The sequence below is a fragment of the Xanthomonas prunicola genome (assembly GCF_025266575.1).
In the GTDB taxonomy this organism is placed as follows: domain Bacteria; phylum Pseudomonadota; class Gammaproteobacteria; order Xanthomonadales; family Xanthomonadaceae; genus Xanthomonas; species Xanthomonas prunicola.
Genome location: NZ_CP096142.1, coordinates 403,455 through 461,125 on the forward strand (window position 1 = coordinate 403,455; position 57,671 = coordinate 461,125).

At 63.9% G+C, this 57,671-nt stretch carries 40 protein-coding genes, 2 tRNA genes, 1 other RNA gene and 1 pseudogene (1 of these 44 only partly in view); 16 read left to right on the forward strand and 28 right to left on the reverse strand.

Translation table 11 applies throughout. The features are described from left to right. The first annotated feature begins 83 nt into the window (after positions 1 to 83). Positions 84 to 1,068: pseudogene (locus tag M0D43_RS01355) on the forward strand (IS5 family transposase). A gap of 753 nt (positions 1,069 to 1,821) precedes the next feature. On the opposite strand, the gene M0D43_RS01360 reads toward M0D43_RS01355, so the two are convergent. Then, positions 1,822 to 1,898, reverse strand: a tRNA-Arg gene (locus M0D43_RS01360). Positions 1,899 to 2,033: 135 nt separating this feature from the next. Between M0D43_RS01360 and amaB the strand changes: the two genes are divergently transcribed. The 8 genes from amaB to M0D43_RS01400 all read left to right on the forward strand — a co-directional run bounded on the left by amaB (position 2,034) and on the right by M0D43_RS01400 (position 10,508). Continuing rightward, entirely contained in the window at positions 2,034 to 3,566 is a 1,533-nt protein-coding gene (gene amaB, locus M0D43_RS01365) for an L-piperidine-6-carboxylate dehydrogenase (RefSeq protein WP_260807751.1), read from the forward strand. A gap of 501 nt (positions 3,567 to 4,067) precedes the next feature. Continuing rightward, positions 4,068 to 4,352: a DUF4190 domain-containing protein gene (locus M0D43_RS01370; protein ID WP_252165167.1), complete on the forward strand. Its 285-nt coding sequence runs from the start codon at positions 4,068 to 4,070 to the stop codon at positions 4,350 to 4,352. A 2-nt stretch (positions 4,353 to 4,354) separates the two neighbouring features. Then, positions 4,355 to 5,122, forward strand: coding sequence for a class I SAM-dependent methyltransferase (locus M0D43_RS01375; protein WP_252163238.1), 768 nt, complete (start codon positions 4,355 to 4,357; stop codon positions 5,120 to 5,122). 5 nt (positions 5,123 to 5,127) lie between these two features. Next, positions 5,128 to 6,183: a quinone-dependent dihydroorotate dehydrogenase gene (locus M0D43_RS01380; protein ID WP_252163239.1), complete on the forward strand. Its 1,056-nt coding sequence runs from the start codon at positions 5,128 to 5,130 to the stop codon at positions 6,181 to 6,183. Next, positions 6,180 to 7,232: a UDP-N-acetylmuramate dehydrogenase gene (murB, locus tag M0D43_RS01385; protein ID WP_252163240.1), complete on the forward strand. Its 1,053-nt coding sequence runs from the start codon at positions 6,180 to 6,182 to the stop codon at positions 7,230 to 7,232. Before M0D43_RS01380 ends, murB begins: the two co-directional genes overlap by 4 nt. Then, positions 7,226 to 8,137 carry a DMT family transporter gene (locus tag M0D43_RS01390; protein WP_252163241.1) on the forward strand — a complete coding sequence of 304 codons (912 nt, stop codon included), beginning with the start codon at positions 7,226 to 7,228 and terminating at the stop codon, positions 8,135 to 8,137. The genes murB and M0D43_RS01390 overlap by 7 nt, the downstream gene beginning before the upstream one ends. A gap of 214 nt (positions 8,138 to 8,351) precedes the next feature. Further along, complete coding sequence (locus M0D43_RS01395) at positions 8,352 to 9,029, forward strand: aspartate/glutamate racemase family protein (RefSeq protein WP_260808231.1); 678 nt, start codon at positions 8,352 to 8,354, stop codon at positions 9,027 to 9,029. A 195-nt stretch (positions 9,030 to 9,224) separates the two neighbouring features. Next, on the forward strand, positions 9,225 to 10,508 hold the full coding sequence (locus M0D43_RS01400) for an MFS transporter (protein ID WP_252163242.1): 1,284 nt from the start codon (positions 9,225 to 9,227) through the stop codon (positions 10,506 to 10,508). On the opposite strand, the gene M0D43_RS01405 is transcribed toward M0D43_RS01400, so the two are convergent. Continuing rightward, on the reverse strand, positions 10,499 to 11,236 hold the full coding sequence (locus tag M0D43_RS01405; protein ID WP_252163243.1) for a phosphatase PAP2 family protein: 738 nt from the start codon (positions 11,234 to 11,236) through the stop codon (positions 10,499 to 10,501). The genes M0D43_RS01400 and M0D43_RS01405 overlap by 10 nt on opposite strands. Further along, positions 11,217 to 12,482, reverse strand: coding sequence for a flavodoxin-dependent (E)-4-hydroxy-3-methylbut-2-enyl-diphosphate synthase (ispG, locus tag M0D43_RS01410; RefSeq protein WP_252163244.1), 1,266 nt, complete (start codon positions 12,480 to 12,482; stop codon positions 11,217 to 11,219). The genes M0D43_RS01405 and ispG overlap by 20 nt, the downstream gene beginning before the upstream one ends. A gap of 120 nt (positions 12,483 to 12,602) precedes the next feature. On the opposite strand from ispG, the gene M0D43_RS01415 reads away from it, so the two are divergent. Further along, positions 12,603 to 13,829, forward strand: a complete 1,227-nt coding sequence (locus M0D43_RS01415; RefSeq protein WP_162301150.1) for an ATP-binding protein — start codon at positions 12,603 to 12,605, stop codon at positions 13,827 to 13,829. Next, a complete protein-coding gene (locus M0D43_RS01420; protein ID WP_101365046.1) occupies positions 13,826 to 14,392 on the forward strand; it encodes a response regulator transcription factor in 567 nt (188 codons plus the stop codon). Before M0D43_RS01415 ends, M0D43_RS01420 begins: the two co-directional genes overlap by 4 nt. A 410-nt stretch (positions 14,393 to 14,802) precedes the next feature. Here the strand turns inward: M0D43_RS01420 and M0D43_RS01425 are convergent, their stop codons facing one another. Further along, entirely contained in the window at positions 14,803 to 15,789 is a 987-nt protein-coding gene (locus M0D43_RS01425; protein WP_252163245.1) for a glycoside hydrolase family 5 protein, read from the reverse strand. Positions 15,790 to 16,233: 444 nt separating this feature from the next. Between M0D43_RS01425 and M0D43_RS01430 the strand changes: the two genes are divergently transcribed. Next, positions 16,234 to 18,090 (forward strand): sensor domain-containing phosphodiesterase, encoded by a 1,857-nt coding sequence (locus M0D43_RS01430; RefSeq protein WP_252163246.1) that lies wholly within the window; start codon positions 16,234 to 16,236, stop codon positions 18,088 to 18,090. 92 nt (positions 18,091 to 18,182) lie between these two features. On the opposite strand, the gene M0D43_RS01435 is transcribed toward M0D43_RS01430, so the two are convergent. Further along, positions 18,183 to 19,745, reverse strand: coding sequence for a sodium/sugar symporter (locus tag M0D43_RS01435; RefSeq protein WP_101365044.1), 1,563 nt, complete (start codon positions 19,743 to 19,745; stop codon positions 18,183 to 18,185). 255 nt (positions 19,746 to 20,000) lie between these two features. Beyond that, positions 20,001 to 22,613, reverse strand: coding sequence for a glycoside hydrolase family 3 protein (locus tag M0D43_RS01440; RefSeq protein WP_260807755.1), 2,613 nt, complete (start codon positions 22,611 to 22,613; stop codon positions 20,001 to 20,003). A 432-nt stretch (positions 22,614 to 23,045) separates the two neighbouring features. Between M0D43_RS01440 and M0D43_RS01445 the strand changes: the two genes are divergently transcribed. Continuing rightward, positions 23,046 to 25,001 (forward strand): PhoX family protein, encoded by a 1,956-nt coding sequence (locus tag M0D43_RS01445; RefSeq protein ID WP_260807757.1) that lies wholly within the window; start codon positions 23,046 to 23,048, stop codon positions 24,999 to 25,001. Between the two features lie 3 nt (positions 25,002 to 25,004). Here M0D43_RS01445 and M0D43_RS01450 read toward each other — a convergent pair. The 9 genes from M0D43_RS01450 to pcnB all read right to left on the reverse strand — a co-directional run bounded on the left by M0D43_RS01450 (position 25,005) and on the right by pcnB (position 32,291). Continuing rightward, a non-coding RNA gene (locus M0D43_RS01450) (sX9 sRNA) lies at positions 25,005 to 25,079 on the reverse strand. A gap of 462 nt (positions 25,080 to 25,541) precedes the next feature. Then, positions 25,542 to 26,171, reverse strand: a complete 630-nt coding sequence (locus M0D43_RS01455; protein ID WP_260807758.1) for an ATPase — start codon at positions 26,169 to 26,171, stop codon at positions 25,542 to 25,544. Positions 26,172 to 26,174: 3 nt separating this feature from the next. Then, positions 26,175 to 26,519, reverse strand: a complete 345-nt coding sequence (locus M0D43_RS01460; RefSeq protein WP_252163251.1) for a type II toxin-antitoxin system prevent-host-death family antitoxin — start codon at positions 26,517 to 26,519, stop codon at positions 26,175 to 26,177. Positions 26,520 to 26,676: 157 nt separating this feature from the next. Continuing rightward, positions 26,677 to 28,191, reverse strand: coding sequence for a glucose-6-phosphate isomerase (gene pgi / locus M0D43_RS01465; RefSeq protein ID WP_252163252.1), 1,515 nt, complete (start codon positions 28,189 to 28,191; stop codon positions 26,677 to 26,679). Next, a complete protein-coding gene (gene panD / locus M0D43_RS01470; protein ID WP_008571260.1) occupies positions 28,188 to 28,568 on the reverse strand; it encodes an aspartate 1-decarboxylase in 381 nt (126 codons plus the stop codon). The genes pgi and panD overlap by 4 nt, the downstream gene beginning before the upstream one ends. Positions 28,569 to 28,744: 176 nt before the next feature. Then, positions 28,745 to 29,587, reverse strand: coding sequence for a pantoate--beta-alanine ligase (panC, locus tag M0D43_RS01475; RefSeq protein ID WP_260807759.1), 843 nt, complete (start codon positions 29,585 to 29,587; stop codon positions 28,745 to 28,747). Further along, complete coding sequence (gene panB, locus M0D43_RS01480; protein WP_252163254.1) at positions 29,584 to 30,399, reverse strand: 3-methyl-2-oxobutanoate hydroxymethyltransferase; 816 nt, start codon at positions 30,397 to 30,399, stop codon at positions 29,584 to 29,586. Before panB ends, panC begins: the two co-directional genes overlap by 4 nt. A 35-nt stretch (positions 30,400 to 30,434) precedes the next feature. Continuing rightward, positions 30,435 to 30,920, reverse strand: a complete 486-nt coding sequence (folK, locus tag M0D43_RS01485; protein WP_101365036.1) for a 2-amino-4-hydroxy-6-hydroxymethyldihydropteridine diphosphokinase — start codon at positions 30,918 to 30,920, stop codon at positions 30,435 to 30,437. A gap of 3 nt (positions 30,921 to 30,923) precedes the next feature. Next, on the reverse strand, positions 30,924 to 32,291 hold the full coding sequence (gene pcnB, locus M0D43_RS01490; protein ID WP_252163255.1) for a polynucleotide adenylyltransferase PcnB: 1,368 nt from the start codon (positions 32,289 to 32,291) through the stop codon (positions 30,924 to 30,926). A 49-nt stretch (positions 32,292 to 32,340) separates the two neighbouring features. Between pcnB and M0D43_RS01495 the strand changes: the two genes are divergently transcribed. After that, positions 32,341 to 32,415, forward strand: a tRNA-Glu gene (locus M0D43_RS01495). 498 nt (positions 32,416 to 32,913) lie between these two features. Here M0D43_RS01495 and folE2 read toward each other — a convergent pair. Together folE2 and M0D43_RS01505 are read right to left on the reverse strand one after the other, a co-directional pair. Next, a complete protein-coding gene (gene folE2, locus M0D43_RS01500; protein WP_260807761.1) occupies positions 32,914 to 33,831 on the reverse strand; it encodes a GTP cyclohydrolase FolE2 in 918 nt (305 codons plus the stop codon). 37 nt (positions 33,832 to 33,868) lie between these two features. Then, positions 33,869 to 35,020 (reverse strand): N-acetylmuramoyl-L-alanine amidase, encoded by a 1,152-nt coding sequence (locus M0D43_RS01505; protein WP_260807762.1) that lies wholly within the window; start codon positions 35,018 to 35,020, stop codon positions 33,869 to 33,871. Between the two features lie 219 nt (positions 35,021 to 35,239). Here M0D43_RS01505 and M0D43_RS01510 point away from each other — a divergent pair, with 219 nt between their 5' ends. Together M0D43_RS01510 and M0D43_RS01515 are read left to right on the forward strand one after the other, a co-directional pair. Then, positions 35,240 to 35,464: a hypothetical protein gene (locus M0D43_RS01510; RefSeq protein ID WP_252163256.1), complete on the forward strand. Its 225-nt coding sequence runs from the start codon at positions 35,240 to 35,242 to the stop codon at positions 35,462 to 35,464. 211 nt (positions 35,465 to 35,675) lie between these two features. Further along, positions 35,676 to 36,149, forward strand: a complete 474-nt coding sequence (locus M0D43_RS01515; RefSeq protein ID WP_252163257.1) for a hypothetical protein — start codon at positions 35,676 to 35,678, stop codon at positions 36,147 to 36,149. On the opposite strand, the gene M0D43_RS01520 is transcribed toward M0D43_RS01515, so the two are convergent. The 11 genes from M0D43_RS01520 to M0D43_RS01570 all read right to left on the reverse strand — a co-directional run. Beyond that, positions 36,094 to 37,641: an MASE1 domain-containing protein gene (locus M0D43_RS01520; RefSeq protein ID WP_260807764.1), complete on the reverse strand. Its 1,548-nt coding sequence runs from the start codon at positions 37,639 to 37,641 to the stop codon at positions 36,094 to 36,096. The genes M0D43_RS01515 and M0D43_RS01520 overlap by 56 nt on opposite strands. Positions 37,642 to 38,019: 378 nt before the next feature. Further along, positions 38,020 to 39,447, reverse strand: coding sequence for a sugar porter family MFS transporter (locus M0D43_RS01525; protein WP_260807765.1), 1,428 nt, complete (start codon positions 39,445 to 39,447; stop codon positions 38,020 to 38,022). A gap of 85 nt (positions 39,448 to 39,532) precedes the next feature. Continuing rightward, positions 39,533 to 40,870, reverse strand: coding sequence for a xylose isomerase (gene xylA, locus M0D43_RS01530; RefSeq protein ID WP_260807766.1), 1,338 nt, complete (start codon positions 40,868 to 40,870; stop codon positions 39,533 to 39,535). 48 nt (positions 40,871 to 40,918) lie between these two features. Continuing rightward, positions 40,919 to 42,412, reverse strand: a complete 1,494-nt coding sequence (gene xylB / locus M0D43_RS01535; RefSeq protein WP_252163258.1) for a xylulokinase — start codon at positions 42,410 to 42,412, stop codon at positions 40,919 to 40,921. Further along, positions 42,409 to 44,781, reverse strand: a complete 2,373-nt coding sequence (locus M0D43_RS01540; protein ID WP_260808232.1) for a glycoside hydrolase family 95 protein — start codon at positions 44,779 to 44,781, stop codon at positions 42,409 to 42,411. The genes xylB and M0D43_RS01540 overlap by 4 nt, the downstream gene beginning before the upstream one ends. Positions 44,782 to 44,872: 91 nt before the next feature. After that, the gene (locus M0D43_RS01545) at positions 44,873 to 47,776 is read right to left on the reverse strand and encodes a TIM-barrel domain-containing protein (protein WP_260807767.1); all 2,904 of its coding nucleotides are present in this window, start codon (positions 47,774 to 47,776) and stop codon (positions 44,873 to 44,875) included. 103 nt (positions 47,777 to 47,879) lie between these two features. Beyond that, positions 47,880 to 49,622, reverse strand: coding sequence for a DUF5597 domain-containing protein (locus M0D43_RS01550; protein ID WP_252163260.1), 1,743 nt, complete (start codon positions 49,620 to 49,622; stop codon positions 47,880 to 47,882). A gap of 11 nt (positions 49,623 to 49,633) precedes the next feature. Further along, positions 49,634 to 51,550, reverse strand: coding sequence for a sialate O-acetylesterase (locus M0D43_RS01555; protein WP_252163261.1), 1,917 nt, complete (start codon positions 51,548 to 51,550; stop codon positions 49,634 to 49,636). A gap of 106 nt (positions 51,551 to 51,656) precedes the next feature. Then, positions 51,657 to 53,915, reverse strand: a complete 2,259-nt coding sequence (locus M0D43_RS01560; protein ID WP_252163262.1) for a cellulase — start codon at positions 53,913 to 53,915, stop codon at positions 51,657 to 51,659. Positions 53,916 to 54,026: 111 nt separating this feature from the next. Then, positions 54,027 to 56,765: a TonB-dependent receptor gene (locus M0D43_RS01565; protein WP_252163263.1), complete on the reverse strand. Its 2,739-nt coding sequence runs from the start codon at positions 56,763 to 56,765 to the stop codon at positions 54,027 to 54,029. Between the two features lie 338 nt (positions 56,766 to 57,103). After that, positions 57,104 to 57,671, reverse strand: the end of a protein-coding gene (locus M0D43_RS01570) for a TonB-dependent receptor (RefSeq protein ID WP_425510629.1). 2,360 nt of this gene lie beyond the right edge of the window; the window shows 568 of its 2,928 coding nt (coding positions 2,361-2,928); its start codon lies off the right edge, out of view; its stop codon occupies positions 57,104 to 57,106.

Genomic DNA, 57,671 nt, shown 5'->3' on the forward strand with positions numbered 1-57,671 from the left:
CGTGATGATTTGAGCTTTGCGGAACCTCTGAACAACTCCGTTTGATCCTGCAACAATCGTATAGAGCCAACGGGACAACGACGATGCAGCTTTCTTTCGGCGATGCGGAGTACAACGGCAAGCGCAAGCGGACACGGCGCGAGGTGTTCTTGTCCGAGATGGATCAGGTGGTGCGGTGGAAGGGCCTGCTGGCGTTGATCGAGCCGCACTATCCGACGTCGGGCCAGCCGGGCCGGCAGCCATATCCACTGGAGATGATGCTGCGCATCCATTTTTTGCAGCAGTGGGACGCACTGAGCGATCCGGCAGCGGAAGAAGCGTTGTACGACACGGTGTCGATGCGCCGTTTCGCCAAGATCGGTGGTCTGGATGAGGCGCCTGACGAGACCACGATTCTCAACTTCCGCCACATGCTGGAGCGGCATGATTTGGCGCGCAAGCTGTTTGATCGGGTCAACGCACACTTGTTGCGCAAGGGGCAGAGCCTGCGAGGCGGCACGATCGTGGGCGCCACGATCATTGCTGCGCCCAGTTCGACCAAGAACAAGGACGGTGCGCGCGACCCTGGAATGCATCAGACCAAAAAGGGCAACCAGTACTACTTCGGGATGAAAGCGCACATTGGCGTGGACGAGGAGTCTGGCCTGGTGCACCACGTGGAATGCACAGCAGCCAACGTGGCCGACATCACGCAGGCGCACAAGCTGCTACACGGCAAGGAGGGCACGGTGAGCGGCGACAGCGGCTACACCGGGCTGGACAAGCGCGAAGAGTTGAGGAACAAGCGCAAGCTACGCTAGCTGATCGCCGAGAAACCCCTCGAAGCTAAAGCAGATCAAGAACACGCGCGAATGGACGTTGGCCAAGCGATGGGAGCACAGCAAGGCCAGCCTGCGCGCGAAGATGGAACGCCCGTTCCGCGTGATCAAGCGTCAGTTCGGTTGCGTCAAGGTGCGCTATGGCGGCTTGGCGAAGAATGCCGCGCAGGTGCTGATGCTGTTTGCGCTGTCGACCCTGTGGCTGAAGCAAAAGCAGTTGATGCCTGCCGCGGGGAAGGTGTGCCTGTAATCGGGGCAACACCCCGAGAATGCGCCGGAAACCGCGAAAAACCGAGGGTCTGAGCGCCGTCAGCGCGACTGACGCGGCTTATCGCGTCGTCCGGCTGCGTTAATCAGGCCTTCCTTCAGCATCCGTTGATTCGTCTGCTGAAGAAATAGGCAAGATCCAAAGATCCTGACGATGCAATAGCAGCTCGTGCCGACTCGCCTACGGCGCTGCGGCAGCCGGCACACGGAAAGTCTATTTCTATCTCGGGACAGCACTGGCAGCGCTGATCGCGTAGTTTTTTGGCCTGCTCAGTGCCCACGCTGAGCGATATCCGAAGCACACGCACTGGATCCGTTCGCGCTGGGCCCTGCTGCTGATCGCCTTCAAAGGCGCTCGCACCATGGTCGAACCCGGCGTCGACCAGCGCCTGCGTGCCACCGAACAACTCGGCACCCTGCTCCGCCACAGCCGCATCTCATCAGTGCCGATGAACAACTCTGCACGGTCGTTGGCGGTGTGGGATCGAAGCTGAGCTGACGCATGGCGTACGCATCCTTGCGCGCCTGCCATTGGTGAGCGCCTAGCTTGAGTGGACCTGGATTGGCACGCGGCCGGGCAACACACCAAAGCAGGGAAGGCGGAAAGCTAATTGAAGCGCCTCATCGCCAAGTTCAGCCAAGCGAGCACGCTTGTGGCAACTGTGGCAGTGGGCTATGGATATGTCTCTAAATGTGACAATACCTGAAAAGAAAATCGGCGCTACTTCTTTGACTCTGGTGACCCCGGCCCGATTCGAACGGGCGACCTTCCCCTTAGGAGGGGGACGCTCTATCCAGCTGAGCTACGGGGCCAAGGGCGGCATTGTCGCACGATCGTTGCGATTGCCAAGCCGGCAGGTGGACGGCGGAGCCTGCTAAAATCGACGGCTATCCGTGTCGTGGGCTGGCCTTGCCGCCAGGCGACCGCCACCGTTTCCAGGAGATCCCATGTCCGCTGACCTGCTCAAGGCGCTCGACCTCGCTGCGTCCAATTCCGGTACCTATCTTGGCGAGGCGACCTGGTCGCAGGCCACCGGCGCCGGGGTGCTGCAGCCGCTGAATCCGACTACCAACGCGGTGATTGCCGATGTGCAGGCGACTACGCCGGAAGACTACGAGCTGATCGTCCAGCGTGCGCAGGCGGCCTTCAAGGTGTGGCGGACCACGCCGGCGCCGCGCCGTGGCGAAGCCGTGCGCCTGTGTGGCGAGGCGCTGCGCGCGCACAAGGATGCGCTGGGCTCGCTGGTGGCGCTGGAAATGGGCAAGAGCAAGCCCGAGGGCGACGGCGAAGTACAGGAGATGATCGACATCGCCGACTTTGCCGTGGGCCAGAGCCGCATGCTCTACGGCTACACCATGCACTCGGAGCGGCCGGGCCACCGCATGTACGAGCAGTACCAGCCGCTGGGCCTGGTCGGCATCATCAGCGCGTTCAACTTTCCGGTGGCGGTGTGGGCGTGGAATGCGTTTTTGGCGGCGATTTGCGGCGATATCTGCATCTGGAAGCCGTCCAACAAGACCCCGCTGACCGCGATCGCGACGATGAAGATCTGCAATGCCGCGCTCAAGGATGCCGGCTTCCCGGACATCTTCTTCCTGATCAACGATGCCGGCACCGCGCTGTCGGAGAAGCTGGTCGAAGACACCCGCGTGCCGCTGATCAGCTTCACCGGTTCGACCCAGATCGGCCGCGTGGTCGCAGAGAAAGTGGCCCGTCGCCTGGGCCGTTGCCTGTTGGAACTGGGCGGCAACAACGCCATCATTCTGGACGACACCGCCGACCTGAAGTTGGCCATCCCGGGCATCGTGTTCGGCGCAGTCGGCACCGCCGGGCAGCGCTGCACCACCACGCGCCGCCTGATCGTGCACGCATCCATCTACGACAACGTGCTGGCCACGCTGGTCAAGGCGTACAAGCAGCTCGACAGCAAGATCGGCGACCCGACCGACCCGGCCAACCTGATGGGCCCGCTCAACAGCCAGGGCGCGGTTGCGCAGTTCCTCGACTCGATTGCCAAGGCCAAGGCGGCCGGCGGCACCGTCGAAGTGGGCGGCACCGCGATCGATCGCCCGGGCAACTTCGTGCTGCCGGCCATCGTCACCGGGCTGCAGAACAGCGACGCGGTGGTGCAGCACGAGACCTTCGCGCCGATCCTGTACGTGATGAAATACAGCACGCTGGACGAGGCGATCGAGCTGCAGAACGGCGTGCCGCAGGGCCTGTCGTCGTCGATCTTCACCCAGAACCTGAAGGCGGCCGAGAAGTTCCTGTCGGCCGCCGGCAGCGACTGCGGCATCGCCAACGTCAATATCGGCACCTCCGGTGCGGAGATTGGCGGTGCGTTCGGAGGCGAGAAAGAAACCGGCGGCGGTCGCGAGTCCGGCTCGGATGCGTGGAAGGTCTATATGCGGCGTCAGACCAATACCATCAACTATTCCGACTCGCTGCCGCTGGCGCAGGGCATCAAGTTCGATCTTTGATTGACGCGAGCAGGCGCGCCGGGCACTCGCTCGGCGCGCTGCATTACTGAGATAAGGCTGCCCTACTGCAGCAGCCCATATGGCTATGGGCCGCACTCGCCCAGTTGCGGCTCTCGCAACGCCAGCGCAGAGCCGGGAACATCGGCGGCTCCGCGCAACACCAAGTGTCGGGCCGCTCTGCAGAGCATGTCGTTTCTTGCTGGAAGCCGTGCATTTACTCTCAAGCAGTGCAAGGCGGCGGCAAGTCGCCCGGATGGCCTGCCGCAGCGCAAACCACGCCGCGCTGGCTCGGCGCTGCCGGCCGCCAGCATGCCCGGAAGGAGCCGTTTCAACGGACATACCACGCCATACGCCTGCACCAGCGGCTATTTCGCCTGCTCTCACCCGCCAAACCAGCCTCCGCACCTGCGTTTCGCCGCAAACGGCACGCCTTTTGCCCGGCGGCTCTGGGATAATCGTGCGACGCCAGCCCTCTGCTGCCCGCCCTCAAAGGAGTTCATGATGAACGTTGTCGTTCGACAGACCAGCGCCATGGCGATCGTCAGCCTGGTCGCAGGCATTCTCGGCTGGACGCTGATCCCGTTCCTGGGCAGCATCTGCGCCATCATTACCGGCCATCTGGCGCGGGCGGAAATCCGCCGCAATCCGCAAGGCCTGGACGGCGACGGCCTGGCCATCGGCGGCCTGATCATGGGCTGGCTGGCCGTGGCGCTGTGGGTAGTGGGAATCGCGTTTTTCCTGCTGTTCTTCGGCGGCATGGCCTGGCTCGCGGCTGCCCACAGTTGAGCATGGCCGCGCCCTCCTCCGCCCAGCGCTTCAACGACCGCGTGGCAGCCTACGTGCGCTACCGGCCAAGTTATCCGCCGCAGTTGCTGCGCTGGCTGCATGAAGAACTGGGCGTGACGCCAGCGGCGACGGTCGCCGATATCGGCGCCGGTACCGGCATTTCCAGTCGCCTGTTTCTGGAAGCCGGGTATGCGGTCACTGCGGTAGAGCCCAACCCGGCCATGCGCGAAGCCGCGCTGCAGTGGCTGGCGGAATTCCCCAAGTTTCAGGCAATCGGCGGAACTGCCGAAGCCACCGGGCTGGCCGATGCCAGCGTCGGCATGGTGTCTGCTGCGCAGGCCTTCCACTGGTTCGACACGCAGGCCGTGCGCAGCGAATGGGCGCGCATCCTGCAACCCGGCGGGCTGGCGGTGGTGTACTGGAACTCGCGCGAGCTGGACAGCACTGCGTTTCTACGCGGCTACGAGCAGCTGCTGCTGGATTACGGGACCGACTATTCGGCGGTGGCCGAGCGCTATCAGGACGACGCCACCATGCAGGCCTGGTTCGGCGAGGGGTTCCGCGCGACGGCACGCTTCCCGAATGTGCAGCGGCTGGACTTCGATGGCTTGCGCGGCCGCCTGCTGTCGTCTTCCTATGCCCCGCTTGCGCACGACCCACGTCATGCCCCGATGCTCGTCGCGCTGCGCACGCTGTTCGATACGTATGCGCACGATGGCCTGATCGACTTCCAATACCAAACCCGCGTTTTCGCCGGGAGATTGAACTAACCCGCATGTATTCGCTTGCCCGCCCCTTCCTGTTTTCTCTCGATGCCGAGCGCGCCCACGCACTGGCATTGCGCTCCATCGACACGGCCTACCGCACCGGCACCACGTCGCTGCTGGCCAAGCGCCCGGTGCCGCTGCCCACGCCGGCCTTCGGCTTGATGTTCCCCAACCCGGTCGGGCTGGGTGCCGGGCTGGACAAGAACGGCGAGCACATTGATGCGCTGCTTGCGCTTGGCTTTGGCTTTGTCGAAATCGGCACGGTGACGCCGCGCGCGCAGGAAGGCAACCCGAAACCGCGCATGTTCCGGCTGCCCGAATACCAGGCGGTAATCAACCGCATGGGCTTCAACAATCTGGGTGTGGATGCGCTGGTAGCCAACGTCCAGCGCGCGCGTCGCACTGGCGGCCTGCTCGGCATCAACATCGGCAAGAACAAGGACACGCCCAACGAAGAGGCCACCAGCGACTACCGTTACTGCATGGAGCGCGTGTATCCGCTGGCCGACTACATCACGGTCAATATCTCTTCGCCCAATACCGCCGGGTTGCGCGAGTTGCAGGAAGAGCAATCGCTGCGGCGCCTGATTTCCGACTTGCGCGAAACCCAGGAAGCGCTGGGCGCACAGCACGGCAAGCGCGTGCCGATGCTGGTGAAGGTCGCGCCCGACCTCAACGACCGCGACATCGATGCCGCCGCACGCGTGCTGGCAGACCTGGCGGTGGACGGCGTGATCGCCACCAACACCACGGTGACGCGCACCTTGATCGCCAATCACCCGTTGGCTGCCGAAGCCGGCGGCCTGTCCGGTGCGCCGCTGCTGGCGCAAGCCACCCTGGTGCTGCGACGTTTGCGCGCGCGCCTGCCCGAATCGATTCCGTTGATCGGCGTGGGCGGCATCAACTCCGGCGCGGATGCGGTGGCCAAGATGGCGGCCGGTGCGAGCCTGGTGCAGTGCTACAGCGGGTTGGTGTATCGCGGCCCGCAGCTCATCGGTGAATGCGTCAACGCAATCCGGCGCCGCCGCGAAGCACCCAGCGGCGGAGCGGTGTCGCCCTTATGAGCGATACCACGCAGGCGGGCTGGCAGCTGCGCGAACATGCGCCGCTGCGCGCACTCAACACCTTCCATGTCGATGCCACGGCGCGCTGGTTGCTCAGCGTCCACACGCCCGAGGCATTGCCGCAGGCACTGGCCGCGCCGGAGATCGTCGACCAGCCACTGCTGGTGCTGGGCAGCGGCAGCAATGTCTTGCTGGCTGGCGACCCGCCGGGCTGCGTGCTGTGTTTCGACAACCGCGACACCGCCATCATCGCGCACCATGCCGACCACGCCATCGTGCGTGCCGGCGCCGGCGTGAATTGGCATGCGCTGGTGCTGTACTCGCTGCAGCAAGGGTTGTCGGGGCTGGAAAATCTTGCCTTGATTCCGGGCACTGTAGGCGCCTGCCCGATCCAGAACATCGGCGCGTACGGCGCGCAGGTGAGCGACTTCATCCACGTGGTGGAAGCCTTCGATCGGCACAGCCAGCAGTTCGTGCGGCTGGATGCGGCCGACTGCGCGTTCGGTTATCGCGACAGCGTGTTCAAGCAGCAACCCGAGCGTTATCTGATCGTGGCGGTGGAATTCAATCTGCCGCTGCTGCACGAACTGCGGCTGGACTACGCCGGCATCCGCGAGGAACTGGCGAGCATGGGCGCCGAACTGGCGGGCGCGGCAGATGTCGCGCAGGCGGTGATCAATATCCGTCGCCGCAAGTTGCCCGACCCGGATGTGCTCGGCAATGCAGGCAGCTTTTTCAAGAACCCACTGCTGCCGAGCGAACAGATCGCTGCGTTGCAAGCCAGCTTTGCCGACATGCCGGTGTACCCAGGCGAGCATGCAGGCCAGGGCAAATTGTCGGCTGCCTGGCTGATCGAGCAATGCGGCTGGAAAGGCAAACGCGAAGGCGACGCCGGCGTGTCGCCCAAGCATGCGCTGGTGCTGGTCAATTACGGCACCGCCAGCGGCGCGCAGCTGCTGGACTTCGCGCGACGCATCGCCGAATCGGTGCGCGAGCGCTATTCGGTGATCCTGGAACCGGAACCGCGCATCATCGGGGCGCATTGGTGACACCAGCGCAGGTATCGTGGCGTGCCGCGCTGTGGATGCTCACCAGTACCTTCGCCTTCGGCTTGATGGCGATCACCATCCGTCTGGCATCGAGCACGATTACGACGACCGAGATCGCGTTTTTCCGCAATGCCTTCGGGTTGTTGGCATTGCTGCCGTTGATCGTGCGGCCAGGCAAGCCGCTGCCGCGCACGCGGCAATTGCCGCGATATCTGGCACGCACACTCATCGGCCTGGCCTCGATGCTGTGCGGGTTCTGGGCGATCGGCCATCTGCCATTGTCGCAGGCCATCTCGCTCTCCTACGCCACCCCATTGTTTGTCACCGTGCTGGCAGTGATCTGGCTGCATGAGCAGGTGCGGCTGCGTCGCTGGCTGGCCGTGGCGGCGGGCTTTATCGGCGTGCTGGTGATTTTGCGGCCGGGCTCGTCAACGTTCACGCCCGGCCTGTTGATTGCGCTGCTGGCTGCGGTGATCAGCGCCATCGTCGCGATCCAGATCAAGCAGCTCTCGCGCAGCGACGACTCCGACACGGTGGTGTTCTATACCTATGTCTTCTGGGTGCCGATGTCGCTGATTCCGGCGCTGTTCCAGTGGACCTGGCCGCAGGGGATCGATTGGGTGTGGTTGGTGGCCACCGGTATCTTCGGTACCGCCGGGCAATTGTTCTGGACCCGCGCGCTCAAGCTGGGCGAAGTCTCCGCGCTGCAGCCGATCAGCTTCATGCAACTGCCGCTGGTGGCATTGCTGGGCTGGTGGCTGTTCGGCGAGGCGATCGAACGCCACACCGTGGTCGGCGCGGCCATCATCATCGGCGCCAACGTCTACATCGCCCACCGCGAAACCGTGCTGGCACGCCGCGCCGCCACGCATGCCCCGGTGGAAGGCGCCAAACCGGGCGAGTGACGCCGAAGCGGTGACGCGACACATGTGGGTGTAACGCGCGTAACGCGCGCCGCCGCATGCTTCACCACGCTTACCACAGCTGCAGCGGTCGCGTTGTCGCGCACTGAGCGTTCGTCGGCGACCTCTCCGTCACTGGGGTCATGCCACCCAGATCGTATGCGACCATGCAGGCGAACCCGCTTGCACCAGGACACTGCACGTGAAAACCATCGGGATGATCGGCGGCATGAGCTGGGAGTCCACCCTGCCCTACTACCGCCATATCAATCAGACGATCCGCCGCGAACGTGGCGGGCTGCATTCGGCCCGACTGTTGCTGTACAGCGTCGACTTCCACGATATCGAACGCCTGCAGCACGCCGGCGACTGGGAAGGCGCCGGACGCGAGATGGCGGCCGCCGCGCGTTCGCTGCACGCCGGCGGCGCGGACTTCATCGTGCTGTGCACCAACACCATGCATTGCGTCGCCGGTGCAATCACCGCCGCAACGCCACTGCCCTTGCTGCATATCGCCGATGCCACCGCCGATGCCTTGCTGGCGGCGGGCATCGCCCGTGTTGGCCTGCTCGGCACGCGCTTCACCATGGAGCAGCCGTTCTATCGCGAACGCCTGCAAGCGCGCAGCCTGGATGTGCTGGTACCGCCGGCCGAGGCACGCGAAGCGCTGCATCGGGTGATCTACGACGAACTCTGCCGGGGTGTGATCAAGCCCGAATCGCGCACGTACTTCCGCCAGGTCATGGCCGACCTCGGCCAGCACGGCGCGCAAGCGATCATCCTGGGCTGTACCGAGATTTCGCTGCTGGTCGACAGCACCGATGCGCAGCTGCCGTTGTTCGACACCACTGCACTGCACGCCGAAGCAGCGGCGTTGGCAAGCGTGTCCGGTTGATTTGCGACAAAAACCCAGACGACGCGCGATGGCCGAAGCACGCAAGCGTGTTCGCGTGAGGTCTTCTGGGTCCTATCGGTATTGCCTGGCGGGAACGACGTAGCGACGGCCCCGCATGGCAGCTAGCATTGGATCCTCGGCGCATTACTACGCTTCAATGGCAATGCGTCGCCACCCGCAACAGGATGCGACTGCATGACCACCGACGCCCCACCAGCACAGCTCACCCGCAACGACTACAAAACGCTGGGCTTGTCCGCGCTGGGCGGCGCGCTGGAGTTCTACGACTTCATCATCTTCATTTTTTTCGCGAAGGTGCTCGGCGAGTTGTTCTTTCCGCCAGGCATTCCGGAGTGGATGCGGCAGCTACAGACGTTCGGCATCTTTGCTGCCGGCTACCTGATCCGCCCGTTGGGCGGCATCGTGATGGCGCACTTCGGCGACCTGCTCGGCCGCAAACGCATGTTCGCGCTGAGCATCGGATTGATGGCCTTGCCCACGCTTGCCATCGGCGTGCTGCCAACTTACGCACAGATCGGCGTCGGCGCGCCGCTACTGCTGTTGACGATGCGCCTCCTGCAGGGCGCAGCCATCGGTGGCGAAGTACCCAGCGCGTGGGTGTTCGTGGCAGAGCACGTTCCTGTGCGGCGCAGAGGGCTGGCCTGCGGCACCTTGACCGCCGGCCTGGCTGCCGGCGTGCTGCTCGGGTCACTGTGCGCCGGCGCGCTCAACCGCACGTTCACTGCGTCTGAAATTGTCGACTACGCGTGGCGCCTACCGTTTCTGGCCGGCGGCATCTTCGGCCTGCTGTCGGTGTATTTGCGGCGCTGGCTGCATGAAACGCCGGTGTTCGCCGAGCTGGTCGCCATGCGCGCATTGGCGCGCGAGACGCCACTGAAGGTGGTGCTGCGCGATCATCCGCGCAGCCTGGCACTGGCGTTGTGGCTGACCTGGGTGATCGCGGCCACAGTGCTGGTGGTGTCGCTGATGACACCCACGCTGCTGCAAAGCGCGTATGGCTATCCGGCGTCAGTCGCGTTGCAGGCCAATCTTCTGGCAGTGCTGCTGCAGGCGATCGGCTCGGTGGTCGCCGGCGCGCTGTCCGACCGCTGGGGCAACGGACGTGTTCTGCTGGCCGGCAGCGTGTTTCTGGGTATCAGCGCATGGCTGTTCTATCGGCTGGCGGGCGACCCGCATCTCCTGTTCCCGCTGTATGCCCTGCTCGGCGCTGCGCTGGGTGTGCTGGGTGCGATTCCACGGGTGATGGTCGAAGCGTTCCCACCGGTCGTTCGTCTGTCCGGTGTCTCGTTCGCCTACAACCTGGGTTATGCCGTGTTCGGCGGCCTGACCCCGCTACTCGTAGTGATGCTACTCAAGCAGCACCCGATGGGGCCAGCGTATTACGTGATTTTGCTGGCATCTATCGGAGCCATCGTTGGCGCCCGGCTATCGCAACGAGAGCGTACCCGTCACTTTTGATCGGCGAACGGTACGCGCCCAGGCCGCTCCACCGCTACACCGCTCGGCGTGCGCCAGTGCGGTCGCCGCGCGCCGCGGAACATCACCAGATACAGCCCCACTACCCACACCAATGCGGCCGACCAACCGCCGAGGATGTCGGAGGGGTAATGCACGCCCAGGTAGATTCGCGACACGCCGACCAGCACCGCGAACAGGCTGGCGGCGATGGTCACCGGCCAGCGCCAGCGCGTGTTCCAGGCCAGCGCAACGACCACTGCGGCGAGCGTCATCGAGCCCATCGCATGCCCGCTGGGAAAACTGAAGGTGCTTTCCGGTGCGATCGACTCCCACAGGCTGGGCCGGTCGCGTTGAAAGAACTGCTTGGCGCCCATGTTCAACAACGCCGAACCGCCCAAGCCCAGCGCTGCGAAGGTGCCCTCGCGCCAGCGCCGTAACGCCAGCAGCACCAGCACGATCGCGATATCCATCGGGATCACGCCGTACTGGTACCCCACCTTGGAGATCACCCCGAAAAACGTGTCCAGCCCGGGCGTGGCGATGCTGCGCATGCTCCACAGCAAGGGTTCGTCGAAATAGACGTTTTCCAGCTCGTGCACTTCATCTGCCAGGTCCACGAACAGACCCAGCGGCAGCAGCACACCGGCAAACAGCAGCGCCATGCGCCACGCATTGCTACGCAACCATCCCTTGAACCCGGCCGGCGATTCAGCCGGCGCGGCGGGCATAGGTGCGTTCGACGTACTGATCGATCAGATCGATGAATTCGTAGGCGATGTTTTCGCCACGCAGGGTGACGCTTTTTTCGCCATCGATGAACACCGGCGCCGAAGGCGCTTCGCCCGTACCTGGCAACGAAATGCCGATATTGGCGTGACGCGATTCACCCGGGCCGTTGACCACGCAGCCCATCACCGCCAGGGTCATGTTCTCGGCGCCGGGGTTGGAAATCTTCCACTCCGGCATCCTGGCGCGCACGTGGTTCTGCACCACCCCGGCCAACTCCTGGAAGAACTCGGAGGTGGTGCGGCCGCAGCCCGGGCAGGCGGTGACCATCGGGGTGAATGCACGTTGGCCGGTGGTCTGCAGCAGCTCCTGCGCGACAATCACTTCCTGGGTACGCGACTGCCCCGGCTCCGGGGTCAGCGAAATACGGATGGTGTCGCCGATGCCTTCCTGCAGCAGCACGCTCAGTGCCGCCGCCGAGGCGACGATGCCTTTGCTACCGATACCGGCTTCGGTCAGGCCCAGATGCAGCGCGAAATCGCAGCGCGCGGCCATGTCGCGATATACCGCGATCAGCTCCTGCACGCCGGACACCTTGGCCGACAGGATGATGCGCTCGCGCGGCAAGCCCAATTCCACCGCACGCTCGGCCGAATCCACAGCCGAGCGGATCAGCGCCTCGCGCAGCACCCGGCCAGCGTCCCACGGCGTTTCGCGCTGCGAATTTTCGTCCATCAGCTGTGCCGCCAGCGACTGGTCCAGCGAGCCCCAGTTGGCGCCGATGCGCACCGGCTTGTCGTACTTGATCGCAAACTCGATCAACTGCGCGAACTGCAGGTCCTTCTTCTTGCCGAAACCGACATTGCCGGGATTGATGCGGTACTTGGCCAGCGCCTCGGCGCAGGCCGGCTCTGCCGCGAGCAACTGATGGCCGTTGTAATGGAAGTCACCGATCAACGGTACTTCGATCCCCATCATGCGCAGCTTGTCGACGATGCGCGGGATGGCGGCGGCGGACTCGGCATTGTTGACGGTCAGGCGCACCATTTCCGAACCGGCGCGCCACAGATCGGCCACCTGCTTGACGCTGCCGGCAATGTCGGCTGTGTCGGTGTTGGTCATCGATTGGACGACCACCGGGTGGCCGCCGCCCACGATCACGCTGCCGATTTTGACGGCCTGGGTGATGCGGCGCGGCCAGGCGGTGGCGTCGGCGGGAGGGGTTGGGCGAGTCACGGCGTCGTACATGCCGCTATTTTAGCCTGTCCGTCGTCCGCTCACAGCTGAAGCGCCGTGCGGGCCGCCATCCGGGCCGATGCGACGGTTTGTCGCAGGCCATCACTTCCGTGAGCGCATAGGATTGCCGTGATGAATAGCTCCGACGCTTCCTTCCTGCGGACCCTGTGCAGCCTGCGCTGGCTCGCCACCGCCGGCCAGGCCGCCACCATCCTGGTCGCGACCGGGCTGATGGGCCTGAACCTGCCGCAGCAGCCTCTTTGGGCCGGTGTCGCCGCGCTGGCGGTGTTCAACCTGTATGCGCAGCTGCGTGTCGCCCATCGCGGTGCGGTGAGCCCGGCGACCGAGTTCGGCCACATTCTGGTCGATGTGACGGTGCTGACCTGGATGGTGGGCTGGAGCGGCGGCATCGCCAATCCGTTCGGTTCGTTGTTCCTGGTACTGATCGCACTGGCCGCGTTGGCGCTGCCGTTGAGCTGGGCGATGGCGGTCGCGGCATCGTGCGTTGCCGGCTATGTCATCAGCGCTGCGTTCGGGCTACCGCTGCCTTACGGCGGCTTCGACCCGCTCACCTTGCACATGTGGGGCATGGCGGCCAATTTCCTGCTGTCCACGGTGGTGGTGCTGGCCTTCGCCACGCGGTTGGCGTTGTCGATGCGCGAACGCGAGCGCGAAATTTCCACCCTGCGCGAGCGCTTCGCGCGTAACGAAGGCATCGTGGCGTTGGCCACCCATGCAGCGTCGGTGGCGCACGAACTCAACACCCCACTGGCCACGATGACCCTGCTGGTCGACGACATTGCCGACCAGTGCGATCAGAACGAGCTGCGCGAAGACCTGGACACGCTGCGCGAGCTGCTGGTGCAGTGCCACGAGCGCGTGCTGGCGCTGGCTCAGCCTGCCGACAACGGCCACCTGAGCCGCGAAGTGGCGGTGCAGGAAGTGCTGGAGCAATGGCGGCTGGTACGCCCCACCATCGAGCTGCGCCGCAACGAGGACGCACCGATGCGGCTGATGCTGCAGCCGGGCGTCAGCCATCTGTTGATGGTGCTGCTCAACAATGCCGCCGATGCCGGCGAACGCGCCGGGCGCCCGCAGATCGATCTGACCCTGCGCGTGGAGCAGGACCATCTCAGCGGCGAGGTGCGCGATTACGGCCCCGGCTTCGACACCGCGCAAGCCATGCTGCCGGGCACCTTGTTCAACAGCGGCAAGCACGACGGCATGGGCGTTGGGCTGGCGCTGTCGCATGCCACCGTCGAGCGCCTGCAAGGCGAGTTGTGGATGCTGCCCGCCGAAGGCAGCGGCGCGCGCGTCGGTTTCCGTCTGCCGCTCTCCGAACACGAGGCACTCGCATGACAAGTCCCCCGATCCGCACCGGCCTGTTGGTCGACGACGACACCTTGTACCTGCGCACGCTGCAACGCAGCCTTGCACGCCGCGGAGTGGAAACGCTCACCGCCACCGATGCGGCCAGCGCGTTGTCCACTGCACGCAGCGCGCTGCCGGACTTTGCGTTGATCGATCTCAAGCTCGGCCACGATTCCGGCCTGAGCCTGATCCAGCCGCTGCGCGAGATCCGCGCCGACATGCGCATTCTGCTGGTCACCGGTTACGCAAGCATTGCCACGGCGGTAGAGGCAATCAAACTCGGCGCCGACGATTACCTGCCCAAGCCAGCCAACATCCCCACCATCATGCGGGCGCTGGGCGAAGAGGACGACGATCTGCCCGAGCCGGATGAAGAAGAAACCGCGCAGGAGATGATGACGCCGCTCAGCCGCCTGCAATGGGAGCACATCCAGCAGGCGCTGCACGAAACCGGCGGCAACGTATCGGCAGCGGCACGCCTGCTCGGCATGCACCGCCGCTCCCTGCAGCGCAAGCTGACGAAGCGGCCAAGCCCTGGGCCGTTACGCTAGTCGGGCCGTTGCGAGTTGGCGTCGCGGCGTTGACCCGTTCGTTTTTCGAGTGAGGTCCGATGCGTAAGTCAAACGCTGGTTGAGTCGAGGGTGCGGTGCCCTCACCGCTCGCGGGACGCGCCGTGAATCCGTCCCTGGAGACTCCCTGATGGCATGGATGCCGCCAAAGAAAGCACAAGCACGTACCTTGCAGCGTGTCCCACGCTGGTGGGCGGGCAAGGGCCCTGCAGCAAACGCAAGGTCCAGTCCGCGGTGACCTCTCCTAGCCAGACCGTTAGCTGCCTGCTTATCGACGCCACGCACACTGACCATATTGACTGGTCCTCCCAGCAAAAACGCAGATCGCCAGTTTGCAGTGCCCTCTCCACGCGCGCTGAAAAACCACAGATGCTGACTGCAGGGCTTCAAGCTCAGCGCGGGCAGAATACGCTGGCTCTGCGCGAGGTCGCTGCGATGCCATCGGTGCCCAATATCAAGTTGTGGCCCCAGGTGCTCAGTTTTGCGGAATTCCAGCCGATCGCGATGTCCAGCGATTGCGTGCTGCTGTCGTTGCCCGACCACGACCAGCCCATATAGCCGACGTTGTAGTCGCGTGCGCGGCGCATGATCGCCGCTTCGTCCACGTGCACACCGCGATGGTCGCCACCGAATTCGCCGATTACCAACGCCAGCTTTTTATCGCGGAAGGCGCGCAAATACGTGTTGACCGTGGCATCGCTGCCGAACACTTCGTACATGTGCACGCTGAAAATCAGGTTGCGTCGGCTGTCGCGCGCGAGCAGGGCAGCAGCGTTATCGCGCATGTAGAACTGCCAATCCTGGCCCCAGTTCGGCGCATCCACCATCAACGCATGAGTCAATCCATTCTTGCGCAAGGTCGCGATGGCGTTGGCATGTCCGTTGACCCATTCGCTGGCACTGAGGCGGTTCCCGAACGGTTCGTTGGCGATATTGATGACCACATGGTCTTCGTTGCCGACCAGCGCCTTGCGGATGCTGACCCAGTAATTGGTCGCATTGACCAGATTCGCCGCTGCGGTGTCTTCGCCATACCCGGTGGTGTCGTGAACCTCCAGCACGGCGATCAAGCCCAGGCTTTTGCAGCGGGCGATGATGCGTGCCACGTCCGCTTCCGGCGTGCGCGTCCAGCGGTAGCCGGAACTAAGCACGATGCGCACGCTATTGGCGCCGGTGGCGGCGATGGCAGCCAACGCCGCATCGGTACGGCCAGCATACCAAGCATGCGGAAGATTGACGCCGCGCAGGACCAAGACATTGCCATTGGACTCGCGCAACTGCGTGCCGGAGACAGTGAGCCCGGCATGGGCGGCAGATGACAGCGCCAGACCAGCGACGAGTAACAGCGTGCGTTGTGCAAAAGACAGCAATGCGTTCACGATAATTCCAAAGAAGAGCGACAAACCTGCAATGGCGGAACCCACAGCACGAGTGAAGACTGCGTCAATTCACCAGCTATACGAGTCGCACGCGCATCACAAAAGCGGAGATCTACCAACAATCATGGGTCGCATCAGCAATGCAAGATGGTTGCGCCAAGCAAGCGTTGCGGCGGGTAAGACAATGATCGGCAGCGCACGCCCAATATTTAGTCGCTTTCGCTGCGCGAAACGTGCGTCGTGCATCGTGGTGTGAACACCCTTCCCGCTTGAGCAAATCCCGGTTGCTCGAAAGAAACAGCGTCGCGCTGTTGCGCTACCCGGCTGGCGTCATTCCGACGCAGGGGCCGCAAGCACCAGCGCAGCCCACGGACCGCCTGGCCGCAACTGAACGGAGTCAATCACCGCCAATCAAGGGATTACGCTTCAGGCCGATACGGGCACATGACTTCCCTGCCCGCCCCCGTTGAATCCCTTCTTCCGCCAGCGCTGGACGAATCCACACGGCTCGCAGTGCTGCGCAGCTTGTGCCTGCTGGATTCGCCACCAGACCCGGTGTTCGACACCGTTGCCGCCATGGCAGCAAGCAGCATGGGGACGGAAATTGGGCTGGTGTCACTGGTGGACGAACACCGCCAGTGGTTCAAGGCCCGCACTGGCCTGGAAGCGCGCGAGACTCCACGCAGCCAGGCGTTCTGCGCGCACGCGATCCGCTCGGACGAGGTGATGGTGGTACCGGATGCGCGGCTGGATCCGCGCTTCTGCGACAACCCGCTGGTGCTGGGGCCGCCATTCATTCGCTTCTACGCCGGCGCACCACTCAAGCTGCGCGATGGCCACAGCATCGGCACCTTGTGCGTGATCGGCACCAGCCCGCGCGCGGGACTGGACGCAGTCGCGATCACTCAGCTGGAAGGCCTGCGCGACCTGGCCGTGCTGCGCGTGGAGAACCTGCGCAGCACTACCTACCGCGATGGTCCAACCGGGCTACCCAATCGCTCGCGTTTCAGCGAAGACCTGGATACCTGGCTGTCGCAACGCGACACCGCACCGGCCACCACGGCGGTGGCCATCGACGTCTGCGGCAGCGATTACTTGCGCGACATGGTCAAGGCGCTTGGCTGGGAATACGCAGATGGCTATGTCGCCATGGCACAGCGCCGCCTGACTGCCTATCTGCCCGGCCACACCCTGCTGTATCGGTTGGACCCCACCACCTTCGGCTTCCTGGCGCAGGCCGAAGGCCAGCGCCTGGCCACGCTGTGCACCAAGATTTCCAAGGCGTTCACCGAGCCACTGGAACATCAGGGCATCCCGCATACCGCGGTGGCTTCGATCGGCGCGGTCTCGCTGCAGTCCAGCTACGGCGCCGCCGACACCATTCGCTCGCTGACCACCGCGGTGGATATCGCGCGCGAGCGCTGCATCCCGTGGAGCATGTACGAGCGCAAGCACGATGTTGCCCAGCGCAATACCTTCCGCCTGCTCGCTGCGCTACCCGCCGCCCTGGACAGCAACAGCCAGTTGCGCCTGCACTATCAACCACGCGTGGATCTGCACGATCACCGCTGCGTGGGCGTGGAAGCATTGCTGCGCTGGCAGCACCCGATGATCGGCCCAGTGGTGCCGTCGGACTTCATTCCGATGGCCGAAAAAACTGCGCTGATCAACCGCATCACCGCCTGGGTCATCGACAACGGCATCGCGCAGGCAGCGCGCTGGCAGCAGCAAGGCCTGGACTTCAATCTGGCCTTGAACGTGTCGGCTGCCGATCTGGATCGCCCCGGCTTTGCCGGCCTGCTGCGACGCGGCCTGGATCGCTATAAGCTGGACCCGCGCCGGCTGGAAATCGAATTCACCGAAAGCGCGATGATCCGACACCCCGAACACCTGGCCGAACAACTGGCTGCCATCGCAGCGCTGGGCGTGCATATCGCCATCGACGACTTCGGCACCGGCTACAGTAATTTCAGCTATCTCAAGCAGCTGCCGGCCAGTTCGTTGAAGATCGATCAATCTTTCATCCGCTCGTTGCCGGACAGCCGCACCGACCGCACTCTGGTGCCGGCGATGATCCAGCTCGGCCACAGTCTGGGGCAGCGTGTGGTCGCCGAAGGCATCGAGTCGGCGGAGGCATATGCGCAATTGCGCGCCTGGGGCTGCGACGAAGGCCAGGGCTATTGGATCGCCAAACCGATGCCTGCCGCCGCACTGGAAACCTGGCTGGAAACGCCGTGGCATGAGCAACATGCCGCGCCGATCAACCTGCTTGCCGCCAGCCTGGCCGCGTCACGCGTCTAGAGCAGCACCAAAAACGCATGCTTCAAACGCAACGCGGCGCGGCACCGACGTGCCGCGTTGCGTTTGACGACATCAACGTGCCGGTGTGGCGTTTACCAGAACACCGTGTACAACACGATCAGGATCGCAATGACGCCCGCTGCGCCGATCTTGAAACCCAGCGTGGTGCCGTAGGCCACGTCGTTGGTGCGAATCAGATCGCGTGCCTGCGTGGCCGGCGTCAGCAGCGACACCACCACTGCCAGCACCAATGCAGCGACGAACACCACGCCGATGCGGTCCATGAACGGCAGCTCGGGCCAAGCAAACTTGAGCGCGAACGACAGCACCACCGAACCAATCGCCGCGGTCAGCGCGCCAGCTTCGTTGGCACGCTTCCAGAACAGGCCCAGCATGAAGATCACCACCACGCCGGGGGTAAAAAAGCCGGTGAATTCCTGGATGAACTGGAAGCCCTGATCGAAGTTGCCCAGCAGCGGCCGCGCGGTGAGGATGCCGATCAGCACCGACACAGCGGCAACGATACGGCCTACGCGCACCAACTGTTTTTGTTCGGTCTGCGGGCGGAACTTGGCGTAGAAATCCAGGGTGAAGATCGTCGCCACCGAATTGATCTTCGACGCCAGCGAGGCGACGATCGCCGCCACCAATGCAGCGAACACCAAGCCCAGGATTCCAGTCGGCAACAGCTGCATCATGGTCGGGTAGGCCTGATCGGGCTTGGCCAGATCCGGCGCCAGTACCACTGCGGCGATACCCGGCACCACGATCACCAACGGCATCAGCAGCTTCAGGAACGCCGCAAACACCATGCCCTTCTGCGCCTCGCCGATGTTCTTGGCCGCCAGTGCGCGCTGGATGATGTACTGATTGAAACCCCAGTAACTGATGTTCATCACCCACAGCCCGCCCAGCAGCACGCTCAGGCCAGGCAGATCCTTGTAGAACGGGTTGTCCTTGGTCAGGATCATGTGGAAATGCTCGGGGTGCGCATTCCACAGGTGTTGGAAGCCGGCCAGCACGCCGGCGCCATCGCCGATGCGCGCCAGGGTCAGCCCGGCCACCAGTAGCCCGCCCAGCACCAGCAGGGTGACCTGCACGATATCGGTCAGCGCCACCGCCTTCAGTCCGCCGTACAGCTGGTAGACCAGCGCGAACACGCCGATCAATGCCAGCGCCAGGGTCTGGTCCATGCCGGTGACCTGGCTGACCGCGATCGACCCCAGCCACAGGATCGAGGTGAGGTTCACGAACACGTACAGCAGCAGCCAGAACACCGCCATCAGCGTGCGAATCCACTTGCCATAGCGCTGTTCCAGGAACTGCGGCATGGTGTAGATGCCGTTGCGCAGGAAGATCGGCAGGAAGAACTTGCCGACGATCAGCAGCGTCAGCGCCGCCATCCATTCGTAAGACGCGATCGCCAGACCGATGGCATAACCGGAACCGGCCATGCCGATGATCTGTTCGGCCGAAATGTTCGCAGCGATCAGCGAGGCGCCGATCGCCCACCACGGCAACGACTTGCTGGCCAGGAAGTAATCCTCGGCACTCTTGCTGTGGCCTGCCTTCTCGCGCGACACCCACTGCGCGAGTACGAAGATGCCGGTCAGGTAGACCAGCACGATCACGATATCCAACGTCGCCAAACCCACTGCACTCTCCTGTCTGGCTCTGGGGTGTGCGTCGAACGTTGGACAAACCTGCAGAATGCCGCCGCAACGCATCGCGTGCGCGACGGCAGCGCGGCGAACCGCAGCTGCAGGCCATCCCGGCCGATCGACGCGCGCGTCCCGCGGCGGCTGATGACACCACCGATCAGGGTGGCCGCTATACCGCGTCGCCAGCACTGGCGACGCATCTGTTCGTGTGATCTCCCGCAGGCGCGCAGACGCCTGCGGGGATGCTGCTTACTTGACCGGGCAGTCGACGGTGACTTCGGCTTCATTGAGCGCGCCCAGCGCCACCTTCGACACCGACAGGTCCAGCGCTGCAGCGCTTTCGATGCTGGCGACCTGGGTCAGCTTGGTCACGTCGGCACCGGCCACTGCGAAGCACTTGAGCGGCACGCCGACCACTTTCCACTGGCCTTGCGGCAGCGCGGCCAGCGTTTTTTGCACATCGATCCGGCCAACGCACTTATCGCCACAGCCCACGCCCAGCCACACCGGCGCAGTCACGGCGCTGTCGCGGCGCAGGGTCAGTTGCAACTGCACATCGCCATTGCTCTCACGCGAGACATCTACCGGCTTGCCGGACACCAGCAGCACACTGGACGCCGCACTGCCGGACCACACCAGACGGCGCGCATCTTCCTGCGCCTTGTGATCGACCGCGCTCATCTTCAGGCTGCCATCGGACAGACCCACCGGCAGCGTGGTCGCCGGCATGTTGGCCTGGCCGGCATTGGACAGCTGCATCGCAATGCCGAGTGCCGGCTTGCCGCGCACGAAGTACACCCCGCCCACCGACTGCTCGCCGGACACGCCCGACGCTTCCGGCAACGCGGCCAGGTCACCCTTGTCGGCGTAGGTCAGACCGAAGCCAAACTTGAATTGCGGGTCGTAATCCTTCTGGCCGACGTTGTTGGCGAACTGCACCGCGGTTTTCGGCCAGGAGAAGCTGAGCTTGCCCTTGAAGTCGTTTTGCACCGTGCCATCTGCCTTACGCAGCAGCACATCGGCAATGCCCTCACCTTCGGAACCCGGCAACCAGGCAGCCACAAACGCGTCCGATGCGTTGATGTACTGATTCATCCACAGCGGACGCCCGCTCAGGAACACCGCTACCACCGGAATGCCTTCGGCCTTGAGCTTCTTGATCAAGGCCAGTTCGCTCTCGTCGCCCGGCTTGTACAACAGCGTGGCGATGTCGCCCTGGAATTCGGCATACGGGTTTTCGCCGAACACCACCACGGCCACGTCCGGCTTGGTCTTGTAGGCGCCGTCTACAGCCAGCTCGGCGCTGCCGCCTGCAGCCTTGATCTGCTTGTCCAGGCCTTCCCAAATCGTGGTGCCGTTGGGGTAGTCGCTGCGCTTGGTGCCGGTGCCCTGCCAGTTCAGCGTCCAGCCGCCGGACTGCTTGCCCATGTCGTTGGCACCGTCGCCCAGCACCAACACGCGCTTGGTCGGATCCAGCGGCAAAATGCCGGCCTGGTTCTTCAGCAGCACCAGCGACTCACGCACTGCCTGGCGGGCGATCGCACGGTGTTCCGGTGCGCCCAGCAATTCGTACTTGCCACCGAGCGGGCGCTTGGACGGCTTGCCAGCTTCGAACAGGCCAAGACGCATCTTGACGCGCAGGATGCGGCGTACCGCATCGTCCAGACGCTCGGCCGAGATCTGGCCGGACTTCACTGCGGCCAGTTCGGTTTCGTAGATGCCCTTCCAGCTGTCGGCGGCCATCGCCATATCGACACCGGCAATGAACGAGGCCGGGCAATTCTGGTTGGTGCAACCCTTGACCTGACCGTGGCCGTTCCAGTCACCGACCACGAAGCCGCCGAAATTCATGCGGCCCTTGAGCACGTCGGTCAGCATGACCTTGTTGCCGTGCATCTTTTCGCCGTTGAAACTATTGAACGAGGCCATCACGCTCTGCGCACCAGCGGCAATTGCTGGCGGATAACCGGCGGCGTGGATGTCGCGCATGGTGGCTTCGGACACCTTGGTGTCGCCTTGGTCCTTGCCATCGGTGGTGCCACCGTCGCCGACAAAATGCTTCACCGACGAAATCACGTGGCTGCCATCCAGGAACTGCGGCGTGCCCGGCACGCCCTGCACGCCTTCGACCATCTTGCCGGCAAAGCTGGCCACCACATCCGGGGATTCGGAATAGCCTTCGTAGGTCCGGCCCCAGCGGTCGTCCTGCGGCACGGCCACAGTGGGCGCGAAGGTCCATTCCATGCCGGTGACGCGGGTTTCGGCGGCGGTGACTTCGCCGATCTTCTTGATCAGATCCGGGTTGCGCGTCGCGCCCAGGCCGATGTTGTGCGGAAACAGGGTGGCGCCCACGATATTGCTCTGGCCATGCACCGCATCGATGCCGAAGATGATCGGAATCGCGTTGCCGCCCTTGGACGTGTCCATCGACGCTTCATAGAACGCGTCGGCCAGCTTCAACCATTCGGCCGGGCTGGCGTTGTACTTGCCGCCTGGATCGGAATTGCCGCCTGCCAGCACCGAACCGATGCGGTACTTGCGCACGTCGTCCGGGGTCATGCTGGCAATGTCGCCCTGGATGGTCTGGGCGACCTTCTCTTCCACGCTCATCTTGGCCATCACATCGGTGATGCGCTGCTCCAGCGCCGCGTCCTGCGCGAACGGCCACTTCGGCGACGGCCACTGGTCCGGATGGATGGTGGTCGACGACTCGGCAGGTGCGGTAGCCGGGGCGGTCTTGCTCGCCTCGGCAGCGGTGTCCTTGCCTTGGCAGGCGGCCAACATCAGCACCGCTGCAGTGGTAGCCAGAGAAAGGGCGCGGCGCGCGACGGGCGCGGCGGTATGGCAAAGCAGCTTGTCCAAGATTTGGTTCTCCAGGGTGGTTCTCCCACGGCGATGCGTTGCGCCGCAGGCCATTAGGCGGCGTACGCTTGCGTGATTCCCCTACCCTGTCAACAACAGCTAACCGTATGCCGGATTGCAGGCAACTTATTGGCCGCGGCTATAGCGTTGGAATACCGGCAGCACCTGTGAAACCGCGCAAAACTCCCCAATCCGCTGCCGTGGCTGGCATTCGAAGCAGACGCACTTTGCTGCATTGCACCACCTGCAGATTTGGTCAGTGCGCAGTATTGGCACGTAGTGGCATCTGGCAGCGCTCGTTTGCGCCGACGCGTTCGAACATCGCCCAACGGGTGAGCTCGCCGTCAAACAACTGTCATACAGGCGGCCTAGCGTGACCGGCTTGCCGATGCGCCACTGCCATCGTCGATCTTGTCTTTGCCTGGAGTTTCGATGCCTGCCTCCCCCGACCCCTCTCGTCGTCGCCTGATGCAATTGCTGGCGACCGTTCCCCTGTTGCCGCTCGGCAACGCCAGCGCCGCCGCCTTGCAACAACTTGGGGGTGCGGCATGGGCCGCGCGCCCGTTGCGACCATCCGACAATCCGACCCGCCTGGTCTCGGCCACCTTCCACGGCATGCCGGCACCCAGCCTGGCCAACCCGGCGGCAATGGCCACCACCACGGTCAGCTCGGCGCTCAGCGTGACCCGCAGCGACGGCAACACGCAGCGCTATGCGTTGGCCTACCATCCGTTTTTCGTCACCGGCGACCAGGTGCCGGACGGCAACGGCGGCACCGTGCTGGCGGGCGGTTACTACGACATCCAGCATCGCCCGATCATCGATCGCTCCAAACCCGGTGCTGAGCGTGCGTTCTTTTCCGATTGCCCGGACGGCTCCTCGCTGCTGACCCTGCCCCATGCCAAGGTGCCGGGCGTCAAGGGCAACCACGTATTCGCGGTGGTGCAGTTCGAATACACCACCCGCGACCAGGCCGGCAACGACGTCAATCGCCACCTGCCCGCGCCGATCGCGGTGTTGACGCTGGATCAGGACCCGGCCACCGGCAAGCTGTCGCTGGTGAAGTACCACAACGTCGACACCGCGCCAGTGCATGGGCTGTGGACCACCTGCGGTGCCAGCCTGTCGCCGTGGAATACCCACCTGTCCAGCGAAGAGTACGAGCCCGACGCCACCGCGCTGGCTGGCAACACGCAGTTCCGCAGCTACAGCACGCACCTGTACGGCGACCCGGAAAAAGCCAACCCGTACCACTATGGCCACCTGCCCGAAATCACCGTGCACCCGGATGGAACGGGGAGCGTGCGCAAGCACTACTGCCTGGGCCGCATCTCGCACGAACTGGTGCAGGTGATGCCCGACCAACGCACCGTGCTGATGGGCGACGACGCCACCAACGGCGGGCTGTTCATGTTCATCGCCGACCGCAAGGCGGATCTGTCGTCCGGAACGTTGTACGTCGGCAAGTGGCACCAGACCTCCGGTGTCGGCCCGGGTGCGGCCACGTTGCGCTGGATCAAGTTGGGGCATGCCACCAGCGCCGAGATCCAGGCAATGGCCGACCGCCTCACCGCCGCCGACATCCTCGATGTGCATCTGAGCGATCCCGGCGATGCCAGCTTCACCAAGATCCCGTTCAACGGCACCTTCAACTGGATCCGCATCAAGCCCGGCATGGAAAAGGCCGCCACGTATCTGGAAACCCATCGCTACGCCGCATTGGCCGGCGGCAGCCTGGGCTTTACCAAGCTCGAAGGCACCACCGTCAACGCCCACGACAAGGTCGCCTATATGGCGATGTCCTACATCGTCACCAGCATGCTCAATGGCTCGGGCGATGTAAAAGTGCAAGGCCCGGAAGCCGGCGCGGTCTATGCCTTGAACCTGCGTGGCGGTCAACGCGACAGTCACGGTGCGCCGATCCACAGCGACTGGGTGCCGATCGACATGGCAGCCCCGGCGGCCCTCACCGGGCACAACCTGGCCAAGGCCGATGCGCTGGGCAATCTGGCCGACCCGGAACGGATCGCCAACCCGGACAACCTCAAGTTCTCCGAGTCGCTGCGCACCTTGTTCATCGGCGAAGACAGCAGCCTGCACGTCAACAATTTCCTGTGGGCGTACAACGTGGACAACGGCACGCTGACGCGCGTGCTATCGGTGCCGGCAGGCGCCGAATCGACCGGCCTGCACGCAGTCGACGAGATCCACGGCTGGACCTATGTGATGACTAACTTCCAGCACCCTGGCGACTGGGAAAGCCCATTGCACGACACCGTCAAGGCCACGCTGGATCCGCTGGTCCGCGCCAACTACAAGGACCGCTTCGGTGGAGCCGTGGGTTATCTCACCGGCGATCCGGTGGCGGTGCAGTTGAGTAAGGCGTAGAGCGGCCAACAAACGTAGCGAGCAGTCGTCAGGTGGGTGCGGACGGCGCGCAGGAACCGGAGTGTACGAGTGGTACATGCCGATTCCGAGCGCCGCCGCGCCTGTTCGACGGCTGCGCCGTGGTTTTGTTAGCTGCGCTTAATGCAGACGGGTCACTGGCAGCGCCTGCACGGCGTTGCGACTGACGCCGGCACGCGCGCGATCGTCTGCGTTGCGGTGTGTGCGCCTTCAAACCCCGTGCTGCAGACGATGCATGCTCGTTCGCGCCGTGCATCGAGAGCAATCACGGTGATCTTCCAGACTTCCAAGAGCAGTGCTCGGAATCGGCGTGGGTCACGCGCACTTTCCGATTCCTGTGCGCCACCTCGCGACTGCCCGATACGTCTTGGTCGCCGCCCTGCGAGTGCGCGCGCCTGCGTCGCTTTCACAAGCACCGTGTCACAGCAATGACGACGAGCTTCCTGACATCGTTTCAAACGAAGACCGCATAACGTCACTGCACTGCCGACGGGCATCCCGAGTATGCGCACGCTCCTGGGCCTAGTCACGGGCGCGAGGCAACTCCAGCGCCGCCATCACGATGGGCTTGGCCCAGTCGGGTACCTGCGCCAATTCGTCCGGCGTCTGCGGGTAATGCAGGCCGCTGCGGTCCAGTTCCAGCACCAGCATGGGTGCCGCCTGACCTGCCACGTCGGCGGGTGCGCTGTTGTCGTAGACATGCAGCACTGCCAGATGCGGCAGCAAGGCAATCAGGTTGGCGCGCGACGCATCGTAACGCTCACGGATCTTGTGCTCAGGGATCGCATGACCGCCGGCCGCAACCCGCGCTGACACGCGTTGGATATGCAGGTCAACCGTCGCCAACCCGCAGAACCAGACCGCCACCGTGTGCTGCGCGCAGGCCTCGCGCAGCAGGCGCGGAATGGTCGTCGCACCCAGCGTGGTTTCGAAGGCGAAATCGCTGCCATCGGCCATCGCCTGGCGCAGCCGCCGCACGCCCTCTTCCCAGGCCTGCGCGTTCGCCTCCGCAGGCGCCCAGCCCTGCTCGACAAGTGCCTTGGTGAACGCATCGGGATTGAACCAGGTGGCGCCGTCCTCGTGCAGAAAACGGCCCAATAACGAACTCTTGCCGGCGCCGTTGACGCCGGCCAGCACCAGGAGATTGCCCATCGGCTACAGCGACGGACCCAGGGTGACCTTGCGACCGCGGCGTGCCGGCGTGGCGATCGCCTTAGCCAAGCCTGCACCTTCGGTCGCCGCCGAAAGATGCGCATCGAACTTCGCCTGCAATGCCTGCAGCGATTGCGCGCGCGCCGAGGTTGCGGCCGCCGCACTCGCCTGACTGACCAGGCGCCGATACTCTTCGGCATCCACGACCACGGCTTCGGGGTGATTGTGGTTGGTGATGACCACCGCCCCATGCGAGCGCACCTTGCGCATCAGGCTGGGCCAGCCCTTCACCTTGATGTCGGCGGCGGGCGATTTTTCGAGCTCGGGCAAATCCTGAAAGCGCGACATGGCGACAGTCCGGCGCGGAGGGATGGCCATCAGCCTACTCCCAAATTCCCAATTTAGGAAATTTGCCCCTTTTAGCCTCATAGCGCAGTTGGCCATGCCGTCGAAACAAAAACGGGACCCGCAGGCCCCGTTCTCTGTCTGCGCGATGCGCCAATGTTCAGCCGCGCAGCTTGCCCAGCAATTCGCGCGTCACCGGGTCGGCCACATCGGCCGACTCGCCCTTCAGCGCCGGCAGCAACTGGCTGGCCAGCTGCTTGCCCAGCTCCACGCCGAACTGGTCAAACGCATTGATGCCCCAGATCACCGACTGCACATACACGCTGTGCTCGTACATCGAGATCAGCGCGCCCAGCGCCTGCGGGGTCAGCGCGTCGAGCAGAATCACCGTGCTCGGACGCCCGCCGGGATAACTGCGGTGCGGGTCGCTGCTGTCCTGGCCGTTGGCCAGCGCCTCGGTCTGCGCCAGTACATTGGCCATCAGCGCGACATGGTTTTCCGCATACGGGTCGTCGTTGTGCACGGTGCCGATGAAATCGGCCGGCACCACGCTGGTGCCCTGGTGCAGCGCCTGGAAGAAGCTGTGCTGCACATCGGTGCCCGCACCGCCCCACCATACCGACACGGTGTCGCTATCCACCGCCGAGCCGTCGAGTTTGACGCGCTTGCCAAGGCTCTCCATCACCAGCTGCTGCAGGTAGGCAGGCAGCAAGGCCAGGCGTTGGTCGTAGGTCATCACCGCGTGCGTGGCGCTACCAAGCAGGTTGCGATTCCACACCGCAGTCAGCCCGTGCAGCACCGCGACGTTTTCTTCCAGCGGCGTGTTGAGCGCATGCGCATCGAACTGCGCGGCGCCTTCCAATAATTGTTCGAAACGCACGAAGCCAATGGCCAACGCAATCGGGAAACCCACCGCCGACCACAGCGAGTAACGCCCGCCCACCCAATCCCACATCGGCAGCACGCGCCCGGGTGCAATATCGAAGGCCTTGGCCGCGCGCTCGGGGTTCGCACTGACTGCATACAGCCGCTCGCTGCCACCCAACCAGGCGTGCAGGATGCTGCCGTTGAGCAGGGTTTCCTGGGTGCCGAAAGTCTTGGAAATCAGGATGCCGGCGGTACGTGCCGGGTCCAGTGTGGCCAGCGTGCGCTGCATTGCTGCGCCATCCACATTGGAGACGAAATGCACGCGGAAGCGTGCACCGGAGACCGGTCGCAACGCGTCGGCAACCAGACGCGGGCCAAGGTCCGAGCCACCGATGCCGACACTGACGATATCGGTGACGTCGGTGGCTTCCAGTTGCTGGATCAACGCACCCATGCGTTGGCGCACTTCGGCAGCGGTGGCATACGCCTCCGATGCCACCGGCGCGTCTGTCAAATCACCACGCAACGCGGTGTGCAAGGCCGCGCGTTGTTCGGTAACGTTGACCTGCTCGCCACGGAACAGGCGCTGGAACGCACCGGCCAGATCGCGTTCGCGGGCGATGACGAACAGCGCATCAAGCGCGGCGCGGTCGTACTTCTGCCGCGCGAAATTGAAATACAACGGACCGACTTGCCTGGCGTACTGCGTCGGCCGTTCCGGCTCGGCGGCAAGCAATGCGGGGATGGCAGCGCCGCGCAGGCGCTGGGCGTGGGCGTGAAGCGCGTCGAATCCGTTGGTCTGTGTCATGCGGCCTGCGTGGGGATGCTGTGGTTGGTGTGGGAGATCGCGTTGTGCGCGTTCACATATACCAGATTGGGCTTGAAGGTCTTGGCTTCGTCTTCGCTCATGCTCGCGAACGCCGCCACGATGATCAGATCGCCGACCTGCACGTGACGCGCAGCGCCGCCGTTGAGCGACATGATGCCGCTGCCTTCTTCAGCCCGGATGGCATAGGTGCTGAAACGCGCACCGTTGGTGACGTCCCAGATGTGGACCTGTTCGAATTCGCGGATGCCGGTCGCTTCCAGCAGCAGGCCGTCGATGGCGATCGAGCCTTCGTAGTTGAGCTCGGAGTGGGTGACGGTGGCGCGGTGGATCTTGGCTTTCAGCAGGGACAGATGCATGGACGCAGGCAACGACAAAAGGAAAGCCGGTATTTTAGCGGAAAGCGCCCGCTGCCACCGGTTCGCGCTGCGTCCGGTGGTGAGGGCTTCAGGCCGGCGCCGTGCGAAGGCGCATCTGCACTGGCGCGCTGCGCTGCAGACCGAGGTCAGACGCGGCGTACGCAGCGTCGGCCCGATCAGAATTCCAGGTTGTCGATCAAGCGCGTGTTGCCCAGGCGGGCCGCGATCAGGGCCACGCGCGCACCGGCGTGGCTGTCGCCCGGCTCGCTCAAGTCGGGCAAGCGCACCACCGCGTAATCGACCCGGAAACCGGCCTGCTCCAACCCATGGCTGGCCGCATCTTCCACCTGCGCCCGCGGCGTGCCGGCGGCATAGCTGTCGCGCATCTGCAGCAGCACCTTGCGGATCTTGGCCGAGGTCGGGCGATCTTCCGCCGACAGATACTGGTTGCGCGAGCTCATCGCCAGGCCATCGGCCTCGCGCACGATGCTGCCGCCCAGAATCTCGATCGGAAACGCCAGGTCGGCCACCATTTGCCGGATCACTGCCAACTGCTGGTAATCCTTCTTGCCGAAGGCGGCCACGTCCGGCTGCACCTGATTGAACAACCGCGCCACGACGGTGCACACGCCATCGAAATGCCCCGGCCGGCATTCGCCTTCCAGCACATCACTGACGCCGGGCGCGTGGATGGGCGTGGCCAGCGCGGTGCCAAGGGGATACATGGTGTCCACGTCCGGCAGCCACAGCGCATCGCACCCGGCATCTTCCAGGCCGCGCAGGTCGGCCTCGGGCGTACGCGGGTAGCGCGCGAAATCTTCATTCGGGCCGAACTGGGTCGGGTTGACGAACACGCTGGACACCACGCGGTCGGCGTACTGGCGCGCCAGCATCACCAGCGAGTAATGCCCTGCGTGCAGGTTTCCCATGGTGGGCACCAGTGCCACGCGCAGGCCCTCGCGCTTCCAGCCATTGACCAGGGCGCGCAGTGCGGAAAGATCGGTGAGTGTCTGGATCATGCGGCGTACGCGTGCTCTGCATCGGGGAAGCTGCCGTCGCGCACGGCCTGCGCGTAGGCACGCACCGCGCCCGCGACCGAGCCGCCTTCGGCAAGGAAATCCTTGACGAACTTGGGACGGCGGTGACCGCTGTCCAGGCCCAGCATGTCATGCATCACCAGCACCTGGCCGTCGCAACCGGGGCCAGCACCGATGCCGATGGTGGGCACGCTGAGTTCGGCACTGATCTGCGTGGCGATGGGCGTCGGCACGCATTCCAGCACCACCAGGCTGGCACCGGCGTCGACCACCGCCTGCGCATCGCGGCGCAACTGCTCACCGGCTTCACCGCGCCCCTGCACCTTGTAGCCACCGAACCGCAGCACCGATTGCGGGGTCAGCCCCAGGTGCGAGCAGACCGGAATCTCGCGCTCGACCAGATAACGGATGACCTCAAGCTTGTGCCCGGCGCCTTCGATCTTGACCATTTCCGCGCCGGCTTGCAGCAGCTGGGTAGCGGCATCCAGTGCACGTTCGGGCGTGGCGTCGGCCTGGAACGACAGATCGGCCACCAGCAATGCGCGATCGAGCGCGCGGGCCACCGAGGCGGTGTGGTAGACCATGTCGGCGGTGGTCACCGGCAAGGTGGAATCGTGCCCCTGCACCACCATGCCGAGCGAATCGCCGACCAGGATCAGATCCACGCCATTGGCGTCGAAGGTGCGCGCGAAGCTGGCGTCGTACGCGGTCAACATGACCAGTTTTCGACCCTCGCGCTTGGCCTGCGCCAAGGCGGGCACGGTCCAGGGCTTGCTGTCGGCGTGGCTGCTCATGAAGTCATTACGTGGGGTGATAAGCCGGCCATTATCTACCCAATCGGCTCCAGCCCGCAGGTATCGATAGTGTGCAGAGCGTGCCGCACTGTTCCATGGCCAGGAATGATCGCCTCCGGCGCCAGCTCGGACAGCGGCAGCAGCGCGAAGGCACGCGCCTGCAGATGCGGATGCGGCACCTGCAACTGCGGCAGATCGATCACCTGCTCGGCGTACAGCAGCAGGTCCAGATCCAGCGTACGCGGGCCCCAGCGCTCGCCGGCGCGGCGCTGCCGGCCGAACGATTGTTCGATGCCCAGCAAAGCCTCCAGCAGCGGCAGCGGCGCCAGGCCAGTGCGCAACTGCGCCACGGCATTGATGAAATCGGGTTGGTCTTCGCGGCCCCAGGCCGGCGTACGGTATAGGCGCGACGCGGCGATCAGTGTGGTTTGCGGCACAGCGCCCAGCGCAGCGATGGCCGCGCGCACGCTGGCCTCGGCCGGGCCCAGGTTGGCACCCAGGCCGACAAAGGCGGTCTGCATGCCCTACTCGCCTGCGGACGCGCCAGTGCGACGGCGACGGCGACGACGCTTGCGCGGCGCGCCCTCCTCGCCTTCCTGGTCGGCTTGCGCCGATTCGATCGCATCCACCAGTTCCTGGCCGGACGACTTCTGCGCCTCACGCCAGAACTCCACATCGGCAGCATGATCGGGCGAAGCGAACTGGCGCAGCACCAGGAAATCGAACGCCGCACGGAAGCGCGGATGCGACAGGGTGCGGAACACCCGCTTGCGCTGACGCGAGGAGAAGCGCGTCTGCAGCAGCCAGATCTCCTGCATCGGCAGCGAAAAGCGGCGCGGCAACGCGACGCGTTCCAGCTGATGCAAGGTGACGCGATCGGCCGCACGACGCTGCGCATCCTCCGGTTGCACGCCCTGCGCCTGCAGCCCCATCAAGGTACGGCAGAACGCCGGCCACAGCAGTAGCGCGAATAGGAATGCCGGCGACACTGGCTCGTCGTTGGCCACGCGTGCATCGGTATTGCGCAGGCCTTCCAGCACCATGGCGCGCAACGCGCCGCTACGGTTGGATTTCAATGCTGCCGCGCTTTCTGGAAACAGCGCGCCGAACAGCCCATAACGCTCCAGGCCTTCGAAGCTGGCGACGCCGTGTCCGGACAGGAACAGCTTGAGAATTTCTTCAAACAGTCGCGCGGGCGCGGCTTCGGATAACAGCCCGGCCAGGCGCGGGATCGGTTCGGCGGTGCCGGCTTCGATCTCGAAGTTCAACTTGGACGCCAGGCGCACCGCGCGCAGCATGCGCACCGGATCTTCCTGGTAACGCAGCTCCGGGTCGCCGATCAGCTTCATCAAGCGCGCCTGGACGTCTTCGAAGCCGCCGCAGTAGTCGCGCACCGAAAAATCCTCGATGGCGTAATACAAGGCGTTGCAGGTGAAGTCGCGGCGGATCGCGTCGTCTTCGATGGTGCCGTAGACGTTGTCGCGCACCAGCCGGCCGTTATCGAGTTCGCGATCGCCGCTGCCATCGTCGCTATTGGCGCGGAAGGTGGCCACTTCGATGATTTCGCGACCGAACACCACGTGCGCCAGACGAAAGCGGCGACCGATCAAGCGACAGTTCCGGAACAGCGCCTTGACCTCTTCCGGCGTGGCGCTGGTGGCGACGTCGAAATCCTTGGGGTGGTGGCCGACCAGCAGATCGCGGACCGCACCGCCGACCAGGTACGCACCAAAGCCCGATTCGCGCAGGCGGTAAAGCACGCGCAGCGCGTTGGGGCTGATGTCCTTGCGCGAGATGGTGTGCTGATCGCGTGGAATGACGCGCAGCGTGAACGGGGATGTAACTGAGGGTTCGATGATGGCGCTTCCGTCTTGTGTTGCAGGATTGCCCAACGGCTATTACCTCACTATACTAGCGCGCTGCACAAGACGTGACAAAAGCGCTCCCTTCGTCTAATGGTTAGGACGTGGCCCTCTCAAGGCTAAAACAGGGGTTCGAGCCCCCTAGGGAGCACCACCTCTCGTTTCGCTGCAGAAACGCCAGAGCCCCGCATTGCGGGGCTTTTGCGTTGTGGCGCAGGCACTTGGCACGCTTACTGGACTGCGCCGCCATGCGGCGGGCCGCGACGGCCTCCAACGCGCGCCTTGGCCTGGGCAGGACCGCCGGGACTGACGACGTGGTCGAGGTTGGTTGCCGCCATGCATCGGTGCCCAGATCGCATCGGACGCGCGCCTTGCGGCAGTGTTTGTCGGGATGCGTCTAGCCGCGACCATCAACACGCCGCAGCCAACGCGCATGCCGCTTTCGCGAGTACCGCGCGGTGAGGGTTAGACGATGGATCGACCACAGTTACGCCGCTTAGATCAGCCACATCAGCACAAAGAAAACAGCAGGGTCCAACAGCAACGCGCCGCGCAGACCAGGCTCGCCATTGCTCGTCGCGACAGCCGACTTGCGTGGTGTGCGTGCCATTCGCAGTGGCCGCTTTGGTAATTTGCAGTACATGGCGTCTGCTCACACGGCTACGGGGAAAGGCGTCTGGTCGTCGCTACCGGTTTCGGCGACGGCGTCATGCGCATGCAAGCTTTCCAGATGGCGTACCGCCACATGAAACGCCGCGTAGTGCTCACCCAGCACCTTGCGTAGGCGTCGCGCCGCGTCTTCGACATACATCAGGTTTGCGCCGTTCAAGCGCGCAAATGCCTGTTCGTCGGCCCGCCGCACCGCGGCCTGCACCGGCGTTGCCAACGCCTGCTCGCACAGACCGATCAGTTGCTGGATCGCAAAGCCCTGCGCATCCACGGGCAGATCAACACGTACCTGCGCCACGCTGCGCTGGCTGTGCGGGGTGGCGTAAGAACCGTGATCCTGCAACCACTGCGCAACGTCCTGTAGCGGCAGTGCACCGCGCCCGGCGTGCTGCTGTACGAACGCATCGCTGAGCAACTGCCGCGACAACGCCGCCGAACACGGGCATGTGGACGCATACAGCACCTCGACCTGTAGCTGGATCGTGGTGTGCCCTGCCCTGCACTGCGCGGCGATATGCACCGGATAAGCACGCCAACCGCTTAGCCCCTCGCTGCGCAAGGCCGGCATGCGCAGCAGCCGTTCGAAGCTGAGCGTCAGCCTTGCGGCGCGGCTTGCGCAATCTGCATGGCTTTCGATCAGCGCCTGTAGCAGCTGCGACAGCATGGCCGGCGACAATGGCCGCTGCAGATGCAGGTCCAGCAGGCGATACAGCCGCGACATGTGGATGCCTTTGAGCTCAGCCCGCGGCAGATCGACCTGCACGCTGGCGCGGGCGGCAAGGTCGCCAGCACCAGCGTCCAGATGCACGGGAATTGCGATGTCCTGCATGCCGACCCACCGCAAGGGCGCGCTCAGCGTGGATGGTTCGGTTACAGCGACATCGGGAAGCGTGGCGGACATCGGGCGCTCATTGAAGGGTAAAGGTGACGACCGCGACTCAGGCGCGACCGGGAAACGCGGCGAAGTAGTCGTCGATTCCCGCATGCAGCGTCTGCGCGAGTTCGTCCTGATGCGTATCGCCACACAAACGCTGGCAATCGTCGCGATTGCTCATGAAGCCTGTTTCCACCAGCAACGACGGAATATCCGGCGACTTCAGCACCGCAAAGCCGGCCTGCCCCACCTGATCCTGGTGCAGGCGCGTCACCTGCTGCAGGCGGCCGAGCATCAGCTTGCCGAACTGCAGGCTGCTGGCGATGGTGCCGCTCAGCGACAGGTCGGCCAGTACCTGCGACAGCACCGGGTTGCTCGGCACCCGCAGCCGGCGTGCGGTATCGCCCATATCGTCGGCAGCGTTTTCGCTATCGGCGATCCAGCGGGCCAGTGCCGAGCTGGCCCCGTTCTCGGACAAGGCGAATACCGAGGCGCCACGTGCCTGGCTATTGGGTGCGGCATCGGCATGGATGGACACGAACAGATCGGCATTGTGGCGATGGGCGATCAGCACCCGCTCGTGCAGCGGCACGAAGCGGTCGTCGCTGCGGATCATGCTTGGCCGGTAACGCGGATCGGCGGCCAGACGCTGGTGCAGCCGCCCGGCCACCGCCATGGCGACATGTTTTTCGTAACGCGCATCGGCACTGACCGCACCCGGATCCTTGCCGCCATGGCCGGCATCGATGGCGATCACATACGGATGCAGGCGCGAGCGTGTGAACGCAGCCGCCGCCACAGCCGGCACTGCCTCTGACGACGAGGCAGTGCCGGAAGCGGCAGCAAGATCGAATACCAGCACGCTGTCCTCCCACCGCGCCGTGGCCGTCAGCGGCTGCGACAGATCGAGCACCACGCGCAGCCCATCACCATGCGGGCCGCTGCGGATGGCGGCGACGGCGAGACCTTCGGGCAATGGATCCATCTGCGGTGGTTGCGCCGAAATGCCCGACAGGTCGATGACCAGGCGCGCTGGATCGGACAAGGTGAAGCTGCGGTAGGCGACCTGCGTACTCAAGGCGAGTCCAAGTCGCAGCCCCCCCTCCTGACGCTGCAGGTTGCAGTTGCGCAGCCGTGGCAGCGACTGCCCGTGGACCAGGCTCGGCGACAGCACCAAGGCCGCGCCGACGGTGCGCAGCACCTGCCGCCGCCTCATCGGGCCAATCCCGAAGGATCGATGCGGCCACCGCGCCACTTGGAGCACGGAAGGTTCGGCATGGTGACCAGGCAAACGACACTCTGCGGCAAGGAACGCGACACGACGTGACCAGACGAACGATGGATGAAGTGTTATAAAGTAACACTTATTGCGCAAAATCAAGCCCGCCGCGCCGCGCCACTGCCCTCACGTTCACTTTTACCGAAGAGCACCACGATGTCCCTCGCCATCCCCGACAGCTATACCGCCTGGCGCCACTGCATCGAAGTCGACTGCGCCCAGCCACTGACCGCGCCTTTCATCGTCCAACGGCTCGCCAGCCTGCGCGACCTCGGCGACCACCACACCCAGCAATTCCTGCGTCGTTGGGGCGAACTTCATCACCGGCGGGTGATTGGCTGGTTTGAACGTGCTGGTGGCGAACTCGAGCCCACCAGTTGAATGGAGCGCGCACTCCAATACTGCACATCACGCCCGACCTAATAGATCCGGGTAATAGTGGACGCGATTGACTCTTCCTTGGCTGATCGGCGGATGGTATGCCGCAACAATTTTCTGCGACCAACAATCAACAAAATCTGCCATTCAACACGTAACGTATAAGCGCCTGAATCGCAGGCGGTGTTGCCCCACGCAGGGGGAAGGCAAAATCATGAGGAACGCAAAAAATTGGTGTGTGGCTTTTTGTTTAATCGCCGGACTCTTCGCATCAAGCGCGGCGATGGCTCAATGCTGCCCCTCCAGCGGTGGTATCGGTGCGCATGCAATGACAGGACTTGGCGATAGCAGCCCCAAAGCCGCCAACCTGGCCATTGACCCATCGCTCGCTATATATGAACTGCAGCGCGACGGAGTTACCTACTTGCAAATCAACGATGTCACCGGCGTGGTCCGCGCGGTAGTTGCGAGAGTGGACAACGCCCTCTGGACGTTGCCAATGGGCAAGGATGTAGAGCGCGTCGTGTTGCCTTCAGCAAACAAGATTTCTGCAAGCACGCGCTCAAATGACGCGGCAACACTTGATGCAACCCAACGCGATCAAGCACGACTCGTCTATCAAACAAGGAACTTCACGGTACTAACCCGGCGTGAAGCAGCTGGGGACCAGTGGATAGTCTCCCCCTGACCTCCACGGAATCAGGCTCAGCAACAAGGAACGTCACAACCAACGCATGGCGGCGGCGAAGCATGCCGCCATGCGCCTTCAATCGTGCATACAGTTCAGCTTCGATATCGTCTGAGTCGCGTCCAGCCAGCTCAGCTGACGAAGAATCCGCAATAACGCGCACCACAACCCCCCTAGCCTCTTTACCTGTCCACGCACGAGCCTGGATGAAATGCCTGCGAGCTGACGGCAAGATCTCGACACAGTTGAGCACACTGCGATACGCGCTCAGCTGTAGCTCCAACGACAGATTCTTACAATCTCCGCGAAACACGTATTGAAACCGAGATTGGCAGAAACGCTCAAGTGCTGGCGAACGCAAGGCTTGATAGAGCCCGTGTGTCTCGATTTCCAAAGGATAAAGTGCGGCCACATATTGCTGCAATAACTGCGACTCAAGCACACCAACCCGTGTCATCTCCATTGCAACCGCGTGCTGTCCTTTCGCTCTCAAATCAGCCACGACGTCTTTGCGCATCCTGTTGATCTGCACATTGATATCAGAATATTCAAGTACGCGGTTGCGTAACAGACGTTCTGCACTGGAATAGCTCGCACGAGCGAATCGAAAGGTGTCGTCCTTCGCGCGATTCGAAATACTATTGCGAGCGGACTCACGCAGGCGAGCGTTAAAAATAAAAAGAGCGGTCGTCATGACTCCATAGAGCAACTGAATATTAAAAACATGTTGATCGAAGAAGCCCGCCTGATAGACCCTGGGAAGAGAGAACTCAAGTCCAAAGCTAGCAAGTAGCGCGCCCAATGCAATACCTTTCCATCCATGCCTAAAGGTCATGACGATCATCGGCACAAGCATCGCGATCATCAAAATGTTTCGAATCGATGGGCTACTGAAGACACCCAGACTGAAGAACAGTCCAAGGATAAAAACCACGGCAACAGCGAGATCTCTTGGCAGACTGGAATGCACTGGGCTGTCATTCCAACTGGTCCACAACATCGTGGGAAGCAGCAAAACCAGTATTCCAAGATAGCTGCCCGAACCGTAGAGCAGCAGCAGATCAATCACGGGATAAATCGGTGGACCACCGAGCGTTTCATTTAACAACATACTGCAGACTGCATTCCAAAGCCCTAGCGCAAGTGCGGCAGGAATAAGCCAGTGCTGCTTTTTGACGATATTAGGCACATGGTAACGAAGCAGGAAAATGCCGCTGGCAATCAAGGGCACATGCAAGAACGGACTCAGGTAAGACCATAGCGGGCTGAACCCCTGCAACCCGCCCAGCGGAATACGCAAGACCAACATGGCCGCAGCATCTCCTGCTAATAGGAACGGCCATTCGCGATACGGTCGAAACAGCAAGGTGACGACCCGCAAGCCAACTGGCAAATACCATTGGTCGATGGAGAAGCGCCAGAGGATCAGAGACACCAAGCAGTAGCACACGCTGATCAGCATGCCCCTGACAAGCTCTTTGGCTACTGCCATACCACCACTCCTTGGTTCCACGATTCGCCCTAGTCTGGAGGGAAACTGCCTGGTGGAGTATAGCGGTGGCGCACAATTTGCAAAAAGAGCCCATGCGCTTGCAGGCGGTTATCGCCGTTAAGACAGGCGTTGCACTTTGGTGGTGCGTTGGGCCACATGGAATCAGGCCGCCTGACACAGCGCAGGCCAGAGCTGTAGGCAGTTGCCAGGGCACATATCGCATCCAGCCCAACGATCACAGCCAGCGTGATCGAGTCGCCTGCAGCGATGCAGGCATGCGAGACATCGGCAAGATCCCGGCGAGACCGTCAACGAACAAGGCCGCGCAATGCGCGGCCTTGTTCGTCTTCCAAACCGATATCGGCATAGCAGAGAAGATCAGCCCTCCATCTGCTCCAGCTCCTTGCCCTTGGTCTCATAAACGTACTTGAGCACGAAGAACACCGAGATGAAGGCGGCGACGGTGTAGATGCCGTAGGCGCCGGCCAGGCCGATGCTGCCGAGCAGGATCGGGAAGCTGACAGTAATGGCGAAGTTGGAGGTCCACTGCGCGGCGCCGGCGATCGCCAGGCCCGAGCCGCGGATCTGGTTAGGGAACATCTCGCCCAGCATCACCCACATCACCGGGCCCCACGAGGCATTGAAGAACACCACGTAGACGTTGGCGGCCACCAGCGCGAGCATGCCCATGGCATCGGACATGGCGAGCTTGCCGTTGGGGTCCAGCGAGGCGGTGGCGAAGGCGTAGGTGACCAGGGCCAGCGAGACCGCCATGCCGGCCGAACCGATCCACAGCAGCGGCTTGCGACCGATCTTGTCCACCAGCATCACCGTGACCAGGCAGGCGCCGATGCTCAGGCCGCCAGAGAGCACGTTGATCAACAGCGCGTCCTGCTCGGAGAAGCCGACCGCCTGCCAGAGCACCGCGCCGTAGTAGAACACCACGTTGATGCCGACCAACTGCTGGAAGACCGCCAGTCCAATACCGATCCAGACGATGGGGCGGATCTTGCCGGTGGCCTTGTTGATCAGGTCGGAGAACTTGGGCTTGTGCTGATCGGCAGACATCGAGGCGGAAATCTCGCCCAGCTTGGTCTGCGCGACGGCGTTCCCGTACAGACGCTTGAGCACCACCAGCGCCTGTTCGCGGCGACCTTTGACCACCAGGTAGCGCGGGCTTTCAGGAATGACCAGCAGCAGCAGGAGAAACAGCAGCGACGGTATCGCCTGCATCCAGAACATCCAGCGCCATGCGGCCTGCCCTGCCCAGAGAGGCTCGGTAGAAGCGCCGGCGGCGTTGGCCAGCAGGTAGTTGCTCAAAAATGCGCAGAACAACCCACTGATGATGGCGATCTGCTGCATCGTGGCAAGCCGGCCGCGATAGCGTGCGGAGGCGACCTCGGCGATGTAGGCCGGCGAGATGACGCTGGCCGCACCCACGGCAAAGCCGCCCATCACGCGGGCGAAGATGAAGAAGCCGGAACTGTGCGAAGCACCGGCGCCAATGGCCGAGAGCAGGAACAGCGCCGCGGAAATGATCAGGACCGCACGGCGGCCCCAACGGTCTGCCAGGCGGCCGGCAAAGAAGGCGCCGATGGCGCAGCCCAGCAGCATCGAGGCGACCTCGAAGCCGGTCTCGGCGGCGGTGGACTGGAAGGTCTGTTTCAGGCCATCGACGGTGCCGTTGATCACGCCGCTGTCGAAGCCGAACAGGAAGCCGCCGATCGTGGCTACACAGCTGATCAGGATGATGAAACGGGTGTTCTCGCCGGCATCGGGGGCGCCGTCAATGGAAACACTGGACATGGATTCACCTGGGAACATGCAAGGGAGCGTCCACGGGGGTGGCCGCCATCGGCCGGCGACGCAGTGCGCCGCCGGCCACGGGACATCAACGCGTCAGATACTGATTGATCAGGTTCTCATACGCTTCCTGGCGCCCGCTGACCTGCTTGGGCGCATTGCCGGCAGCATGCTTGGCCAAATCGGCCAGCGTGCTCTTGCCTGCGGCAAAGTCGGCGCCTGCACCCTTGTCGAAGCTGGCGTAACGCTCGGCGCGCCACTGTTCCAGCGGCGAGGAGGTCAGCAGCGCGTTGGCCACTTCCAGCCCGCGTGCGAACGCATCCATGCCGCCGATATGCGCCAGGAACAGGTCCTGCGGGTCGGACGATTCGCGCCGCACCTTGGCATCGAAGTTCAAGCCGCCCGGTGCCAGCCCCCCCTGCCGCAGCACCACCAGCATCGCGCCGACGGTGTCGTACAAATCGGTCGGGAACTGGTCGGTGTCCCAGCCGTTCTGCGGGTTGCCGCGGTTGGCATCGATGCTGCCCAGCAGGCCGGCATCGGAAGCCACCTGCAGATCATGCTCGAAGCTGTGGCCCGACAGCGTGGCGTGGTTGGCTTCGATGTTGAGCTTGAAGTCTTTATCCAGGCCGTGCTGGCGCAGGAAGCCGATCACGGTAGCGCTATCAAAATCGTACTGGTGCTTCATCGGCTCCATCGGCTTGGGCTCGATCAGGAAGTTGCCGGTGAAGCCGATCGCACGGCCGTAGTCGCGCGCCAGGGTGAGGAAGCGCGCCATGTTGTCCTGCTCGCGCTGCATCTGGGTGTTGTGCAGGCAGGCATAGCCTTCGCGGCCGCCCCAGAACACGTAGTTTTCGCCGCCCAGCTCGACGGTGGCATCGATCGCGGCCTTGACCTGCACCGCCGCGCGCGCCACCACATTAAAGTCCGGGTTGGTCGAGGCGCCATTCATGTAGCGCGGATGCGAGAACAGGTTGGCCGTGCCCCACAACAGCTTGATGCCGGTGTCGGCCTGACGCTGCTTGGCGATGCCGACCATGTGCGTGAGGTTGCTCTCGTATTCACCGATGTCATCGGCATCGGGCGACAGGTCGATGTCGTGGAAGCAGTAATACGGCACGCCGAGCTTGGTGAAGAACTCGAAGGCGGCATCGGATTTGGCCTCGGCCCGCGCCAGCGCGCTGTTGCCCACATCCCACGGATACGCACGCGTGCCCGGGCCGAACGGATCGGCGCCATTGCCGCAGAAGCTATGCCAGTAGGCCACGGCAAAACGCAGATGCTCGGCCATGGTCTTGTCGCCGATCTGCTTGTTGGCGTCGTAGACCTTGAACGCCAGCGGGTTGTCCGAATCGCGGCCTTCGAAGCCGATCTTGTTGATGCCGGGGAAATATTCTTTGGCGCCGATGTAGACGGTGTTGCTCATGAGGGGTGAAGTCCTTACTGCTGGGGGAGTTGTAGAAAAACGTGTCGATCAGCCGGCGTAGAGCGGGCTGACGACATGCAGGTGCTTGAGGAAGGTCTGGTAGTGCTGCTGATACTGGGCCACGCGCTGCGGGTCGGGCTGTGCGGCAAGCGCGTCGTCCGCCTGCAAATGCTCCAGCACTACATCCGCCAACGCGGCATCGCCACCATCGGCGCGCTCGCAGGCCCACAGCGCCTGCAGCGCGGCACCGAAGGCAGCGCCTTCGGGCTGGGTCGGTACCACCACCTGCAGGTTGAAGATATCGGCCACCATCTGCCGCCACTGCGCGCTCTTGCTGCCGCCGCCGGTGAGCAGGATGGTATCGAATTGCAGGCCGGCAGCGACAAAGGCATCGAAGCCGTTGCGCAGGCTGTAGGTGGCCCCTTCCATCGCGGCACGATAGAAATGCGCGGCGGTGGTGTTGTGCAGATCCATCCCGAACAAGCAGCCGCGCGCGGCCGGCAAATCGGGAGTGCGCTCGCCATTGAAGAATGGCAGCAACACCAGTCCGTCGGCGCCCGGTGCGGTGCTGGCGATCAAGGCTTCGGTCTGCTCGCGGGTGATCGAGAACATGCGCATCACCGCCTCGGTGGCGACAGTGCAGTTCATGGTGCAGATCAGCGGCAGCCAGCCGCCGCTGGAGGAGCAGAACGCGGCCCAGCGTGCGTCGTCGTCCACCACCGGGTGATCGGCGTAGGCGAACAAGGTGCCCGAAGTCCCCAGGCTCATGGTCAGGCGTCCAGGCACCACGTTTCCGGTGCCGATGGCGGCCATCATGTTGTCGCCGCCGCCAGTGGTGACGCGCACGCCGGCCGGCAGATTCAATGCCTGGGCAGCGGCATCGGACACTGCGTAGACCGCGCCGGTTTCCACCAGCGGCGGCAATGCATCACGCAGGTCGCGCTGCGCGTCGACCGCACTCAACATGCGCTCGGACCACTGCCGCGTACGCACGTCCAGCCAGCCGGTACCGGACGCATCGCCGACTTCGGCAAAGCGCTCGCCAGTGAGCCAGAAGTTGATGTAGTCGTGCGGCAGCATCACCGTGGTCATCGCTGCATACGCCTCGGGGCGATGCTTGCGCGTCCACGGCAATTTGGAGGCGGTGTAGCCGGCCATGATCGGGTTGCCTGCAGCAGCAACACTGCCAGCCGCGCCACCGACGGCGTCCATGATTTCGTCGCATTCCAGCGCAGTGCTGGTATCGCACCACAACTTGACCGGCGCGGTGACGCTGCCATCGGCAGCCACCGGCACAAAGCCGTGTTGCTGGCCCGACACGGAAATGCCGCGCACACGTGCGCGCAACTGGCCGTCGAGCTGCGCGAAGCAATGCACGATGCCGTCGATCCACCACTGCGCCTGTTGCTCGCGGGTGCCGTCGTCGCGGCTGATCAGTTCCATCGGCGCGGCGATGGTGGCGACCACGGCGCGCTCCTGCGGATCGTAGGCCACCAGCTTGACGCTCTGCGTGCCCACATCCAGTCCTACGTACAAGCTCATTGCATCACCAATCGGTTGTGATTGAGTCCCAGCTGCTGGGTGCGGCCTGCGCCCAGTTCCAGGTCCAGGGTCTGCCCAGCGTAGGACAGTTGATAGCGCCCGCCACGATCGCTGTGCAGGCGTGCCTGCCGCAAGCGACCGCCATCCCAGTCCAGGTCCATGCTGGCGCCGCCGCGCACGCGCAAGCCGCGCACGCTGCCACGTGGCCACGCCTTGGGCAAGGCCGGCAGCAAGAACACGCTGCCGCCCCAACTTTGCAGCAACATTTCGGTAATGCCGGCGGTGCCGCCGAAGTTGCCGTCGATCTGGAACGGCGGATGTGCGTCGAACAGGTTTGGATAGGTGCGGTCAGGCGCCAGCAGCAATTGCAGGATGCGATACGCATGCTCGCCATCGGCCAGCCGTGCCCACAGGTTCAAACGCCAGCCGATGCCCCAGCCGGTGGCGTTGTCGCCACGGATTTCCAGCGAGCGCCGTGCGGCCGCAGCCAGTTCGGGCGTATCGCGCAGATTGATCTGGCTGGACGGATGCAATGCGTACAGATGCGAAACGTGGCGGTGATGGATCTCCGGCGCTTGCATGTCCCAGTCCTGCTGCCATTCCTGTAACTGCCCTGCCTTGCCGATGCGGTTGGGCGGCAATTGTTCGCGTAAGGCGGCCAGTCGCTGCGCCAGCTCCGCATCGACGCCAAGCAACTTGCTCATGGCGATGCATTGGGCGAACAGGTCGCGCAGCAGCTGCGCATCCATGGTGGGCCCGGCGCATACCGCCGCACCGAATGGGTGCTGATTTTCCGGCGACATCGACGGATTGGTCACCATCGCGCCGGTCTGCGGATCGCGCATCAACGTGGCAACGAAGAAGTCTGCGGCGCCCTTGAACAACGGGTAGATCTTGCTGAGATAGGCGCGGTCGCGGCCGTAATCCCAGCGGTCCCACAGCTGCTGCAGCAGCCACACGCCGCCCATCGGCCACAGACTCCACTTGGCGCCGTCGATCGGGTCGGCTTGCCGCCACAGATCGGTATTGTTGTGTACCACCCAACCGGGCGCGTCGTAGATCGCCTTTGCGGTATGTGCGCCCGTCCTGGCCAGGTCGAACAGCATGGCTTCCAGCGGTTCAACGCACTCGTGCAATGCGTTGGCCTCGCTGGGCCAGTAGTTCATCTCGGTGTTGACGTTGATGGTGTACTTGCTTTCCCACGGCGGCTGCATCAGGTCGTTCCAGATGCCCTGCAAATTGGCCGGCTGGGTGCCGGGCCGAGAGCTGCAGATCAACAGATAGCGACCGTATTGATGATAGAGCGCGGCCAATGCCGGGTCGTTGCCGCCGGCAAACTGCTGCACGCGTTGATCGGTGGGCAGCGCTGCCGCTTCGCTGGTACCCAGGTCGATCGCCACGCGCCGGAACAGGCGCTGGTGATCGGCAAGATGCGCACGCAGCAATGCCGCGTAGTCCAGCTTGCCCGCCTTCTGCAGGCTGGCTGCGGTGAGCGCGAGCGGGTCGCCATCGACCGCATCGAAGCGTTGGTAACTGGTCGCGGCGCTGAGCAGCAAGACCACTTCATCGGCAGCGTCGATACGCAACCGGTCGCGCACCTGGCTGAGCTTGCCACCGCTGACCTGCGGTAGCACCCGCAACGCGAACCGCAGCTTGCCCTCGATGCCGGCAAAACTGCCGTTTCGACCAATGAACAGCAAACCGCCCTGCTCCACGGTGACCTCGCCGCTTTGCGGGCTGTCGATGCCCACACGCAACGAAATACCGCCGGGGTGGTCGCACGACAGCCGGACCACGATGCATTGCGCTTGCGCGCAGACGAACACCTCGCGCCGATGCACCGCGCCGCCGGAGCGGAAACTGGTGGTGGCCACCGCGGTATCCAGATCCAGCTGGCGCCGGTACTCGCTGATGCCGTCGGCGCGATCGAAATCCAGCAACAGATCGCCGAGCGGTTGATACGGCATCTGCTTGAGCGGGCGCGAGAGCAGCTTGGCGTCGGCCAGTTTTTCGGCGTCTGCATAGCGGCCAGCGAAGATCAGCGCACGCACCTGCGGCAACGCGGCCAATCCCTCCGGGCTGGTGGAATCGTAGGGGCCGCCAGCGTAGAGCGTGTCTTCGTTGAGCTGCAGGCGCTCATGGGCGATACCGCCCCACACCATCGCGCCGAGTCGTCCATTGCCGACCGGCAACGCCTCCATCCATTCGTTGGCCGGTTCGCGGTACCACAGCTGCAGGGCATCGGCCGCCGCGACTGGCGGCAGCCCGGCCTTCTTCGAAGGTTGCGCGGCCTGTGCAGCTGCCGGCACGGCGCCCAGGACCGCGATGGCGGCCCCGGTTGCCTTGCACAGCTCGCGCCGGGTCAGCACGGCCACCGCCGTGCTGCCTGACCGGAACCGCCCGCGCCTGCCTTGCGGCGTTCCGGCATCTGCTTACTCGTCGACTGAAGACAGCCTGCGATCATCGACGAGGCGCTTTGCCGGACGCAATCTTGCGCTGCAACACGCTGACCGGTTTACCGTCGTACTGGATGCTGGTGTCGCTCCTGGGCTCGAGCGCACCGGCGTCCTCGCGCGGGCCGTCGACGAAGCGCACACTGATGGTGCGTTTAGCCTGCATGCCGGTCCAGCTGCCTTCGCGCTTGCCGATGCGCAGCTCGCCCTTGGCCTGATTCCAGACCAGCGGGATGCGGCTGAACTCGCCTTTTTCGTAGCCGTAGCCCTTGCCGTCGTCCTCATACAGCGAGAACTGGCCGTCGGCACCGGTGTAGACCACCACGGTGAGCGGCGCGTCTGGCTTCTGGTCCACGTATTCCTGCACCGGGCCGGTCGGCACGATGGAACCGGCGCGCACGAACAACGGCATGCGCTCGATCGGCGCGGCCGCTTCGATGCTCTGCCCGCCCTCGTAACGCTTGCCGGTAGCGAAATCCAGCCAGCTGCTGCCGGCTGGCAGATACACCTGCCGCGAGGTGGCGCCGAAGCGGGTCACCGGCGCGACCAGGAACGCCGGGCCGAACAGGTACTGGTCGTTGATGTCGCGCACCTTGGGGTCGTTCGGGAAGTCCATCATCATGCCGCGCATGATCACGCCATCGCGCTGGTAGGTATCGCCGGCCAGGCTATAGATATACGGCAGCAACGCGTAGCGCAGACGGTTGTAGTACGCCATGCTCTCGTAGAACGGCGTGCCTTCCGGGGCGATGTTCCAGATTTCACGGTACGGGAACTGGCCGTGCGAGCGGAAGATCGGCACGAACGCACCGAACTGGAACCAGCGTGTATTGAGCTCGCGCCATTCCGGCAGATGCGCCGGATCCTGGTCTTCATAGCGCTTCTCCACCGCAAAGCCGCCGATGTCGAAGGTCCAGTTGGGCAGGCCCGACAGCGCCATGTTCACGCCACCAGAGATCTGGTCGCGCATGTCGTCCCAACGCGAGACGATGTCGCCGCTCCATACCGCCACTGCATTGCGCTGGGTGCCGGCATAGCCCTTGCGCGAGAGGATGAACACGCGCTTGTCGTCGGCCGCACGGTCGCCCACGTACACGCCATGCGTATGCGGCAACGGGTAGGAATTGAAGTATTCGGTGGACGAGCCCAGCGCGTTGGGCGTGGTGCGCGCCTTGCGCTCGGCGATGTCCAGGTTGGAATGCACGTCCGGCTCGTCGGCGTCCATCCACCAGGCATCGAAGCCCTTGCTGTTGAGCTTTTCGTTGATCTGGCGCCAGTACATGGCTTGCGCCTTTTCCGAGTACGGGTCGTAGAACGAGTTCTTGTAGCCCTTGCCGATCCAGTCAAGCTCGCCCACTTCCACGTTGCGTTTGAACATGAAACCGGCTGCGTCCAGTTCCTTGTAGTTGGCGGTGGTGGGATAGAACTTGGGCCAGATCGAAATCATGATCTGCGCGTGCATGTCGTGCACGGCCTTGACCATGCCGTCCGGATCCGGGAAGTGCTGCTTGTCGAAATCGTGCGAGCCCCAGGCGTTTTCCGGCCAGTACGACCAGTCGAGCACGATGTTGTCCAGCGACAGTTTGCGCTTGCGGTATTCGGCCACCGCGCCGACCAGCTCGTCCTGGCTCTTGTAACGCTCACGGCTCTGCCAGAACCCATACGCCCACTTGGGCAGCATCACCGACTTGCCGGTGAGCTCGCGGTAGCCGGCAACGGCCTGGTCGTAGGAATCGGCAGAGACGAAGTAATAGTCGATCATCTGCCCGGCTTCGGACCACAGCGACAGGTCCTTGGCTTCGGCGGCCGGCAGCGGATCGCGGTGCAGCAGCGCGATGTAGCTCGGATCGATCAGGTCCCATGCAAGCTTGACGGTGTGGCGCGTGCCCGGCTCCAGATCGAGCTTGAATTCGTGATTCCACGGATTCCAGTTCTGGCGCCAGCGGTCGACGACCAGCTTGCCGTCCACATACAACTTGGCGTATTCGCTCGAATACAGCGAGAAGGTGTGCTCGCCACCGGTGAGCGCTTCGATTTCGCCCTCCCAGGTGACCTGCATGCGGCTGTTCTTGTCCTTGGTGATCGCCTGCTTCGGATACTTGGGCAGGTCGCTGAGGTACTGGTAATTCACCTCGCTCTCGCGGCGCTCGAGGATCTGCTTGCCATTGATCGCATAGCGTGCGGTCAGCGCGCCGGCCTTGCCCTTGGCGTCGTACAACTTCAGTGTTTTCGGCAGCGGCTGCAGGCCGCGCGGGTCGCCCAGGCGGGTAATGGAGTTGTTGTCCCACAACAGGCCGTAGTGGCGACTGGACACCAGATACGGCACCGCCATGTCGATGTTGTTCTGCTGCAGCTCGACGTTACGGCCCTTCTGGTTCATCCAGCCCTGCTGGTGCTGGCCGAAGCCGTACAACGCTTCGTCATCGGGCGACTGGAAGCGCTGCCGCACGCTCAGGTACTGCTTGCCCTCCACTTTCAGTGGCGCAAAGCTGCGCCCGCCGGCGACTTCCGACAACACCGGCCTGCCGCTGGCATCGGCGAAACTGACATGGCCGTCGACGGTGGACACCGTGGCGGTGACCTTGCCGGTCTTCAGCTGCACGCTGTCGCCCTGCTCGGCAATCTGGAATGCGCTATCGCCCTGCACCGGCACGCGCATCAGGCTGGGGCTACGGGCGAAGTCGCCGTCCGGGTCCGCACTGACGCGGATGATGCCGCTATCGACCACTTGCAGGCGCACCGGGGCGGCGCCCTTGGCGCTCGGCACCACGGTGACGCCATCGGCGGCCTTGCGCACTTCCTGCGCATGCGCGGCATTGGCCAGCAGGGCCAGCGACAACGCCAGGCACTGGGCGAGCGGCGTACGTCGGTTGGCAGGCACGGTGCCGGCGGAACGGATGGTGGTTTGCATGGTCACTCCCTTGGAATTACGGAACGTTGCCGCGGGGGCGGCAGCGCATGGGTGAGATGAGGCGACGTTCTCGATACGGCCTGGCTTCATTATCCTGGCGCGCCTATTTGTAGGTCGCCAGTGTGATCCTGAGCAGTTGCGGCACGTTGGAAAAATTGACGCCGTAATCGGTCTGGTCGCCATTCCAGTTGCGCTGGAACTTCCAATCATTGCCTTCGTAGACGCCTTCCTCGACGCGGTCGTAGATCAGGTTGGCAGTGGCTTCACTGGCCGGGTGCAGGGTCACGCGCACGTGGTAACCGGTGACCAGGAATTCGTCCGGGCCGAGCTCGGCGATCAACGCGGCGCCGATCGGTTCGGGGTTGCCCGGCGGATCGCCCTTGAACCAGAACTGCGGCACGCCGTAGGTGATGGTGGCGCTCCAACGGTCATTGAGCTTGAGCTCCTGCACGGCCTGGCCAGGCTCTTCGGCCGCGCCGTGCAGCTTGCCTTCGAACGCCGCCTTGGCGAACGGCCGCATGCCCATGCTGACCGCCTGGAAACCAAGCGCGAACGGCGCGAGCGTCTCTTCGTCCACATGTTTGGCACCGAGCGGATAGTTGGAATAGTGCGTGTAATCCATACCGAAGGCCGACCAGCCGATGCCGTTATGCCCTAGCGTGGGATACAGGTAGCGCGCGTATTCCGGGCGATTGCCGGTTTCGGCAACGAACAGCGCGTTGTCTGGACGCGCGTAACGCTCCAACACCGTGGTGTACATGCGGTATTCGGGCATGTAGATGTCCGGTGCCAGTAGGTCGATATGCGGACCGGCCGCCTTCCAGACATCGAGCACGTTGTCGGTGGGGCCACCGCTGGCGTACTGGCCGGGCTGGCCCGGATTGAACGGGCCACGCAGCGCGGCATTGACGTACATCGGCAACGGATACTCGGCCTTGCCGGCTGCGACGACCTGGTCGATGTAACGGCCGATCGACCACGCATGGAAGATTTCATCGGCATCGGCGCCGAACACCTGCGCCCAGGTACCCGGCTGTTTGTTCAAACGTTTGATCAGCTCGTTAGGCACTGCACCGTCGAACAGCTTCTGCGCCATCGGCGAGAAGTCGCGCACGCTGCCGTAGGTGCCGGGCTCGTTCTCCGGCTGGATCATGATCACGGTGTGTTGCGGGTCGACCTTTTTCAGGTGCTGCATGAAGGCGACGAACGCCTTGCGGTCGGCATCCAGTGTGGTCTGCGCATGCGGCGACAGCGAACCGATCGCCTTGCCCTCGCGCGTCACCACGCGCGGGAAGCGCTGGTTGTCGGTCTTCACCCAATGCGGCGCGTACTGCGGGCCGTTGTTCTTCCAGGTTGCAAACCACAACAGCACCAGGCGCACCTTGTGTTCGCGCGCCTGGCCCAGCAGCGTATCGACGAAGGAGAAATCGAACTTGCCTTCTTCCGGCTCCACCTGTTCCCAGGCGATCGGCACTTGCACGGTGTTGGGGCCGAGCACCTGCATCGCCGGCCATACCTTGTCCAGGACGCCGGGATAGTTGCTGGAGTTGTTGACCTGCGCGCCCAGGATCAGGAACGGCGCACCGTCGACCATCAACGCATGCTTGCCATCCTTGCTGACGAACTGCGGCATCGGCGTCTGTGCGGCTGGCGCCTGTGCAGTTGCCGGGGTTGCCGCCGCTGTGGTTGCAGCAGGCGAGGTTGCGGCAGATGTGCCGGCATCGCCCTTGTCGCCAGATTGGCACGCGGCCAAGGCCAGCGTCAGCGCGGACAGCAGCAGCGGACGCAGGCAACGGCGTGCAGGGGAAGAAGCGATCAAACGTGCAACGGGAGAATGCATGGACATAGGACTCCGTGTCACCAGGTATCGGTGCGGAAGGGGGAAACGGGAAGGTGTTCGCGATTGACCAGGTTGGCGTCGTCCGGGTTTTCGCTCCAGCCGTAGCGCACCGCGACCGGTGCAGCCACCGCGTCGCTGCGCACGATCACCCGATCGCCTTCGATCTGCGCGGTGGCCGGGTGGAAGTGTCGATCGGCGCCAGCAATGCGAAAGCCCTGCACTGCCCCACCGCCGCGCACTTGCAGTGCACTGCCCTGCAAATCGAAGGTCAGCACTGCTTTACCTCCGTCAAAACTCGCTCGCTTGAAGACCGGCGCGCTGAACACCAGCGTCTCGCCATAGGCCACATGCCGCGCCGCCAGCGCCAGACGATGACCAACATCGCGCTTGTTGGTGGGATGGATGTCGGTGGGGTTGCCGATATCGATGATCACCGCCTGCCCGGTCGCCGGCAGCGCCAGCGTCTTGGACTGCGACTCGCGCAACAGTGCCCACGGACTCAGTTCGCCCTTGTCGCCGCCGGCCTTGAAGTTGGCCAGCTGCACCCACAGGAACGGCAGCGTCTTTTCCCCGCGTTCGGCGCGCCATTGCTGGATCATCGCGGCGAACTGTTCACGGTACTTCACCGCGCCGGTGTCGCTGGCATTGGTTTCGCCCTGGTACCAGATCACGCCTTTGACCGGGAACGGCTGCAACGGATGGATCATCTGGTTGTACAACAGCGTAGGCAGCTGATTCTTGTTGTCGGTCAGCGACACGCGCACTGCTGCAGGGCGAAACTTCCAGCGGTTCAGCGCGCGCCTGGCGCCATCGCTGGTCTGCACGAAGCGCTGCTCGTCCGGGCCGTGCATGCCGCCACCGCCACTGAGGTCGTCCACGCGCACGGCGATGTGGTTGACGCCGGCGTTGAGCACCGCTGCCGGCACCTGATAGACGCGCGGCAGATTCCACTGCTTTTCGGTGCTGCCGACCTGCTGGCCGTTGACGTAGGTGATGTCCGAATCGTCGACCTGCCCCACGCCCAAGGTGATGCCGGCCTTGGCCTCGGCAGCACTGAGCGTCATTGTGGTGCGATACCAGGCGATGCCATCCATGCCGTCATAGCCACTGGATTCCCATTGCTTGGTGACCGGGATGCTGTCCCAATCGCTGTCGTCGAAATCCGCTTCGCGCCATTGCGGCATCTCGCCGTCCACCTTGGCCCAGCGTGCGATGCGCTTGCCGGTGGCGGCTTGCGCAGCAGCGTCGCGTTGCTTGATCGCCTCGATCGCGCCCTGGTTCTGATCGGCATTCAGGCCCAACGAGGCGGCATCCATCCACGCCTCGATCGCGCTGCCGCCCCAGGTACTGTTGATGATACCGATCGGTACGCCGGTGCTGGCGCGCAGCTCCTTGGCGAAGAAATAGCCGACGGCAGTGAATTCGCCGGCGTTGCCAGGCGTGGCAGCCTTCCACTCGCCACCGGTCAGGTGCGCCTCCGGCTGCAGCGACCACGATTTAGGCACCTTGAACTGCCGCAATCGCGGATCGTTGGCCGCAGCCACCGCCTGCGGGCCGTCGCTGGCCTGGGCTAACGGCCATTCCATGTTCGATTGCCCGCTGGCCAGCCACACATCGCCGACCAGCACCTCGCGCACCTGCACGTCGCCGCCGTCGCCCTGCACCCGCAGCACATACGGACCACCGGCCTTGTGCGCCGGCAGTTTGACCTTCCATTGCCCGGTTGCATCGGCCTTGGCGGTGGCGCGCTTGCCGTCGAAGCTGACCGTGATCGCGGCATTGGGCGCAGACCAGCCCCATACCGGCATCGGTTGATCGCGCTGCAGCACGGTGCCATCGGCAAACAACAGCGGCAGCGTTGGCAATGCCCAGGCGGTTGGGCTGACCAGCACCAAGCCCAGCAGGCAGCCACGACGAACGAGAGAAGCGGTCATGCGGTGATCTCCAAAGTCGGCGCAGCCAGGCCGCACACGGCGATACGACGGCCAACAGCGCCGTACACGGTAAGAGAGCGCGATGATGCGCGCAGCGACGCCTCGCTCATCGTGGATCCCCATAGAAGATGCCACGGCCACCGGTGGCGAAATACACACGGCCAGGAAGACGCGGGTCGCCGGTCACGCGATATGGTTTGCCAAAGCGATGTGCATCGTCATTGATGCGCAACCAATGGGCGCCCTCGTCATCGGAGCGGAAAATGCCATCCACGCCCGACACGCGCCCGGCCAGATACAAAGCCGGTGGCGCCTCAGCACGCAGCGCCTTGCCGATGCCCAACGAACGCGCTTCGTCCGGCCTGGAAAGCGTGCGCAATTTGCCGTTCTGCCAACGCATCACCCCCAGCGTGGGACTCGCCAGATACACCACGCCCGCACGCCATGGATCGGGCCGTAGTTGCGGGCGCGCACGTTCGTCGCGCGCCGGGCTGCCGATCTGCTGACCGGTATCGCGGAAACTGGCCGCACCATCGGTGCTCTCATACAGGCGCCCGCTGACGCGATCGCCCGCATACCAACGCTGCGCATCGACGCGGTCGGCCACCACAACCGCGGTGTCGGGCAAGCCCTGCACGCGCTGCCAGTGCTTGCCGAAATCGGCGGTGCGCCACACACCGCCTTGTTCCGGCGCCCACACCACTTGCGATGCATCGGCGGCAATGGCAATGGTGCCTGCCCCCTGCCCGCTCGGCGGTTCGCTGGCGAAGGCGCTCCAGTGCGCGCCGCCATCCTGCGATACCAGCGCGCGGATCTCGTTGTTGCGGCGATCGCGCACGGTGCCGCTGCGCACCATCCACTGTGGCGCCTGGCCCGCAGCATCGATGCTCTCGCCATTGGTCAGGCGTGGGCCGAGGTACTGCAACTGTGCGGTGTCCAGCGCGTCGTGCCGAAAGCCATCGATATCGCCGAGCGCGCTGAGCAGATGCGCACCGGCCATCGGGCTGAGCAGATCCAGTGGCACGGTTTCTTCCAGCCCACGGTCCTGGAACCACCACTGCAACGGCTGCTGGCGTGCAGCGAAATCCTGCAGATTCCGCGAGGCCCAGATGCCGTAGCCAGTAACGAACAAGGCGTGATTGCTGTCGAATGGGTCGATCGCCAGCGCGCCCATCCAGTGCGGCGTTGCGTGCGCGGTCCACGGCGCGGCGCTGTGATCGAACTGCGCGTTTGCCAGCAACGGCGTCCAGCTGCGCCCGCCATCGTTGCTGCGGAACAATTCATCGCGCGGGGTGCGGCGGCGGAAGGTGCTGGCCAACAGCACCTGCCGATGTTGCGGATCCACCGCAACCGCGCCCCAGCCGAAACCATCGCCACTGGCCGGTTGCGGGAGTGGGCTGATCTCACGCCAGCGGCGCTCCGCCGCGTTGTAGTTCCATAGCGCGCCACCGGCCATCAAATCCGGGCCAGGCTGATCGCCATAGCTCAGATACCACTGCCCATCGTTGCCGCCGACCATGTGGTTGGGACGCAATCCGCTCGGTTGACCCGCCACCGCCGACCAGGTGCGACCGGCATCTTCGGAGACATACAGGCTGTTGTGCGCGGTGGAAATGCCCACATAGAGACGCGGCGTCGGACTGCCAGCGCGACCGCTGGAGGCGTCGAACACGACAAAGGCGATCCCCACCGCCTGTTCGCGCCCGACATGGTTGCGCGCCGTGGCGCCTGCAAAGGCATCGGCAGGAAATGTCTCCACCCGCGCCCAGTGCGCGCCGCGATCGTCGCTGCGCCAAAGGCCTGCATCACGTGAGCCGAGCAACAGCACACGGCCATCGTGCGGGTCCACGGCCAGCCGTTCGCCATTGGCGCGGCCTAATTGGTTACCACCGAGCTTGAACGGCAGCTCGGCGCGCTCAAAGCTTTTGCCCCGATCGAAGGAACGCAGTACCGCTGCATTGCCGGCGCGTTCGTGCATGTAGGTGCCCGCGGCCAGATACAGCGCGTTCGGATCGGCAGGATCGACCGCGAAGGCGTCGATCCCCATCAGATTCCAGTCGTCGGCACCCAACCAGTCTGTCAGCGCCACCCACTGCTGCGCCTGCGCATCCCAGCGATACGCACCACCGACATCGGTGCGTGCATAGGCAAGATCGCGTTCGGCGGGATGAAACAGTACTCCGGTGACAAAGCCGCCACCGCCAATGGCCACACTGCGCCACTGATACGGCTCCAGCGTGCCGGGCTTGGACGCAGATACGTCGGACGTCATGAAGAACAACACAAGCATCAGGCACACAGCAGTCAGCCACGCCTGTGCTGCAGAAAGGTGGCGCTTAATAGGCGGATCGATCACAACGATCATTCCTCCGGCTCCGCTCGCGATCGATGACCTTGTTATCGATAGGAAAAACGCCGGTCCAACGAGCTGCCTGCACAGCTCGCCGGACCGGCGACGCACTTCCTACGGCGCGTTCTACAGGCTGGCCCGCAACGTCAGGCCATACCGACGATCGTTGATCACGAAATCGCGGTAGCGCGACTCGGTCCCCAGATAGCTTTCGCGGCGGGTATCGAGCAGGTTCACGCCATCGAGCGAAATCGACCACACAGCATTGATGTTGAAACGCAGCGAGGCATCCAGCTGGCCGAAGCCCTTGTTGTAGACCGGCAAGTTGCCGGTACCGTTGCCCGCGGTGGTCACCAGCCAGTCGCTACGCCAGTTGTAGGCCACACGGCCCTGGAAGCGCGAGGTTTCGTAGCTGAGGATCGCGTTGTAGCTGTTCTTCGACAAGCCTTCCAGCGGCACCGTCAGCGCCTGGCCGTTGGTATCGGTGGCGGTCGGACTCGGCGCTTCGCTATCCACGTAGGTGTAGTTGGTCTGTAGACCGAAGCCGCTCAGCCATCCCGGCAGGAAATCGAAGAACTGGGTATAGCCCACTTCGACGCCGCGGATCTGGCCTTCGTCGCCATTGACCGGACGGGTGATCTGCCAATTCACCGGCGCGCCGTTCTCGTCCAGGTACTGCTCGTTGAACACCGCTTCGGCGATGAACCCCTTGACCTTCTTATAGAACAAGGTGCCGTAGACCATCGAGCCCTGGCCGTAGTACCACTCCAGCGAGGTATCGAACTGATCGGCCATGATCGGTTCCAGATCGGGATTGCCGCCGCGTCCCGTGCGGGTGACGCTGCCGCTGCTGCTGTCGGCGCTCAGGCTCAGGTTGGGGTTGAGCCGGTCGAACGACGGCCGCGAGATGCCGCGCGAGGCGGCAAAGCGCCACTGCAGCTGATCGGTGAGCAGCCAGCGCAGGTTGAGGCTGGGCAGCACGTCGGTATAGCTCTGGTCGGCACTGATCGGAATCAGGCCACCACCTTCGGTCGCAGTGCCGGTACGCACCCCCTGCGAGGACAACTCGGTGCGTACCACACGCATGCCGATGTTGCCGTCGAACGGAATGTCGCCATCCACGCCGAAGCGCAGCACGCCGTAGGCGGCGTAGGTCTTTTCGTTCTGCAGGTTGACGTTGTTCGGCGCAAAGGTCAGCGGGGCGAAGCCCAACGCTGCAATGGTCTGCCGATAGTTGGCCACCGCCGCGTCCGAGGCCGTCAGCGTCGGACCAAAGGCATAGCCGTCGCCGCGGAAGAAATCGGTGATCGGGTTGGTCATCACCCCGATGCCCGGATAGTTCGCGAAGGGCGCGCCATTGCAATCGTTGATGCAGTTGAAGCGCCAGATATTGCCGCGGTTCTCCGCATCGCGATCGGTGTAGCGCACGCCTGCCTTGAAGCTGCGCACGAAGTCGCTGTCGAATGCCAGGTCCATATCCGCACGCCAGGCGAATTCGGTGCCCTTGTTGTCGTCCATGTTGTCGACCTGGTAACGCCAGCCGTCGTAGTTACCGACGTCGGCCAGGTAGCCCTCGGCGCCGCTGGCGTCGGTGACCGACAGCCGCGGCAGGCTGCCGCGGAAGTCCACATTGAGGAACGGGCTGGTGGCCTGTCCGGTCGCCAGGATGTAGCGCTCCCCCTTGGTGGTGGCATCGACGTATTGGAAGTCGGTGCTCAGCGTCATCATCGGCGTGACCGTCCACTTCGCACCGATCGCGTAATCGGTGGTCACGGACTTGCGCGTGGTCAGGCTGGTGTTGGACTCGGTCGGCACACCCTGGAACGAGCCATTGACGAATTCATTGCGGCTATTGACCTGGATGCCGGGCACGCCCTGGATGGGGTTCTGGCCGGTCAGCGCGAAGAACGAATAGTCGTGCCAGCTGAAGTCGTAGTCCGAGCGCAGCACCTGGGCGTAGACCTCCAGATCGTCGTTCGGACGCCACTGCAGGGCGACCGCGCCGGTCTTGCGCTTGCGCTCGCCGATCGTGGTGTTCTTGCCGGCGCCATGCGGAACGAAGACCTGCTGGCCCTGGTAGCCAGCAATGTTCTCGGTCTGCCCATACCACGGTTCGATGGAGATGGTGTCCTGACGAAACGGGCTGGTCTGCTGCGAGTAGTTCACCAGGATGCCGATCTCGCCGATGCCGGTCTGCCAGCGATCGCTAAACAAGCCCGAGAACGCCGGCTTGCCGTCGTCGGCGAGGTCGTAATCGTTGTACTGCACGCTACCGGCGATCTTGCGTCCGTCGTAATCGAACGGCAGACGCGTGCGCAGGTCGACCGTGCCGCCCAGGCCACCTTCGATCATGTCGGCAGACGGATTCTTGTAGACGTTGACGCCGCCGAGCAATTCGGCAGAGACGTCTTCGAAGCTCAGGCCACGGCCGTCGTTGGCGGTGAAGATGTCGCGGCCATTGAGTTCGGTGCGCACCTGGGTCAGGCCGCGGATCGCGATCGAGCTGCCTTCACCGTAGTTGCGCGAAATCTGGATGCCGGAGATGCGCTGCAGCGCCTCGGCCACGTTGTTGTCGGGCAGCTTGCCAATGTCTTCGGCAACGATGGAATCGACGATCTGCTCGGCATTCTGCTTGACCAGCTGCGCCTTGGTGACGCTGCTGCGGGTACCGGTGACCTGCACGGTGTCCAGCTGTTGCGTCGTCGAATCCGATGCCAGCGTAGCAGTGGTGGTCGCATCCTGCGCATGGGCCTGCGCGCTCAGCAGCGTGGCCACACTGATGGCCATTACGGAGCGGCGGAAATCACGGATCGAACGCTGGCCCACAGTCCGGCCTGCCGGAATGTGGCGATGTTGCACTGACATGGTGCTCCCTCCCAGGACGCATGTACTTCCAGTTTTTAGCGGGCCTGTGCGCGAACGCACTCCCGTCGTTGGTGCTGGCTTGGCATCCGCCTCCGACAAGGGCCGGGGCTGCGTGGATGCGATGTAATCCCGAGCGGGCTTACCTGGTAGCTGCGGCCGGAGCATAGGGCGCGGCCGTCATGCCAGACCAATGAAATATTCCTGGAAAGGTATTCGCTAAACCTATAACAACACTAGAAAACCCGGAAACTCTGGCATCGCAAGGCCAGAGCGCCGGGCTAGGCGTGGCGGGCTCAACTCTGCGAGCCCGCGCACGTTGACTGCGTGATTGCGCGCACTTACCAGTTCATGCGCAGCACCAGCGCATAACGGCGATCGTTGACGAACCAACTGCGCGTATACAAGTGGTCGTCGAGCTCGCCTCCGCTGTAGGAGGTCGGGCCCATCAGCACCTTAGTCACCGTATTGGTCAGATTATTGGCCTGGAATCCCAGCTGCAGATGCGGCGTGAGGCGGTAGAACACCGAACCATCCAACTGCCCGACATCGTCCGCCCAGGCGGGCAGTCGGGTAATGACGTCGCTGGCGGTCAACAGATAGCGCGAGCGCCAGGTATACGCCAATCGCGCCGACAACCGTCCTTTTTCGTAGATGCCAGCAAGGTTGTAGCTGCGACGCGACAATCCTGCTAACGGCAAGCGCACGCCGCTGATCCTGGTCTGACTGTTGGGATCGGTTGCCGAATTGACCGCGCCACTGCTATCGACAAAGGTGAAGTTGGCGTTGACTCCAAAGCCACTCATCCAGCCCGGCCAGGAATCGAAGAATTGGGTATACCCGTACTCGAAACCGCGGATACGGCCCTTGTCCATGTTGTACGGGCGCGTCACCAACCAGTGCTGGCCA

What these genes read in the sequence shown, in the direction of transcription:
- murB (WP_252163240.1), top strand. Translation starts at nt 6,180, where the DNA reads ATGAGCGATACCACGCAGGCGGGCTGGCAGCTGCGCGAACATGCGCCG.
- M0D43_RS01460 (WP_252163251.1), bottom strand. Translation starts at nt 26,519, where the DNA reads ATGTCGCGCTTTCAGGATTTGCCCGAGCTCGAAAAATCGCCCGCCGCC.
- amaB (WP_260807751.1), top strand. Translation starts at nt 2,034, where the DNA reads ATGTCCGCTGACCTGCTCAAGGCGCTCGACCTCGCTGCGTCCAATTCC.
- panB (WP_252163254.1), bottom strand. Translation starts at nt 30,399, where the DNA reads ATGAGCAGCCACGCCGACAGCAAGCCCTGGACCGTGCCCGCCTTGGCG.
- M0D43_RS01555 (WP_252163261.1), bottom strand. Translation starts at nt 51,550, where the DNA reads ATGACCGCTTCTCTCGTTCGTCGTGGCTGCCTGCTGGGCTTGGTGCTG.
- M0D43_RS01545 (WP_260807767.1), bottom strand. Translation starts at nt 47,776, where the DNA reads ATGCAAACCACCATCCGTTCCGCCGGCACCGTGCCTGCCAACCGACGT.
- folK (WP_101365036.1), bottom strand. Translation starts at nt 30,920, where the DNA reads ATGCAGACCGCCTTTGTCGGCCTGGGTGCCAACCTGGGCCCGGCCGAG.
- M0D43_RS01380 (WP_252163239.1), top strand. Translation starts at nt 5,128, where the DNA reads ATGTATTCGCTTGCCCGCCCCTTCCTGTTTTCTCTCGATGCCGAGCGC.
- panD (WP_008571260.1), bottom strand. Translation starts at nt 28,568, where the DNA reads ATGCATCTGTCCCTGCTGAAAGCCAAGATCCACCGCGCCACCGTCACC.
- M0D43_RS01395 (WP_260808231.1), top strand. Translation starts at nt 8,352, where the DNA reads ATGATCGGCGGCATGAGCTGGGAGTCCACCCTGCCCTACTACCGCCAT.
- M0D43_RS01510 (WP_252163256.1), top strand. Translation starts at nt 35,240, where the DNA reads ATGTCCCTCGCCATCCCCGACAGCTATACCGCCTGGCGCCACTGCATC.
- M0D43_RS01400 (WP_252163242.1), top strand. Translation starts at nt 9,225, where the DNA reads ATGACCACCGACGCCCCACCAGCACAGCTCACCCGCAACGACTACAAA.
- M0D43_RS01415 (WP_162301150.1), top strand. Translation starts at nt 12,603, where the DNA reads ATGAATAGCTCCGACGCTTCCTTCCTGCGGACCCTGTGCAGCCTGCGC.
- M0D43_RS01565 (WP_252163263.1), bottom strand. Translation starts at nt 56,765, where the DNA reads ATGTCAGTGCAACATCGCCACATTCCGGCAGGCCGGACTGTGGGCCAG.
- pgi (WP_252163252.1), bottom strand. Translation starts at nt 28,191, where the DNA reads ATGACACAGACCAACGGATTCGACGCGCTTCACGCCCACGCCCAGCGC.
- M0D43_RS01370 (WP_252165167.1), top strand. Translation starts at nt 4,068, where the DNA reads ATGAACGTTGTCGTTCGACAGACCAGCGCCATGGCGATCGTCAGCCTG.
- M0D43_RS01455 (WP_260807758.1), bottom strand. Translation starts at nt 26,171, where the DNA reads ATGGGCAATCTCCTGGTGCTGGCCGGCGTCAACGGCGCCGGCAAGAGT.
- M0D43_RS01375 (WP_252163238.1), top strand. Translation starts at nt 4,355, where the DNA reads ATGGCCGCGCCCTCCTCCGCCCAGCGCTTCAACGACCGCGTGGCAGCC.
- M0D43_RS01560 (WP_252163262.1), bottom strand. Translation starts at nt 53,915, where the DNA reads ATGATCGTTGTGATCGATCCGCCTATTAAGCGCCACCTTTCTGCAGCA.
- M0D43_RS01430 (WP_252163246.1), top strand. Translation starts at nt 16,234, where the DNA reads ATGACTTCCCTGCCCGCCCCCGTTGAATCCCTTCTTCCGCCAGCGCTG.
- M0D43_RS01515 (WP_252163257.1), top strand. Translation starts at nt 35,676, where the DNA reads ATGAGGAACGCAAAAAATTGGTGTGTGGCTTTTTGTTTAATCGCCGGA.
- ispG (WP_252163244.1), bottom strand. Translation starts at nt 12,482, where the DNA reads ATGTACGACGCCGTGACTCGCCCAACCCCTCCCGCCGACGCCACCGCC.
- panC (WP_260807759.1), bottom strand. Translation starts at nt 29,587, where the DNA reads ATGATCCAGACACTCACCGATCTTTCCGCACTGCGCGCCCTGGTCAAT.
- M0D43_RS01550 (WP_252163260.1), bottom strand. Translation starts at nt 49,622, where the DNA reads ATGTCCATGCATTCTCCCGTTGCACGTTTGATCGCTTCTTCCCCTGCA.
- M0D43_RS01505 (WP_260807762.1), bottom strand. Translation starts at nt 35,020, where the DNA reads ATGAGGCGGCGGCAGGTGCTGCGCACCGTCGGCGCGGCCTTGGTGCTG.
- folE2 (WP_260807761.1), bottom strand. Translation starts at nt 33,831, where the DNA reads ATGTCCGCCACGCTTCCCGATGTCGCTGTAACCGAACCATCCACGCTG.
- M0D43_RS01420 (WP_101365046.1), top strand. Translation starts at nt 13,826, where the DNA reads ATGACAAGTCCCCCGATCCGCACCGGCCTGTTGGTCGACGACGACACC.
- xylA (WP_260807766.1), bottom strand. Translation starts at nt 40,870, where the DNA reads ATGAGCAACACCGTCTACATCGGCGCCAAAGAATATTTCCCCGGCATC.
- xylB (WP_252163258.1), bottom strand. Translation starts at nt 42,412, where the DNA reads ATGAGCTTGTACGTAGGACTGGATGTGGGCACGCAGAGCGTCAAGCTG.
- M0D43_RS01405 (WP_252163243.1), bottom strand. Translation starts at nt 11,236, where the DNA reads ATGCCCGCCGCGCCGGCTGAATCGCCGGCCGGGTTCAAGGGATGGTTG.
- M0D43_RS01520 (WP_260807764.1), bottom strand. Translation starts at nt 37,641, where the DNA reads ATGGCAGTAGCCAAAGAGCTTGTCAGGGGCATGCTGATCAGCGTGTGC.
- M0D43_RS01445 (WP_260807757.1), top strand. Translation starts at nt 23,046, where the DNA reads ATGCCTGCCTCCCCCGACCCCTCTCGTCGTCGCCTGATGCAATTGCTG.
- M0D43_RS01525 (WP_260807765.1), bottom strand. Translation starts at nt 39,447, where the DNA reads ATGTCCAGTGTTTCCATTGACGGCGCCCCCGATGCCGGCGAGAACACC.